Here is a 57,671-nt window from a genome sequence, read left to right as displayed (position 1 = left end):
CCCGACAGGTCCGTCATGGGATCGTGACTTCCCTGTGATCTGCGCTGGTAAACGTCGGCAGCCGACACTGTCACCGTCGGTGCTTACGATCCGGGGGTGACGCGGACTCGGTGGCGCTTGGCGGGCGCCCTCGGCATCGCCGCCGGGATGGGAGCGGCGCTCTGCGGGGTAGCGCCGTGGTGGTGTGTGGCCATCGCGGTCGCCACGCCGCTCGTGCCGCGGTTCCTCACAGCCATCGTCGTGGGCGCGGCCACGCCGGGAGCCCGCGAGACCGACGCCCGAGACGAGATGTCGGGCACCGAGTTCGAGGATTACGTGGCCCGGATCGCTCGCTCGGCCGGCGTGCCGGTGATCATGACGCCGTTGTCGGGTGACTGGGGCGTCGACCTGATCCTCGGGCACCGGCCCGACCGACTGGCCGTGCAGTGCAAACGGCAGTCACGCCCGGTCGGCACCAGCGCCGTCCAGGAGGTCGTCGCCGGTGCGCCCATGCAGGACTGCACCCGCACCATGGTCGTCACCAACCATCAATTCACCCCAGCGGCGCGCAAACTCGCCGAACGCCACGGATGTGAACTCGTCGGTGGCGACGAGCTGCCGCGGCTGCGCTCGACGATCCGCCGACTCACCCGACCGATCGAACCGACATCGACCTGAGCACCGCGCGCACCGCGTCGACCGCGGCGTCGATCTCCGCGCGCGACACCGTCAGCGCGGGCCGGAACCGGACGCTGTCGGGACCGCAGCCGAGCATGATCACCCCGGCGTCCCAGAGCCGCGCCACCAGCGTGTCGCGCTGCTCTGCACTCGGAAGGCTGAATGCACACATCAGACCGCGGCCGCGCACGTCCCGAACCAACGCGGGGAACGCGGCGGCCACCTCGTCGAGGCGCTCGAGCAGATAGCGGCCGTTGTCCGCGGCGCAGTCGAAGAGCCCGTCGGCCTCGATGACCTCCAGGACGCGGCGCGACCGCACCATGTCCACGAGATTGCCACCCCACGTCGAGTTGATCCGCGAGCTCACGGCGAAGACGTTGTCGCCGACCTCGTCGACCCGGCCACCGGCCATCACGCCGCACACCTGCGTCTTCTTGCCGAACGCCACCACGTCGGGCTGCACGCCCAATTGCTGGTAGGCCCAAGCTGTTCCGGTGATCCCGCAGCCGGTCTGCACCTCGTCGAAGATCAGCAGCGCGTCGAACTCGTCGCACAGCTCACGCATCGCGGCGAAGAACTGCGGCCGGATGTGACGGTCGCCGCCCTCACCCTGGATCGGCTCGGCTATGAAGCAGGCGATGTCGTGCGGTGCGGCCTCGAACGCGGCACGTGCCTGCCTCAGCGACTCGGCTTCCAGCGCCTCGATACTGGCTCCCGACCGGAGATACGGCGCGTCGATGCGCGGCCAGTCGAATTTCGGGAAGCGCGCGACTTTGTTGGGGTCGGTGTTGGTCAACGACATCGTGTACCCGCTACGGCCGTGGAACGCGCCGCGCAGGTGCAGCACCTTCGTTCCCAACTCCGGATCGCGACCGTGCGCCTCGTTGTGCCGACTCTTCCAGTCGAAGGCCACCTTGAGTGCGTTCTCGACGGCCAGTGCCCCGCCGTCGACGAAGAACAGGTGCGGCAGCGCCGGGTCGCCGAGGACACGGGCGAATGTCTCCACGAAGCGTGCCATCGGCACGCTGTACACATCGGAATTGCTGGGCTTGTTCAGCGCGGCCGCGGTCAGCTCCGCGCGGAACTGCTCGTCATCGGCGAGTGCCGGATGGTTCATGCCCAGTGCCGACGATGCGAAGAACGTGAACATGTCGAGATAGCCCCGGCCCGATCGCGCGTCGATGAGATACGACCCACGCGAGCGCTCCACGTCGAGCACGAGATCCAACCCGTCGGCCAGGATGCTGCGGGCCAGAACCGGGCGCACGTCCTCGGGAGTGATGTCGGAAGTGATCCGGGATGCGACAGCAGGCGCCGCCAGAACGTCGGTCATGGGCCGACTATAGCGCAAATATTCCGTTAAGAATGCCCTAAAGGTACAAAGTTTCCCGTCAGGGGTGTTTACACGCTACTCTTTTCCGGGTCCAGCGCTTCTTCGGCGGCTCGCCGGCGCAGATCGATCGTCCCGCCGAGCTGGCGCGCCAACGCGGGATGCCGCTGCACCACCGGCGCGATGACATGGCGGGGAATCGAGAGCACGGTCGTTTCGACCACGGCGACCGCGCCGGTCAGCACGCGCTGGCGGGTCAGCGCCGTGGCCCCGACGAAGTCACCCGGTTGCACCTGGCCGATCGGAATGTGCGCGCCGTCTCGGGCGGTCGCCGTCAACTGCAGCTCACCGTCGAGCACGAAGGCAATGGCGTCGGGAACCGACCCCGGGGCTTGCACGATCTCACCCTCGGCGTACGAGAGCAGCCGGCCCGCCTCGACGAGTGAGGCCGTCGTCTCTTCGTCGAGCCCCAGCCGCGACCCGATCCGCATGGCCTGCGCACTCAGGTCCGGAGCCACGTCGTCCTGCGGCTCCACGCCGTCGAGGCGCACTCCGGCTCGCCGAGCCGCATACCAGACTCGATGCAGCAGAACATTTCTGGTTGCGGACTCATCAGCAGGACCGATGACGGGCACCGACACCCGGTACTCCCCCGCGCCGAGTGCGCTCACCCGGGACGGCAGGTCCGCCATCTTCGACGGCAGCGCGTCGGCGACGGCGCGCAGCATCTCCACGACGGTGGCAGGTCGGTCGCCCGGACTGAAGGTCAGGGTCGCCGTTGCCTGGAAGGCGGCGCCGGTCACGCGGCTGAGGTTGGTGAAGGACCCGGTCGCCAGCGACGCATTCGGCACGATCGTGATGCCGTTGCCGGTGTCGATGTGTACCGAACGCCAGTTCACCTCGAGGACGCGGCCGCGGGCCGCCGACGTGTCGAGCCAGTCACCGATGCGGAAAGGCTGTTCGAACAACAGGAACAAGCCCGCGATCACGGGACCCACTGCCGACTGCACGGCCAAGCCGATGACGATCGAGGTGACACCGACCGCGGCGAACAGGCCCCCGACATCGGTGCCCCAGACCCAGGAGAACAGCAGTCCCAGACCGATCACGATCACGACGAGTCGACCGAGGTCGATGAAGATCGTCGGCAACCGCTCGCGCCAGCTGCCCGGCCGCGCTTCGCCGAACAGTGCGGCGTTGGCGCCGGAGAGCGCGAACAAGATGAGGAGGAAGCCGAAGACGGTCGCGGCGATGCGGGGCCACGTGGCCTCGACATCGGAATCGTTGACCTGGTCGATGAGGATGTACAGCGCCAGCGCAGGCAGGACCGCATTGCGCAGCAGCAGCACCGGCCGGGCGTAGCTGCTGCCCCGCCGCGCCAGCCACTGGTACAGCTCGGTGAGAATCAGCAACGCGACCGGCAGTGCCACCACGACCGACACCGTCGGCCAGAACCACGGTTGCGCTGTCAGCACGTTCACGACGACCTCGCCGGGATGCGCAGCGACCAGACCGGCTCGTCCCCGCCAGGTCCGATCACCGTGCCCTCTTCGGTGAAGTTGTACAGCGCCGTCAGATTGGCGTGCACGCGGTCGCTGACGAAGATCCCCGGACGATCGGTCGCCGCGTGCACGCGGTGCGCCAGATCGACCGCCTCACCCCACAGGTCATAGATCCTGGTGCGCTGCCCGATCAGACCGCTCGACACCTGCCCGCTGTCGATGCCGATGCGCAGGGCCAACTCCGCGTCGTGCTGATCATTGAAGACGTTGACCACGTCGACGAGGTCGACGGCGAAAGCCGCTGTGCGGCTGGCGTGGTCGACGCGTGGGACGACCAGTCCGCAGGTGGCCAGGAACCCGTTGTGCAGGTTGCGCACCCGTTCGATGCCATGACGTTCAGCCGCGGCGTCGAACGCCTCGATGAGGCCGTTGAGGGTGCGCACGGATTCCTCTGCCGACAGGGCGCGGGCGAAGTCCTGGAAGTGCAGCAACTCGGCGTAGACCACCGAGACGTCGCGGTGGTCGCCTCCGATGGCCTGCTCGCCCTGGCGGAACCGCTGCGCGACGGTTTCGGGCATCAACGTGGCCAGGAGTTCGTCGATCTCGCGCCGCTGGGCCTCGATGAGCTCCTGCTTGGTGCGCAAGCTCTCCGACATGTCGTTGAATTCGGCTGCCAGATCGCCGAATTCGTCCTTGGTCGTGACCGGGACACTGACCCCGACCTCACCGCCGCGGACTCTGCGCACCGCATCGGCGATGCGCGCGACAGGACGGGTCAGCATCCGGCTCAGAAGCAGGGCGAGAACGCAGACGACGAGGACGATCGTCGCGGTCGACAGGGCGATGTCGCGCGCGAACTTGTTGACCGGGGCCAATGCCTCGTTCTCGTCGATCTTGGCGACCAGCACCCAGTCCAGGCCCGGGATGTCCAGCGGCATGTACGACACCAGGGACGGCGGACCGATGTAGTCGTTGTCGGTCACCGTTCCCGACTCACCTTCGAGCGCCCGATTGACCGCGACGGTGTCGACGGGCTGCAGCAGCGTGCTGCCTTGGACGGCGACCTCGCGTTCGGCCACATCGGTGGGCGTGCCGTTGTCGACGACCTCGCCGACGAAGGCCTGGGGATCAGTGAGCAGCCGCCGGGACACCGACCGCATCACCCGGTCAGGCCCCGCGAGGTAGGTCTCGCCGGTGGCGCCCAGGCCGTCGGCCTCCCAGCCGCGGTTGCCGGTCATCACGTTGTTGATGCCGTCGATCGACAGCTGCAGGGCGAGCACGCCCTGGATGGCGCCGCCGTCACCGATGGGCGAAAGCACCCACAGCGTCGGCTTGTCGTAGGCGGGCGGGTAGCGCTCGAAGTCGGTGATGAACGTCTGGTCCACCGAGGTCGCCTGCAGCGCCTTGCGGTAGCTATCGGCCAGCAGGGACGCCTTGTAGGGCCCGGTGAACAGGTTGGTGCCGAGGTCAGCACCCTTGTAGGCGGTGTAGACGACGTTGCCCGAGGTGTCGATCAGCAGGGAATCCTCGAACGAGAACCGCGTGGTGAGGTCGGTGAAGAAGCTCTGATACCGATCGTTGGTCGCCGACCAGCCGTTCGGCGGTCCCGCGGGCCGTATGGTCAGCGCCTTGTCGAAGTCGCCACCGGCCGCGACGGTGTACGCGTTCTGCAGGGCCACGGCCGCGTTGCTCGTGGGCAGGAACAGCGTCGGGTCCGTCGGTTGTCCGCTGCGCTCGGTCAGGGCCGGGGCGAACACGGTGTCGTAGTAGCGGCGCACGGCGTCGCGCTGCTCAGGCGAGGGAGGCGTCGCGTCGAGCTCGCGGTAGGCCGCGGCGAACTCGCGGGTGGCGTTGACCGTCGTCGCGCCGTGCGTGACGATCGAGGCGGCATCGCTGACGGTGCGGAAGTACTGCGTGATCTCGCGCGCCCGGGACTCCCGTAGCTGGGTCATGTTGGTGAACTCGGCATTGCGCAGCGAGTCGGTGCCGGAGACGTAGCCGATGGAACCGGTGACCAACACCGACAGCACGCTGACGAGCAGCAGCGCGATCAACACTTTGGATTGAACGCCGAGCGCCACTCGTCCGGTACGCCTTCTGAGCAGGCTCATCCGGTCGCCCCTCCCTCCGTCAGGTGGCTACTGTGGCACGAGGCAAACACCGCAGCCCGGATCGTTACCGAACCGAGCTGGACCGGAAGGTGGCCGTGGTCGGCAGGTCTTCCGCAGAACCCGACCAAGCGATCTTGAATATTTCGATAAAGACCGCGTAAAACAGGAACTACTCCGGTACGGAGCGTCTGTCGCTGTAAAATTTATGTAAGATGATCGTGCTGCGGGTTTTGACGTCGGCCGCGGTGCGGATGCGTTGCAGCAAGCTCTCCAGCGCCCGAGCCGACTTCACGTGGACCAGCAGCACGTAGTTGTCGTCACCGGCCACCGAATAGCACGCCTCGATCTCGGAGATGTGTTCCAGTCGGGCGGGGGCGTCATCGGGTTGCGACGGGTCGAGAGGGGTGATGGCGACGAACGCCGACAACATGTTGCCGACTGCCTCGGGATTGATCCGGGCGGTGTATCCGGTGACCACTCCGCGCGATTCGAGCCGGCGCACCCGCGACTGCACCGCTGACACCGACAGCCCTGCGGTCGCCGCGAGATGCGCCAGGGTGGCGCGCCCGTCGGCGACGAGTTCGCGGACCAGCACACGGTCGATCTCGTCGAGCGGCTGGCATTCGTCGGGCCCGGTCATGGCCGCACTGTATCGGAGGACCCGTGCCTGACGTCCAAACCTGGCAATTGCGCGCGCAATTCGCCGCTGGACTCTCCGCCATGTACGGCGCCGAGGTGCCCGCGTACCACACCCTCGTGGAGGTCAGCTCCGAAGTGAACAGGGCTGTCGCCGCCGACGACGAGGACGCGGCGCGCCTGGGCTCGCTCGACCGCGTCACCGCCGAACGCCACGGCGCGATCCGCGTCGGCAACGCGGTCGAACTGGCGCAGGTCGCCGACCTCTTCGCTGCCTTCGGCATGTTTCCCGTCGGCTACTACGACCTCCGTGAAGCGGCGTCCCCGGTGCCCGTGGTGTCGACGGCGTTCCGCCCGATCGAGCCGGAAGAGCTCGCCCGCAATCCCTTTCGGGTGTTCACCTCGATGCTCGCGGTCGCTGACCGGCACTTCTTCTCCGACGACCTCGCGCGCCGGGTGGCCCGCTTCCTCGATGCTCGGCAGCTCTTCGACCCGGCCCTGATCGCGACCGCTTGCCGCATCGCAGCCCACGGCGCCTGCCCGCAGGACGACGCACGCGACTTCGTCGCCGCCGCCGTCTCGGCGTTCGCACTGTCGCGCGACCCCATCGATCGCGGCTGGCACGACGAACTGTCGACGGTGTCCGCGGTGGCCGCCGACATCGCCGGGGTGCGGTCCACGCACATCAATCACCTGACGCCCCGGGTGCTCGACATCGACGCGCTGCAGCAGCGGATGACCGCGCGCGGCATCACGATGATCGATCACATCCAGGGCCCACCCCGCACCGACGGCCCGCGGGTCCTGCTGCGCCAGACCTCGTTCCGGGCGCTGGCCGAGCCGCGCCGGTTCCGCGAGCCGGGCGGCTCGGTTGTGGACGGAACCCTGCGGGTGCGCTTCGGCGAGGTCGAACAGCGGGGCGTGGCGCTGACCCCGCTCGGCCGCGAACGGTACGACGCGGCCATGGCCTCACCGGACCCCGCGACGCAGTGGGGCCGGTACTTCCCCGCCACGGACGCCGAACTCGCCGCGTCCGGGTTGGCGTACTACCACGGGGGCGATCCGACCCGTCCCGTCGTCTACGAAGACTTCCTGCCGGCCTCGGCGGCCGGCATCTTTCGCTCCAATCTCGACGGCGATCCAACCGCCGCCGAGGGGCACGATTCGGCCTCCGCCGAGGGCGGCGCCGACCACACCGACTACAGCCGCGACTGGATGGCCGCCGCGATCGGCCACCACATCCACGACCCCTACCACCTCTACGAGAAAGTCGCCTCTTCATGACCTCCACCGTGACGTCCACGTCCCTGCCGACCTCCGATGACCTGCGCGCCCGGGTGCAGGAGGCGCTGGCCGAGGTGAGCGCCCGAGTGTCTCTCGGCGCACCGAACGCCGGCGGCATCACCGCCAGTTCCCCGGTCAACGGCGACGTGCTGTTCACCGTCGCTGAGTCCTCCGCGGCCGAGGTCGACGCGGCCATCGCCGCGGCCGCCGACGCGTTCCGCAGCTGGCGCACGACGCCGGCCCCTGTGCGCGGAGCCCTGGTGGCCCGGCTCGGCCAGCTCCTGGTCGAGCACAAGGACGCGCTGGCCACGCTCGTGACGATCGAGGCGGGCAAGATCACCTCCGAGGCGCTGGGCGAGGTCCAGGAGATGATCGACATCTGCGAGTTCGCCGTCGGCCTCTCCCGCCAGCTGTACGGCAAGACCATCGCCTCCGAGCGGCCAGGGCACCGGCTAATGGAGACCTGGCATCCCCTCGGCGTGGTCGGCGTGATCACGGCGTTCAACTTCCCCGTCGCAGTGTGGGCGTGGAACACCGCGGTGGCGCTCGTGTGCGGTGACACCGTGGTGTGGAAGCCGTCCGAGCTGACCCCGCTGACCGCGATCGCCTGCCACGCGCTGCTGGCCCGCGCGTGCGCCGATGTCGGCGCACCCGCCGGCGTCTCCCAGCTGGTGCAGGGCAGCCGCGAAGTCGGCGAGCAGCTGGTCGACGATCCGCGTGTCGCACTGCTGTCGGCGACCGGCTCGGTGCGCATGGGCCGCGAGATCGGACCGCGGGTGGCGCAGCGCTTCGGCAAGGCGCTGCTCGAGCTGGGCGGAAACAACGCCGCCGTCGTGACGCCGTCGGCCGACCTGGATCTGGCGGTGCGCGGCATCGTGTTCTCCGCCGCAGGGACAGCCGGTCAGCGCTGCACGACACTGCGCCGGCTGATCGTGCACTCGTCGATCGCCGACGAGCTGGTGGGCAGAATCGTCGCGGCCTACGAGCAGCTGCCGGTGGGCGACCCCGCAGACGAGGGCACGCTGGTCGGCCCGCTTATCCACGAGCGGTCCTACCGCGACATGGTCGGCGCGCTGCAGCAGGCCCGGACCGAGGGCGGCGAGGTGATCGGCGGCGATCGCGTGGATGTCGGGGACGAGGGCGCGTTCTACGTCCGGCCCGCCGTGGTGCGGATGCCCGCACAGAGCGAGGTGGTGCACCACGAGACCTTCGCACCGATCCTCTACGTGCTCACCTACGATACGCTCGACGAGGCGATTGCCTTGAACAATGCTGTCCCGCAGGGTCTTTCGTCGGCCATCTTCACTCTCGACGTTCGCGAGGCCGAGCGGTTCCTGGCCGCCGACGGGTCGGACTGCGGCATCGCCAACGTCAACATCGGTACCTCGGGCGCGGAGATCGGCGGCGCGTTCGGCGGCGAGAAGGAAACCGGCGGCGGCCGCGAGTCCGGCTCCGATGCGTGGAAGGCGTACATGCGCCGGGCCACCAACACGGTGAACTACTCCTCGGAGCTCCCGCTTGCCCAGGGCGTCCACTTCGGCTGATCGGCACCCTGCGCCGCGAGCGAGCGCGTTTGTACGCCGACACGCCGCGTCGGGCGTACATTCTGCGCGCGCTCGCGGTCGAGAATCGGGGGTATGGAACTTGACGGCAAGGTCGCGATCGTCACCGGCGCGGCGTCGGGCATCGGCGCGGCGCTCGCGACCGGACTCGCCGCCCGCGGCGTGCGCGTGGTCATCGGCGACCTCGACGAGGCGGGCGCGCACGCCTGCGCGGAGGCGATCCGTTCACAGGGCGGGCAGGCCATCGGATTGAGAGCCGACGCCGCCGACGTCGTCGACATCGAGGGCATGATCACGCTGGCGAGCCGGGAATTCGACCCCGTCGACATCTACATCGCGAACGCCGGCATCATCGGCCGACCCGGCCTCGGCACCGAGGACGACTGGGACACGATCCTCGACGTCAACCTGCGCGCGCACATTCGGGCTGCGAGATTGCTTGTGCCGCACTGGCAGTCGAAGGGTTCGGGCTACTTCGTCTCGGTCGCCTCGGCGGCCGGGCTGTTGACCCAACTCGGGGCGGCCGGGTACGCGGTGAGCAAGCACGCCGTCGTCGGATTCGCCGAGTGGCTCGCGATCAGTTACGGCGACGACGGCATCGGAGTCAGCTGCGTGTGCCCACTCGGCGTGGAAACGCCCCTGCTGCAGGCAGTTCGGAGCACCGACGATCCCGACGCCCGACTCGGCGCATCGTCGATCGAACAGTCCGCGGCGGTGCTGAGCGCCGACGACGTGGCCGCCGCGACCATCGAAGCGATTCTCGCCGACCGCTTCCTGGTGCTCCCACACGCCGAACTGCTGGAGATGTACCGGCACAAGGGCGGTGACTACGACCGGTGGATCTCGGGCATGCGGCGCTACCAGCGCGCACTGCGTGCACAGAGCCAGACGTAAGAATCCCGTCATCACCGACCGGTACTGCCGGTAGCGCCGACCGCCGCAATCCCGGTCCCCGGCTCGGACGCCCACCCGGGATCGACTCACAGCAAATCCTCGGTTGGTCGTCAGACGAGCTAGTGAGTCCTGTCCGCCGCACCCGCTAACGAATCCGCGGGCCGTGCTCCACGCCAGGTGGTGATCGGTCATCCCGCACTGCAACCACCGGCGGCACCACCCGCACCGCGGCCCCACGATGCCGCTCCCCCGGGTCCTTTCATCGCCCCCGATGGCGCCTCGGCCGCGTGTAATCTCCGAACTCTGGACACCCGTTTGGGCTCCGTCAGGAAAGGATCGAGTGTGGACGTTCGAGCGCAATTGTCACAACTCGACGAGACAGCGCGAGAAGCCCTCGCACGTCGCATCAAGACCCGACTCGCGGCCCGCGACGAGGACACCAGCGACCATCACGTCGTGATCGTCGGCGGCGGCGTCGCAGCCCTCACACTCGCTCTCGAACTGCATTCCACGCGCCCCCAAACCCGCATCCTCGTCGTCGAACCCACTCCGCATCCCGTCGCCGAGATCACCCACACCGTGGGCGAATCGACCGTCGAGATCTCGGCGCACTATCTGCGCGACCGGCTCGGGCTGGCCGATCACCTTCAGAACCACCAGATCCGCAAGATGGGTCTGCGGATGTTCTTCAGCCAGGACGGCAACACCGACATCAGCCGCCGGGTCGAGGTCGGCAGCAGCGCCTTCGTTCCGCAGACCACCTATCAGATCGACCGCGGCAGGTTGGAGAACGAGTTGCACCGCCGCTGCGTGGAAGCGGGCATCGACTTCGCGATCGGCCGGGTGCGTGCGGTGGCGCTCGGCGCCGAGTCGGCGCCACACCGGGTCACCATCCAGCGCGACGACGACGTCACCGAGTCGACCGCCCGGTGGGTCGTCGACGCCTCCGGACGCAACCGGCTGCTGCCGCGCGAACTCGACCTCAAACGAGCCAACGGCCACCACTGCAACGCCGCCTGGCTGCGCATCGCCACGGAGATCGACGTCGGGCAGTGGAGCGACGACCCCGACTGGCATGCGCGCCTGTCCGAAGGGCGCCGCGAGTACTCGACGAATCACCTGATGGGCGAAGGCTATTGGGTGTGGCTGATCCGGCTGGCGTCGGGTGCAACCAGCGTCGGCATCGTGGCCGACCCGGCCTTTCACCCCTTCGATGGGTTCAACACACTCGACAAAGCCCTGGTGTGGCTGCGTGAGCACGAACCGCAGTGCGCCGCGGTCCTCGACGAACACGCGGGGCTGATCAAGGACTTCCGGGTCATGAAGCAGTACAGCCACACCGTGGAGCGGGTCTACGACGGACAGTCGCGCTGGTGCCTCACCGGCGACGCGGGCGTCTTCCTCGACCCGCTCTACTCCTCCGGTCTGGATCTCGTGGCCATCGGCAACGGTCTGGTCACCGACATGATCACCCGGGAACTCGATGGAACCGACGTCATCGCCCGTGCGGCGATCGGTGACTCGCTGTTCCGCTCCCTGACCGACATGTGGTGCAACATCTATCGCGACCAGTACGTGCTGATGGGCTCGCCGACGGTGATGTCGGTCAAGGTCATCTGGGACATCGCGTTCTACTGGGGCTTCATCGGATTCCTGTACAGCAATGACCGTTTCACCCAGGTGGCCGACGACCCCGAACTCGTGCCCTATCTGCAGGGTCTCATCGACCTGAGCAACCGGATGCAGCTGTTCTTCCGCGAATGGGCCGCCGTCGAGCACGATCCCTCCCCCGCCCGCTTCGTCGACCTCTACGTTCCGCTGAACTTCATGGCCACCCTGCACCACTCGATGATGGGCACCTCGACCGCAGTCCGCGACCAGTTCGACGCCAACGCTCTGCTGCTCCGCCAGATCGCCGGCCAGGTGATCGACACCGTCATGGCCGACAAGGCATCTCGATTCTCCGATGACGACGTCATGAGCCAGGCCCAGGCGTGGCAGCGCGACGGGCTGCTGCGTGAACTGCGCACCGTCTTCCGGGAGCAGCAAGAGATCGACCCCATCTCCACGGGATGGGTGCTGTGCACCGCGGCCGCCCGATGACCAAAACTGACCAGCACGACCGCGAGGCACTCGCGATCGTCGGCATCGGATGCCGGTTGCCCGGCGGCGTCGCCTCCCCCGGCGATTTCTGGCGACTACTGCTCGACGAAGTCGACGCCACCCGCGAGGTGCCCGAATCTCGCTGGCATGCACCGCGTTTCCACGATCCTGCGCCCGGTAAGGCCGGCAAGATGGTGACGCGCCGGGGTGGCTATCTCGAGGAGATCGACCAGTTCGACGCGGCGTTCTTCGGCATCTCCCCTCGCGAGGCGAACCTCCTCGACCCACAGCAGCGACTGCTGCTGCACGCCACCTGGGAAGCACTGGAGGACGGCGGGATTCCCGCAGACACACTGGCCGGTACCGATGTCGGGGTGTTCATCGGCGGCTTCACGCTGGACTATCAGCTGCTGCAGAACCAGGGCCGCACCAGCCGCTTCCGCTTCAAGCCGCATTCGGCCACCGGGATGATGATGACGATGCTCGCCAATCGCATCTCCCACGCGTTCGATTTCCGCGGTCCGAGCATGGCCGTCGACACCGCGTGCTCGAGCTCACTGGTCGCAGTCCACCTTGCTGCACAAAGCATCTGGAACGGTGACTGCCAGTTGGCGCTCGCCGGCGGCGTCAACATCATCGTGGGCCCCAACACGGCGATCGCCGAATCCAAGAGCGGCTTCCTCAGCAGCGACGGCCGCTGCAAGGCCTTCGACTCATCGGCCGACGGTTACGCCCGCGGCGAGGGTGGCGCGGTCGTCGTCCTCAAACCTCTGCAGCAGGCGATGCGCGACGGTGATCGGATCTACGCCCAGATCCTCGGCACCGCGGTCACCCAGGACGGTCACACCGACGGCATCACGGTGCCCAGCGAAGACGCCCAACGCGTCGCGATCACCACGGCGCTGACGCGCGCCGGCGTCGCACCCACCGACATCGGTTACGTCGAAGCGCACGGCACCGGGACACCGGTCGGTGATCCGGTCGAAACCCGCGCTCTGGCAAGCGCACTCGCCGCCGACCGGACGCCCGAGAATCCCCTGCTCATCGGATCGGTCAAGACGAACATCGGCCACCTCGAAGCCGGCGCCGGCGTCGCGGGACTCATCAAGGCCGCGATGACCGTGCAGCACGGCCAGATTCCCGCCAGCCTGCACCTGAGCACCCCGAGCAGCCCGCTCGCGGACCTGCACCTCGACATACCCCGTACCACGACGTCGTTCCCGGCGGGGCAGCGGCGCATCGCAGGCGTCAACTCGTTCGGATTCGGCGGCACCAACGCCCACGTCGTCATCGCCGAACCCCCGAGCCCCACACCGCAGTCCGACCAACACGCCAGGGGCGAGCACCTAACCCTGCTCCCCGTATCGGCACGCTCCCCGGAAGCGTTGGCAGCGGCGGCCCGTCAGCTGGCCGACCACCTCGAGGACCACCCCGAGATCAGCCTGCCCGACCTCGGCTACACCCTGAGTCGACGCCGCAGCCATCTGAGCCATCGCCGCGCGCTGACTGTCGCCGACGCCGCCGAAGCCCGCGGCCAGCTGGTCGAACTCGCCGAGACCGGAGGCGAATCGGCGATCGGTCGCGCCGGGGCCGAGGCGCCGAAACTGGCCTTCGTCTGCACCGGGATGGGCCCCCAGTGGTGGAAGATGTGCCGCGGCCTGCTCGACACCCATCCGGTGTTCGCCGCCAGCATCGAGCACACCGACCGTGAACTCGGCCGCTACACCGACTGGTCGCTTCTCGAAGAACTGCGCCGCGACGAAGCCGAGTCGCGGATGAGTGAGACCGAGATCGCCCAGCCGGCCAACTTCGCGGTCCAGATCGCCCTGGCAGAGCAGCTCGCCCAGTACGGCATCGTGCCCGACGCGGTGATCGGGCACAGCGCCGGGGAAGTGGCGGCGCACCACCTCGCCGGCCTGCTCACCTTCGAACAGGCCGTCGCTGTGATCTACCACCGCAGCCGCCTCCAGCAGCGCACCACGGGAATGGGGCGCATGCTCGCGGTGGGTCTGAGCGCTGACGCGCTGATGTCGACACTCGATGCCGATGCTGTGGCCGAATTCGGGCGCCGGGTGTCCATCGCCGCGATCAACAGCCCGTTCGCCGTGACCGTCGCCGGCGACGAGGACGTGCTCGCCGACATCGTGCGGCAACTCGACGAGGCCGAGGTCTTCAACCGCTACCTCGCGGTCAAGGTTCCGTACCACACGCACTACATGGATCTCGTGCGCGACGATCTGTTCACCGCGTTCGACGGGCTGTCCTCGGCGCCGGGCCAAATCCCGCTGTACTCGACCGTCACCGGCGAACGGCTCACCGAGTACGCAGCCGGCGCCGCCTACTGGTGGCAGAACACCCGTGCCACCGTGCTTTTCGAAGCCGCCGCACGCCGGATGCTCGACGACGGATACACGCACTTCGTCGAGCTCGGGCCGCATCCCGTGCTGGCTTCGTCGATCCTCGAGATCGCCGGATCGCAGAGCGTCGCAGTGGTGGCGACCCAACGGCGGGGCGACGACGACGCTCGCACTCTGCTGGCCGGCGTGGCGGCGCTGTACAGCCACGGCCACGACATCGATTGGCAGGCATTCCATCCCGGCGGGCTTCTGGTGAGCCTGCCGACCTATCCGTGGCAGTCCAAGCGCTTCTGGCACGAAACGCAGGAGGCGGCCGAAGACCTGCACTACACACCGGTGCACCCGCTGCTCGGCCAACCGGTGACCGGCGCGCATCCCACGTGGGAGGTCGAGCTCAGCGTCGTCTCGCTGCCGTTCCTGGCCGACCATCAGGTCCAGGGCGCCGTCGTGGTGCCCGGCGCCGTGTATCTCGAGATGGCGCTCGCGGCGGCCACCGAGACCTACGGAACTGCCTGCAGCGTCGACGATCTGATGCTGCACCGCGCGCTTCTACTCGACGACAGCTGCGATCCGCTGGTGCGTACCACGCTGAACGAGGACAACGGCAAGATCGAGTTCACCGCCTTCACCGGTATCGGAGACGGCGACTTCGGCTGGATCGTCACCGCGACAGCCGAACTGAACACTCTTCCACCTCTGCCCGCCCACGACCACGCAGCCGAAGACCTCTCCGTCGCAGCGCTGGACTCCGACGAGTTCTACGCTCGCACCACCGCACTCGGATTCGCCTACGGAGAAGCATTCCGACCCGTTCGCCACGTCACCGGCGGAGACGGCTGGGCGCGAGCACGGTTGCGCATCCCCTCCGCCGTAGCCGAAGACATCGACGCGTTCTCGTTCCATCCGGCGTTGCTCGACGGTGCATTGCAGGGCCTGTTCGGAACCTCGACGGTGGCCGACAACGCCACGCAGGCAACGTATCTGCCCACCCGCATCCGGCATTGCGCCGTCTACGGGCGTCCGGAACCCGATATGACGGTGCACGTGAGGGTGGTCGCTGCCACCCGCGAGGAGATCGAGAGCGACCTCATCGTCGTCGATCGCCTCGGGCAGACGTTGGCGGTCCTGCAGGGATTCACGGTGCAGTCGTTGAGCACCTCATCGGCGATGTCGACCGAACGGATCGACCGGTGCCTCTACAGCGTCCAGTGGGATGATTGCGAACCGGCGGGCGAGACCGCCGGAGTACGGCCAGGAACCTGGGTGATCCTCTGCGACACCGTCGGTTTCGGATCGGCTCTGGCCCGTGAGCTGTCCGAACACGGACACCGTGTGGTCGAAGTAGCCCATCAAGCGGTGGCCGCGGTGACCGAGACGGGCACGGGGTACGCCGTCGATCCGCATCGGGGAGAACAGCTTCGTGAGCTCATCGAGCGGATACACCAGGATGAGGGCGGGCTGGGTGCGCTCGTCGATTTCTGGCCGGTCGACATCTACAGCGGGTCCGACCACCGCCTGGGTGTGCACGCCCTTCTCCACGCTGTCAACGCTCTCGCCGGATGCGACGGTGCACCACCACGGGTCCACATCGTCACCGCGAATGCCCAGCCGGCGCTGGGCACCGAAGATCTGGCCGTCGACCAGGCGACGGTGTGGGGTCTGGGCCGCGTGGTCGGACACCAGGAGTTTCCCGAGATGTGGGGCGGCCTCGTCGACATCGACGACGCCGACGATCCCGATCTGGTCGCCGCCCGCCTCTACCCACATCTGCTCGACGAGGACGCCGAGGACCAGATCGCGCTGCGCGGCGAGCGCACTCTCGCGCCGCGCCTGCTCCCGTGTCGCGAACTGACCAGGCCCTTCCCCACGAAGCTCCACGGCACCGCGACCTATGTGGTCACCGGCGGCACGGGCGCTCTCGGGCGCAGTGTGGCTCTGTATCTCGCCGAGCGGGGGGCGCGACACATCACGCTGATCAGCCGGCGCGAGCTCCCACCGCGCGCCAGCTGGGCGCATCTCGACCCGGGGGACGCACGGCACGCGACCGTGGAGGCGATCCGACGCGTCGAACGTCTCGGCGCCCAGGTACGTTGCGTCGCCGTCGATATCACCGACGCCGAGAGTGTGGAGCGGTGGCGCGACGAGCATGAGCGTGCCGGCGGACCACCGATCCGCGGCATCGTGCACGCCGCCGGGTCGGTCGACGACCGCCTCCTGGTCAGCATGACCGACGAGGACTTCGCCACCGTCATGGCACCGAAGGTCGTCGGAACACGATTGCTGCACAACGCGTTCGAGAAAGAGGATCTCGACTTCTTCGTGATGTTCGGATCGGCCGGTTCGGTGATTGCCTCGCCGGGGCAGGCCAACTACGCCGCCGCGAATGCGTTCCTCGACGCCTTCGCCCACTACCGACGGGCCCGAGGACTACCCGCACTGACCATCGGCTGGGGGCCATGGTCGGTCGGGATGGTCGAGGAGCTCAAGCTCGAGAAGATCTACGCCAACAGGGGTATCGAGCTGATCACCCCGCGTGCGGGAGTTCGGATTCTGGACCGGCTCGTGTCGCAGAAGGTGGCCCACGTCGTCGCGATCACCGCGGACTGGAACCGCGCCCGTCAGGGATTCGGCGCACGCCTGCCTGCCATCTACCGTGACCTGGAGTCCGGCCTCGACGGCCCCGCCGACGCAGGGGCGGCGTCGCTGATCGACATGCTTTCCGCACTGCCCGACGCTGACCGGCTCCCCGTCGTCTCCGAGCACGTGCGCAGCATCGTCGCCGCGGTGTTCGACTGCGCGACAGACGATGTCGAGACCGACACCATGCTCGACGATCTCGGGTTGGACTCGATGATGGCGATGGAGTTCCGCGTTCGCATCAACACGATGTTCTCGATCGACCTCCCGGTGCTCGAGATCCTGCGCGGAGTCACCGTGAATTCGCTCGCCGCAAGGATCCTCGACGAACTCCGGCAGATCCATGCCGACAGTGTCGATTCCGGCGTCGATCCCGGCGTCGATCCGGGCCTGGACGCCGAACCGGGCGCCCCGTCCTCTGAGGCGCCGGCCGCCGACGATCTCGATCACCTCATCGCCACGCTGTCCGATGACGAGCTGCGCGCGCTGCTGGCCGACCTTCAAGACGGCATCGAGGGAAGTGCGGACGCGTAATGACCGCAGCGGAACTCGCGCCCGCCGTCCACATCCGAGGACTGCGAAAGTCTTACGGTCGGTTACAGGCCGTCTGCGACCTCGACCTCGACGTCGCCTACGGCGAGGTGGTCGCTATTCTCGGACCCAACGGTGCGGGCAAGTCGACGACCATCGAGATCCTCGAGGGCCACCGCAGGCGAGACGCCGGCGAGGTTCGGGTGCTGGGCGAAGACCCCGGGACCGCCGATCGGGACTGGCGTTCGCGCATAGGCATCGTGCTGCAGGACGCCAGCGACTTCGGCACCCTGACCGTGGCGGAGACCCTGCGAATGTTCGGGCAGTGCTACGGCGGCGCCCGTGCCCCCGGGGACGTGCTGGAGCTGGTCGGCCTGACCGGTAAGCAGGACGCGCGGGTACGGACACTCTCGGGAGGCCAACGGCGCCGACTCGACGTGGCACTTGGCATCATCGCGAGCCCGGAGTTGCTGTTCATGGACGAGCCGACCACGGGCTTCGATCCCGAGGCGCGTCGCCAATTCTGGGATCTGATCAGACTTCTCGCCGCCGACGGCACCACGATCGTGCTCACCACGCACTACCTCGAGGAGGCCGCCGCACTCGCCGACCGGGTCGCCGTCATCGCCGGCGGACGCCTGGTGGCCGTGGACACTCCGCATCGGCTGACCGCGGCGGCGCATGCGACCGCAACCGTGCGATGGATCGACCGCGGTGAGGAACGCATCGTGCACACTGATCGGCCCACCGAATTCATCAGGCAGCAGGCCGCCGCCGGCGGTGAACTGACCGCGCTGACGGTCACGCGGCCCGGTTTGGAAGACGCCTATCTGCAATTGATCGAGTCGACGTGATGACAGCGTCGTCCCAGTCGTCGAGAGCGCGACACAGCTCGCGATCCACCGCGGCACTGCCGTCGCCGCTGCGCATCGGGATGTCCCGGGTGATCCCGGAACTGAAGATGTTCTATCGCCGCCCCGAACAGCTGGTGCTGACCTTCTCGATGCCCGCGATCATCTGCCTGCTGCTGGGGTCGATCTTCTCCGAGAAGATCGCGGGCACTGGCACATCGACGAGCGCGGTGATCGCCGCCAGCATGTTGGCCTACGGAATTCTGTCCACCTCGTTCATCAACCTCGGTATCAGCGTCGCCGCCGACCGGGAAACCGGGGCGCTGCGCCGCCTGCGCGGCACCCCCGCGACCGCGACGTCCTACTTCGTCGGCAAGATCGCGCTCGTCGCGATCGCGAGCATCGCCGAAGCCGTCCTCCTGCTGGTGGTCGGGCTGTTCGCCTTCGGGCTACGCCTGCCGTCGGGGGTCGGCGAATGGTTCACCCTGGCGTGGGTGTTCGCGCTGGGGATCACGAGCTGCTCGCTGCTGGGCATTCTGATCAGCAACCTCGCCAACAACGCCGTCTCGGCCGCTGTGCTGACCAACGGTCCCGCCGTCAGTCTGCAGTTCATCTCGGGCACCTACGTCCCGGTGATGGTGCTACCCGGGTGGATGCTCGTGATCGGCTCGCTCTTCCCGGTCAAGTGGATGGCGCAGGGATTCCGATCGGTCCTCCTACCGCCGGAGATGGAAGCGTTCGAACCGGCAGGTAGCTGGGAGCACGAGCGCATTTTCTTGGTGCTCGCGGCCTGGACCGTCATCGGACTCCTGGCCTGCCTGAAGGTGTTCCGCTGGACGGAGAAGCGCTGACATGCCGCCGCTGCTGACCATCACCTACCAGTTCTTCCTGCAGATCGTCGTGATCCTGGCGACCTATCGGCTGCTGTGGCCGCTGTTTCGCCGTCTGGGCCAGGTGCAGGTGGTCGCGATCATGGTCGCCGGGTTCGTGCTCGGCCCGTCGGTCCTGGGCGCGATCTGGCCGCAGGCACAGCACTGGCTGTTCCCGACAAAACTGACCATCGGTGCAGAAACCATCACGCACCCCAATCTGATCGCGATCTACGTCGTCGGCCAGCTCGGGCTTGTGCTGTACATGTTCCTGGTCGGGTCGTCGTTCAACCTCGGCATTCTCGGCACCCACAGCCGGCAGGCGGGCGCCACGTCGGCTGCCGGGATCGGTGTCCCCCTGGTCCTCGGCGGCCTCGTGGGGTGGTGGATGGTCGACTCCGGCGGCTACTTCACCGACAAGGTCGAGCACTGGCAGGGCGGGCTGTTCGTCGCCGCGGCCGTCGCCATCACCGCGTTCCCGATGCTGGCGTGGATCGTCTACGACTCCGGGTTGCTCAACACACGGCTGGGCACCATGTCGCTGTCCTGCGCCGCCGTGGACGACGCCTGCTCATGGGTTCTGCTGGCGACGGTGGTGGCCACCGCCAAAGGCAGCGTGCTCGGTGCCGTCATCGCCGTCGGCGGCGGTGCGTTCTACTTGCTGTTCATGATCTACCTCGGGCGTCCCTTGCTCGCACGCCTCGAGACGTGGACGCCGCGCCGCGACTCCGAACACACCGGCGGCCTGCCGATCGCGAAGCTCTCCATCGTGCTGCTCGTGCTGCTGACCGCGAGCTGGTTCACCGATATGGTCGGAATCTATTCGGTGTTCGGCGCTTTCGTCGCCGGGCTGATGATGCCCCGCGGCGAGCTGCTCGACACGATCCGGGAACGCTTCGAACCGCTGACCGCCTACCTGCTGCTGCCCGCGTTCTTCATCTACTCGGGCCTGAACACTCAGCTCAGCCTGATCCTGGACAGCTCCACGCTGGTGATGGCGGCCGTCGTACTGGTCGTCTCGTTCGCCGCGAAGTTCGGGGCCATCGGGCTGGCCGCACGGTGGCAGGGCATGAGCTGGTACGAGGCCGGCTCGATGGGGGCACTGGCCAACGCCCGAGGTCTGATGGAGCTCATCCTGCTCAACATCGGCCTTGAAGCCGGGCTGATCTCGGGCAAGCTGTACACGATCCTCGCAGTGATGACGATCATCACGACGTTCGTCGCGACACCACTGCAGCGGCTGTTCGCGCGGCGGTTGGAACGCACCGGCGCCCGTTTCGGGCCGAGCGGAGTGCAACCGCTCGAGGAAGCCACGTCGCCGTCCTGAGCGGTGACGTTCCGTCAGCATCAGCCGATGGACCCGTCAGTCTTTCGTTGCAGAGACCGTCGAGTCGTGGGCTTCGTGTCGGGAGAGGTGCCCGCGACGGTCCGTCCCCCGGAGGCTGTGCAGACGTGGTATTCGCGTCTCTGTCATGCCTTCTCGCTTGCTCTCCTGCGAAACACCGCGATCACGCCGGGAGGAATTCTCCTCAGCGACAGTCGATTCCGGCGCCGGGCTGACCGAGCGGATGTCGTCAGCTGAACTCACGTCGTCTCCGGGTGATGCTGGTTCGGCGTCGGTGACGTGCTCGACGGTGCGGTCGATCCATCGTGGCCGCGGCACCCTGGTTGGGGTCTCCGATCTGGCGACCTGAAGGGAATTGACAAGCGTTTTGATAACGTTCCGCACCGGCTGCGGCCGCCGGGCTGGCGACGGTGACGACTCCTCACCTGCGCCGACGGCAGCGGTTTCGTCGACCAGCGGCAGCGGCGGAAGCGGCGGGAGCCAGAAGTTCCACTCATCCCTGCCCAGTTGAACGAGGGCGTCCCAGCTGTCGCGCGCCACGTTCCTGAGGCCCTCGCCGAAGGGCAGCGGCCCCCACAGCCAGTTGGCCGAATTGACCACGAGACTTTCGACGATGCGCTCGCCGAAGTTGTAGAAGATCATGATCTGCGGCGCGAGCCAACCGACCCAGGGCACCCAGCCGACAACGTAGGTCCCCAGCTCGAAGCCGTAACGGACCCATGGCTCGATGGCATGGTAGGTGTTGATGATGGCGTCTTCGAACCCGAAGGCAGACACCACCGGTGGGGGCGGTGCGGGCGACGGGGGCGACGGCGCCGATCGGCTCGCCGCCGGGGCGCCGAGCCCGTACCCGGAGTTCGGAGCGGGGACGGCCGGCCGGAACATGATCTCGTCGAGTTGAAGCCGTTCCGCCAGAGGGACGTACGCGGCGCGGAGGCTGGGCGGGGACACCGACCGCGAGGATGCGGCCGGCGGCGAGGTGATCGTGGACGTACCGGCGATGGCAACCGCTGCGCCGACCGCTGTCAATGTCTTCACGGCACCGACCACCAGCGCCCGGGAGGGAATCATGTTGTTGGTCTTCATTCGAACCCCCTTGACCAAGGAGCCGGAACTGCGCTGGCGCAGGAGCACAGTCTAATTCCGCGACGGGATCTGCGAGGGCGATTCGCGCCGTCAATCAACGATCATCAGGCGTAGCCGGGTATCCGAAGTCGTTCCGCGCAGGAGCTGTCAGGCATCCGCAACCAGCGAGAGTATCGCTCAGCGAGCCGGGGATGCCTCCCGGTGGATGAGCATCCGCCAATGGACCTGGATGACTGCGAAAAGGAACGCGGTGCTGATCCCGAACAACAGGCCACCGTTCACGGCTTCGAGCGCACTGAGCATCTGCCAACGCGACGCCAGCGGCACAGCTGATGTCTCCGACGTCGTCATCGCTGCCAGCGAATATGCGGACGCGTCGGCAAAAGAATCGAAGATGCCGAGCCACCGATAGGCAGCGGCCCACATGACACCCTCGACTCCGTGCAGGGCAGCCAGAAGCACAGCGATCGTCCCGATCCGGAAGATCACAACGGGAATCACCCGTCGCCGAACCGGCGACACTGCCCCCGAGAGCTCCTCGGTCACTCGTCTTTCGAGTTTGAGTGCCATGACGACGACCGCCGTCGTGTGAATCGCAATCGTCGTCACGATGAGTGACAACCCCAGGCTCCAGCTCGCCACGTCCACGTGTCACCCCTACCAACTTCGACCGGATCCACCGATGCACTCAAAAAAGAATCCTGCAACTCAATATGCTTGATCGCGAACGGGTATTCGTTCCGCGCCGACAAAGACCAGGTGCCGCCACAGCGAGACGGGCACTGAATGACAGTGACTTCAAGGGGGTTGTCATGGGTGGATTCGGCATCGCGGGCCTGTGGATACTGCTGGCGGGTTCACTGCTCGCCTCGGTCCTGATCGCGGGCGGCGCCGTCCTGCTGGCTCATCGCATTCTTCCCAGAACCGTTGCTAACGGGCATAATTCGGCGCTCTCATCCTTCCTGACGTGTGTCAGTTTGGTCTACGGCGCCCTGCTGGGCTTCACGATCGTCGTTGCGTGGGAGCAGTTCTCATCCGCAGAAACCAACGTTTCCAACGAAGCGTCCACGATAGTGACCATGTACCGGCAGACGGTCGGCATGCCGATGCCGGAGCAGGGGCAGATGCGAATACTCCTCCGCAAGTATGCCCACGCTGTCGAAGGTCCTGAATGGGAGAACGCCCTCAGAGCGGGCACCGGAACCGAGACTGCGCGCGATGCACTCAACGAGATGTACACGGTGCTCGGCAACCAGAAGTCCAGTGTCGCAGATAATCCCATCACCCAGAAGTTCCTCGACCAACTCACAACTCTTGCTTCGCAACGCAATCAGCGAATTCTCGATGCCACTCCACGAATTCCCGGGTTACTGTGGACCGGGCTACTCTTCGGAGGTGTCGTGCTGTTGGGAATTGGCGGTTTCATGCGAGTCGGGAGCACTCGTGCCCATCTATTTCTCCTGGGGGCCGTCGCTATCCTGCTGGGCTTGCTGCTCTTCATCGTCTTCTGGCTGGACCACCCGTTCGGAAACGAATTGGGCGTCACGTCTGCACCGTTCGAACAATCGCTGAGCGTCTTTGATTCGATTGATCGTGGAACATAAGCCGTCGGGCGACAGTTACCTCTCCGCACTGTTGCCTATGCCGAAGGCGGACAGGCATGTCGCCTCAGCTGACGGCGCTGCCCACAGATTGGCGCCTGCCAACACCCCACCGGATGCGGCGGCGACCGACAGTGCGGCTACCCCGCGCCGGTTCGACACTCCGATGACGGCCATTGTCGATCCACCTCCCTACGACGCGTCCCCTCCGCACCTGTTGCGGAAATCAACCGCCGGTTGCCGGATCCCCTGGAGTTCGGCCTGCACCTGTGGATTGGCCGCGGCGTAATCGGCCAGGGCCGCCTGCCGATCCTCCTTCGGTACGTCCTTGAGCGAGGTGAAGAAGTCGTTGACCGGCGGGTGGGTGAAGAGATAAGCAGACGTCGCGGCCGTCACGCCCGACATGATGCCGGCGAGATCGGCTGCGGTGCAATTCGGTTGAGCTTGCGCCGGCGTCGCCGCGCACACCAGGACGGCGCCTGCACCGAGCGCCCCCGCAAGCACCCGCCGCGCGATGCTGAGTGAATTGGCCACTGTCTTCTCCTCCATTACTCGGGTTCTGTCATCGTCGTCCGCCGCGTCCGCCACCGCCGCCCCGGCCGCCTCCACCGCCCGGTCGGTTTCCCGGCCGCCCCGGCGCCCCGATACCGATACCGGGGTCGAGGTCCAGGTTGATGTCCCACGTGACACCGTCGTTGCAGTACCAGTCATATTCACACGGGTACGGGACGTACGGACCCGATCCCGTTCCGGGACCGGCACCGTTGTTGGCACCCCGCACGTCGCCCTGCGAACAGATGGTGGTTCCGCCCGAACTGACACAGTCAGCTGCCGCGGGTGGGGCTGCCTCCACGAGCGCGACAACAAAGACGCCAGCCGCGCAAAGGCTCAATGTCCGCTTCACCGTCGGCCACCCCCGCCGCCACCACCACCGCCGCCAGGCCTGTTGCCCGGCGTGCCCGGCCGGCCGCGATCGGGGCGCGGAAGGTCGTTGCTGGGCCGAGGCGGCGGCGGAACGGAGACGTCCAAGCCGAGATCCCAATCGGAGCCGTCGTAGCAATACCAGTCCAGATCACACGGGTAGGGCACTACAGGCCCCTTGTTCGATGCGTCGTTCTGATCGCAGACGGTGATACCGCTGCTTTTCACACACCCGGCGGCAGCCATGGGTGCGGTGCCCAGTGGTACGGCAGCTAGCGAGGTGGTCAAGATAGCCGACGTGGCAATCACTTTGACGATTGTCATCGCTGCCCCACTTTCTCGTGAGCGCATGATCGAGTGGCGACAGGATCCTGATGCGTCTACATTACGAGCGGTCGTCAGCTCGGGGCATCCCCCACAATGGGTGAAAGCGATCCCGACGTCGCGATCTCGTCAACAAACGCCTGCCGCCGAGGTAATCTGCTAGGTGCCCGGGGTCGACGGGAATCGACACCCTTGCGTCGGAGTCGCCGACCCCGGGCCTGCGCAGGGCCTGGCTGGTCGAGAAAGGCTTGAGACGATGACTTTTCGCGACGACGTCTGGCAGAACCCCGCGGCGATGGCGATTCCGCCGGAGGGCTACTTCGAACTCCAACGAGGCCGCTACGGGCCCACCTATCCGCGGACGCCGGCCTGTTACGGCTTCTCGATCATCGCCAAGGTCAAGGAGGGCCGAGAAGCGGTCGTGCGCGCCTACGGCAAGCAAATCGAAGAAGCGGTCAAAGGGAGCCCGGACGTGCTGGCGCCGCTGAAGCTGCACTACCTGCGATGGGTGCTTTTCGACGTTGGCTCCGGTCTCCATTTCCAGTATCAGGGAATCTTCGACACCGACTTCGACAAGTACACCGAGGACGCCGTTCGACTGTTCAGTGAAACGGGTATCACCACCGTCTTCACGAATCTCGAGGGTTTTCCCGAGGATTGGAAGAGCAATCCGGAGGCGTTCATCGAGTTCGTCCGCGCCCACCAGTGTCCCAGCTTCCTGGAATACGGCGAGTACCCCTATGCGACGGCGGATGAGATCAAGAAGGCCCTGCGGCTCAAGGCGTCGTTCTCCGACATGCTCGATCAGATGCAGTGACCCTCGAACTCGACGACATCCAGCACATCCTGCTCACCCGCACGCCGGCGATGACGGGACGATACGAGTTCCTGACGTTCGACACTCCCCAGGGCGGCCGGACCTGGCTCGCCGAGATGGCCCAACGCGCACAGTCGGCGGCTGACGTCACGGACACGATGGACCGTTCCCGCCGCTGGATCACGCTGGCCTTCACCTGGAACGGCCTGCGCACGTTGGGAGTTCCTCCCGAATCGCTGGCTACCTTCCCCGACGAGTTCCGGGAAGGGATGGCTGCCCGAGCCGACATACTCGGCGATACGGGTGCCAACGCACCCGAACGCTGGATCGGCGGGCTGGCCGGCGACGATCTGCACGCCATCGCGATTCTCTTCGCGCGCGACGACGACGAACACAGGCGCTGCATCGGTGAACACGACGCGTTTCTCGCACGGTGTCCCGGCGTGCGCAGCCTGTCACACCTCGACCTGAACGCCCACCCTCCCTTCAACTACGCCCACGACCATTTTGGTTTCCGCGACCGCCTCTCGCAACCTGCCATCAAGGGATCCGGTGAAGAACCCACGCCCGGATCGGGAGCCGCCCTCGAAGCCGGCGAGTTCATCCTGGGATACCCCGACGAGTTCGGTCCGGCGTTGAACCTGCCGACACCGGACATCCTCTCGCGCAACGGAAGTTTCATGGCCTACCGCCAGCTCCAAGAGCACGTCGGCGCATTCCGCACGTTCCTCGCCGACAATGCCGGTAGCCCCGAGGAGCAGGAGCTGCTGGCAGCAAAATTCATGGGCCGCTGGCGCAGTGGTGCACCGCTGGTTCTCGCCCCGACCGCCGATGATCCCGAGCTCGGGGCCGACCCTAAGCGCAACAACGACTTCACGTACAAGGACATGGACCCGTTCGGATACGCGTGCCCCCTGGGCTCCCACGCCCGACGGCTCAACCCCCGCGACACAGCGCCGAACATGAATCGCCGCAGGATGATCCGCCGCGGCGCCACCTACGGTCCGGCATTGCCGGACGGTGCGCCCGAGGACGGTGTCGACCGCGGAATCGCCGCGTTCATCATCTGCGCCAGCCTTGTCCGCCAGTTCGAGTTCGCGCAGAACGTGTGGATCAACGACAAGACCTTCCACGAACTGGGCAACGAGCACGACCCGATCTGCGGAACTCAGGACGGCACCTTGGACTTCACCGTGCCGAAGCGTCCGATCCGGAAGGTTCACAAGGGCATCCCTGCGTTCACGACTCTGCGCGGGGGTGCCTACTTCTTCCTGCCGGGCCTGCGCGCACTGCGCTACCTGGCCGACCTCGGAACGGCTGCGTGAACCATGCCCGCACGGGCCGCTCGGACCTACAACCAGGACCACGTGCGCCGGTCAGCCGACGGACGGCGGCGCGTCAGCATCTACTGGACATGGAGTTATCCGTGGGAAACGCAGCGGGATCCCGCGGCGATGTCCAATCGCTTCTCCACGATGACCGAGGTCCGCAACGTCGTCTACCCCGCCTACGAGCGCCCGGAGTTCGAGGCCGCGAACTTCCTCCAGGGCATCGCAGGCACCCTCGAGTTGTTTCATCGGTCCACGCTGACGTTCCAAGATCTCACATTCGAGGTCACCGGCCATCCGGCTGCGGTGTTCCAGCGGGTGGACCAGGCCGGGTACGCACAACCGATCGACGAGCGAATCCTGGCGGACACGGACACCCTCATGGTGTTCGGACTCGACCATCTGACCTCGGGTCTGGAGGCCTCCGACGCCGAGGTGCAGTCCCTTCGGTCGTGGCTCCGCCGTGAGGGGACGACACTGCTGCTCGCGCCGCATCACGACGTCGGCTTCACTGACGACCTCGCACAACGCCAGATGGAGTACGAGCATCACGGTGATCGGCTCGTCCCGCGGCAGCAACGTTTCAGTCAGTACACGAGATCGCTGATGCGAGGCCTCGACGTGCCGGTGCACAATACCTGGGGTTTGCGACCCGCGGTCCTCGACGGCACCCGTGAGATCGCACCTCTGACAGCATTTCCCGATGTCGACGAGCGTGGGCTGCTGAACGGGGCACCCTCGCTGAGTTTCCACCAGCATCTGCCGCATTACGAACTGACCGAACCCGAGAGCGCAGGGCTCCGTGTGCTGGCGCGCCAACGTGTCGATCCGTATCGGCCGCATCCCTTCACCGCCGCCGGCAATACCGAATTCAACTGTGTGATCTGGATGCCGCCCGCGGGCGAGCGAGCCGGGGACATCGTGCTGATCGACTCCACTCATTTCACCACCCTGTTCGGCGGCACCGACAGTCTGCGGGCGCTGTGGCGCAACTTGGTGACGATGCCCTGAACGACGACAAACGACCCGATGACGACAGTGCGCCGCTACATCGATGCCGTGAATCACGCTGATCGCGTGGCGATGTCAGCAGGACGCCCCAAGGGCGTTCATCCTGCATGGCCGGCCACATGTCCAGGAGGGTGCGACGTTTACCGTCGCCCTGCGCACGTTCGACAACAGGTGGCGACTGACCGCTCGGAGCTGGTCAAAGGGCTGCTAATAGGCGAGCAGTCCGAGCTTTTTGGATTCGGTGACGGCATCCGCACGCGACGACACACCCAGTTTGCGGTAGATCGCCGTCGCCTGCGACTTGGCGGTTTCTCGCCCGACCACCAGTGTGTCGGCAATCTGCTGCAGCGTGAGATGTGTTGACAGATAGGGCAACAACCGCAACTCCGCGGCCGTCAGGGGGCGGTGTCCACCACCAGCCATCGCACGCACTCGATCGACTCTCTGCAAGAGCGCGATGGCTTCGGGCTCACGGCGCGCGACATGGTCGGCCGCACTGAGGTGGCGGGTGAGCATCGCGGTGTCCTGCACCACCGCCGCCGTCCACGCCAGCAGACCGTGCCCGAGCAGAGCTGTGCGCGCGGCCATGTCCCCGAGACGGTCGAGCAACTTCTCGGTGATCGCCACCGAGCCCCGCGCTGCCGCCTCGTCACCAACCCGGGCGGACATCACTGCACTCGTCGCGTAGACGACCACCATCGGAACCACATCGCACAGGTCGTATCTGTCGGCCAGCAGTCGTGCGGCTTCACTGCGCGCGATGGCCGTGTCGTCATCGCCGGCGGTCAGATCCAGGAGCGCAAGGTGGGCCAGGGCGGCTGCCTGAAATCCCGGAACGTTTCCTGTAGCAGGAAGCGCGGCTTCGAGTAACAGCCGGGCTCGCGCAACATGGCCGAGCATCGACTCGGCTGCCCCCATCATGACCGTCGCGGCGCCCCACCATGGGTTGACAAGCTGGTCTCCCGCATCGCGCACGATGTCCGCGTGCCGAATCACGTCGCGGACCCCGCCGACACCCAACAACGAACCGACCAATGCGACAGCGACTTTGACCGACGGCGTACCGTCCGACAACGGCGTGCCGCGGTCGGACGCCTGGGCGCCGAGCAGGGAGCGCCCGATCATCTCGGCATCGCCAGTAGTCACCCCCAGCCACACCCGAGCGAGCGCAGCGTCGGGATACTCGGCGAACGTGGCGGGGTCGAGCATCGCCAGCCGGCGGGCGAGAACTCCTGCACGACCGTCGAAACCGAGACGGACGGCGTCTCGACCCACCAGGGTCGCGGCCCGGTCCCTGTCCTCTGCGGCCACCGCATGCAGCAGCGCACCGTCGATGTCACCGTCCCGCTCGAGTAGCTCCGACGCGCGAGAAGCCAACAGTCGGAAGCGATCCGGAGACCGTGAGCGCAGGCGATCACGCAGCACGTCGGCGACCATGCGGTGGTAGCGGTACCACCGGCAGTGGCGATCGAGAGCTACCAGGAACCCATTGGAGGACGCGACCAACTCGTCGAGCAGGATCGCCGAATCCGTGCGATCGAGCACAGCATCGAGTTGCGCTGCGCAGAAGCGGTCCAGCACCGACGATTCGACGACGAAGTCGGCTTTCACCCTGTCGAGGCGGTCCAGCAGCTCTTCGACGAGGTACTGGCCGACCAGTCCGTTCCTACCCGCCATCACGTCGACCGAGACACCGTCGCGCAGGGCCATGCTGGTCAACACGATCCCCGCCGCCCAGCCCTCGCAGTGCCGAGTGATCATCGAAACCATCGCTCGATCGCACGCCAAGCCGACCGAGGCGATCGCGTTGGCTGCTTCTTCGTCGGTCATCCGCAAGGTTCGAGCATCCACCTCCACCACACCGTCCACCAGGCGGCGACGCCCCAGCTCGACGGGACGTGGTCCACGACCGACCGCTGCGAGGACGGTCGAGGGCGGAGCCGTGTCGATCAGTGCCCGGAGCGCGGCGAGCGCCTGCGGGTCCTCGAGCTGATGGGCGTCGTCGAGCACCACGACGAGAGGTCCCACCACCTCGAGCGCCCCGACGAGGGCGGGCAGCAACTGTGCGAGCGGATCACGACCAGGTCCACGCAGATAGTCGAGCACGGCGCCGTCGAGGCGACACACCGCGGCGACGGCGGTGGCCAGGTGAAGCAAAAGGTGGGCGGGATCATTGTCGAGATGGTCGAGTCGAGCCCACGCGAACGGGCGGGCATCGACCGCGTCCCACAGCGCCATGACCGTCGTCTTGCCATAGCCGGCCGGAGCCGTCACCGTGACCATTCGCGCGTCGGGGGCGCCCGACAACAAGTCCACCACGGCGGCACGGGGCACCACACTCGCGGCGATGCGCGGCCGGCCGATCGTTGCTACCGGCACGAAAGCTCGCCAGTCCCCTGCAACCACTCCCGCATCGTAAGCCTCTCACCAGCACTGATGGACCTGTTTGCCGTCAACCATCCGAGGTTGTCGGAGGGCCTTGGCACCATGGACCATGTGCCCTTGACAACCGACCCGCTCGCGCGCTTCAGCGCGCTGACCCGCGAGTGGTTCGCCGGCACCTTCGTCGAACCCACCCCCGCGCAGGCACAGGCGTGGAACGCCATCGCCGACGGGGACAACACCCTGGTCATCGCCCCGACGGGCTCCGGCAAGACCCTGGCGGCGTTCCTCTGGGCCATCGACGGCCTGGCCCGGTCGCCGGCCAGTGAGCCCACCACCCGGGTGCTGTACGTATCGCCCCTCAAAGCGCTGGCCGTCGACGTCGAGCGCAACCTACGCACCCCACTGACCGGGATCTCGCGCATCGCCGAACGCGCCGGTCAGGAGCCACCGAAGATCAGCGTCGGTGTCCGCTCCGGGGACACCACACCTGCCAAGCGTCGTGAGCTCATCACCAAGCCGCCGGACATCCTGATCACCACGCCCGAGTCGCTGTTCCTGATGCTGACCTCCGCGGCACGAGAGACGCTCGCCGGGGTGCAGACGGTCATCGTCGACGAGGTGCACGCCGTCGCGGGCACCAAACGCGGCGCGCATCTGGCGGTGTCCCTCGAACGGCTGGACGCGATGCTCGAACGTCCCGCCCAACGGATCGGCCTCTCGGCGACGGTCCGCCCACCCGAGGAGGTCGCCCGCTTCCTGTCCGGGGCCGCGCCGACGACGATCGTGGCACCGCCCGCGGCCAAGACCTTCGATCTCACCGTGCAGGTGCCCGTCCCCGACATGGCGAACCTCGAGAACAACTCGATCTGGCCCGACGTCGAGGAACGCATCGTCGATCTCATCGAGGCGCACAACAGCTCGATCGTCTTCACCAACTCGCGCCGGTTGGCTGAACGATTGACCGCGCGGCTCAACGAGATCCACGCCGAACGGGCCGGCATCGAGCTGGGCGGACCCAACCCGGGAGTGGCCGGCGGCGCCCCGGCGCACCTGATGGGCAGCGGGCAGACCTACGGCGCCGAGCCGCTGCTCGCCCGGGCACATCACGGTTCGGTCAGCAAGGAAGCCCGCGCCGACGTCGAGGACGCCCTCAAGAGCGGCCGGCTCAAGGCCGTCGTCGCGACATCGAGCCTCGAACTGGGCATCGACATGGGTGCGGTGGACCTGGTGATCCAGGTCGAGACGCCCCCATCGGTCGCGAGCGGCCTGCAACGCATCGGCCGCGCGGGACACCAGGTCGGCGAGATCAGCCAGGGCGTGCTGTTCCCGAAACACCGCACCGACCTCATCGGCTGCGCGGTCAGCGTGCAACGCATGCTCGGCGGGCAGATCGAGACGATGCGCGTGCCGGCGAACCCTCTCGACGTGCTCGCACAGCACACCGTCGCCGCGTGCGCGCTGGAACCGATCAACGTCGAGGCCTGGTTCGACACGGTGCGGCGCAGCGCCCCGTTCGCGACACTGCCACGAAGCGCGTTCGAAGCCACGCTCGATCTGCTGTCCGGGAAGTACCCGTCGACGGAGTTCGCCGAGCTGCGCCCCCGCATCGTCTACGACCGGGACTCCGGCACGCTGACCGCGCGGCCCGGCGCTCAACGTCTGGCGGTCACCTCCGGCGGCGCGATCCCCGACCGTGGACTGTTCACGGTGTTCCTCGCCTCCAGCGCAGATTCCGAAAAGCCCTCGCGCGTCGGTGAACTCGACGAGGAGATGGTTTACGAATCCCGGCCTGGCGACGTGATCTCGCTCGGCGCGACGAGCTGGCGGATCACCGAGATCACCCACGACCGGGTCCTCGTGATTCCCGCCCCGGGCGAACCGGCACGTCTGCCGTTCTGGCGCGGTGACGGCGTAGGGCGGCCCGCCGAACTCGGCGCGGCGATCGGGGAATTCACCGGCGAGCTGGCGCGGCTCGACCGTCCTGCTTTCGAGAACCGTTGCGCTGACGTCGGTTTCGATACGTACGCGACCGACAACCTGTGGCAGTTGATCGACGAGCAGCGTAACGCCACCACGGCGGTACCGTCGGACACCGCGCTGGTGGTGGAGCGGTTCCGCGATGAGCTCGGCGACTGGCGGATCATCCTGCACTCCCCCTACGGCCTGCGAGTGCACGGCCCGCTGGCCCTCGCGGTGGGCAAACGGCTCTACGAACGCTTCGGCATCGACGAGAAACCCACCGCATCCGACGACGGCATCATCGTCCGGTTACCCGACACCGACGACACCGCCCCGGGCGCTGACATCTTCGTCTTCGACCCCGATGAGATCGAGCCGCTGGTCACCACCGAGGTCAGCTCGTCGGCGCTGTTCGCGTCGCGGTTCCGCGAATGCGCGGCGCGGGCGCTGCTGCTGCCCCGCCGGCACCCCGGTAAACGCTCACCTCTGTGGCACCAGCGTCAGCGCGCCGCCCAGCTACTCGACGTCGCGCGCAACTACCCCGACTTCCCGATCGTCCTCGAAGCGGTCCGCGAGTGTCTGCAAGACGTCTACGACGTGCCGATGCTCACCGACCTGATGGCGCGCATCGCGCAGCGCCGGGTGCGCCTGCTGGAGGTCGAGACGCCGACTCCGTCGCCCTTCGCGGCCTCGCTGCTCTTCGGCTACGTCGGCGCCTTCATGTACGAAGGCGACAGCCCGCTGGCCGAACGGCGCGCCGCCGCACTCGCCCTCGATCCGACGCTGCTGGCCGAGCTACTCGGCCGGGTCGAGCTGCGGGAGCTGCTCGACGCCGACGTCATCGCCTCCACCACCCGCCAGCTGCAGCACCTCACCGACGAGCGGTTGGCACGCGATGCCGAGGGCGTGGCAGATCTGCTGCGGATGCTCGGGCCGCTGACGGTGGAGGAGATCGCGGCGCGCTGCACCGTCGACGACGTCGGCGGGTGGTTGGAAGGGTTGCTGAGCGCCAAGCGGCTGGTCACGGTGTCCTACGCGGGTCGCACCTGGTGGGCTCCGGTGGAAGACATCGGCCGCTTGCGCGACGGCGTCGGGGTGGCGGTGCCGGTGGGCGTGCCGGTGGCGTTCCTCGAACCGGTGATGGACCCGCTGGGCGAACTGCTGTCGCGATTCGCCCGCACCCGAGGGCCGTTCACGACGAGCGAAGCGGCGACGCGGTTCGGCCTCGGTGTGCGGGTGGCGGCCGACGTGCTGGGCCGGCTCGCCGCCGACGGCAAGCTGGTGCGTGGCGAGTTCACCGACGTGCCGGGCGACACCGGTGACCAGTGGTGCGACTCCGAGGTGCTGCGCATTCTGCGCCGCCGTTCGCTCGCCGCGCTGCGGGCGCAGATCGAGCCCGTCAGCACCGCGGCGCTCGGCCGCTTCCTGCCGGCCTGGCAGCAGCTGGGCAGCGACCGCGTGTCGGGCGTCGACGGGTTGGCGTCGGTGATCGACCAGCTCGCCGGTGTGTCGATGCCGGCATCCGCGGTCGAGCCGTTGATCTTCGGGCAGCGGGTCCGGGACTATCAGCCCGGCATGCTCGACGAACTCCTGGCGTCCGGCGAGGTGCTGTGGTCCGGCGTCGGTGCGTTGTCGTCGGCCGATGGCTGGGTGGCGTTCCATCCCGCCGACACCGCTGCGCTGTCTCTGGCTCCGCCGGGCGATCTGGACTTCACCGACACCCACCACACCATCCTCGGGGCGCTCAGCGGCGGCGGTGCGTATTTCTTCCGCCAGCTCGCCGTCGACGGCGTGACCACCGAGGCGCTCAAAGAGGCTCTGTGGCAACTGATCTGGGCTGGATACGTGGGCGGTGACACGTTCGCACCTGTGCGGGCGCTGCTGGCCGGCACCCGCGGCTCCGGCGCAAAGCGATCCGCGGCACCCTCGCATCGGCACCGCCGTGCCCCTCGGCTGAGCCGCTACAGCATCAGCTCCGCCGGGCTCGGCGCGCACCGGGACGCCGATCCGACGGTGGCGGGTCGGTGGTCGGCGCTGCCCAGTGCCGAAGTCGACACGACGCTGCGGGCCTCTTATCAAGCCGATCAACTCTTGGCGCGGCATGGTGTGCTGACCAAGGGTGCAGTCGCGGCGGAGAACATCGCCGGCGGATTCGCCTCGATGTACAAGGTGCTCAGCACGATGGAAGAGGCCGGTCGGTGTCAGCGCGGCTATTTCGTCGAATCGCTGGGCGGCGCCCAATTCGCGACCGCGAGCACCGTCGATCGGTTGCGCAGCCACGCCGACAGCATCGACGACAAGCAGCAGAGTCTGCGCGCGGTCGCGCTGGCGGCGACCGATCCGGCCAACCCCTTCGGCGCGGCGCTGCCCTGGCCAAGCCAGGGCGAGGGGGCCCACCGGCCGGGCCGCAAAGCGGGTGCCCTGGTCGTGCTCGTCGACGGTGAGCTGGCGTGGTTCGTGGAACGCGGAGGCAGGTCACTGCTCAGCTTCACCGACGACGCCGGCGTGCACAACGCCGCGGCTGCCACCCTCGCCGAGCTGGTGACCCGGCAGCGTGTCCCGGCGTTGCTCGTCGAACGCATCGACGGGGTCCCGGTGCTGGAGAGCCGCGACTCCGTGGTCGTCGAATCGCTGGTTCAGGCGGGCTTCTCCCGGACACCGCGCGGGCTGCGGCTGCGCTGATGCCCGAGGGTGACACCGTCTTCCGCACCGCCGACAAGTTGCGGAAAGCGTTGGAAGGCAAGACGTTGACGCGCTGCGATGTGCGGGTGCCGCGTTATGCGGCGGTGGATCTGAGCGGACAGGTCGTCGACGAGGTGCTCAGCCGCGGCAAGCACCTGTTCATCCGGGTGGGCCAGGCGAGCATCCACTCGCATCTGAAAATGGACGGCGCGTGGATCATCGGCCGGGTCAGGGCGCCCGCCTACAAGATCCGGATCATCCTGGGCACCGCCGATTCGGTGGCCTCGGGGATCGACCTCGGCGTGCTCGAGGTGCTGGAGCGCGAACACGACATGGATGTCGTCGCGCACCTGGGTCCCGATCTGCTCGGGGACGACTGGTCACCCGAGGTGGCGGCGGCCAACCTGATGGCCGACCCGTCGCGGCCGGTGGCCGAAGCGCTGCTCGACCAGCGCGTGATGGCCGGGGTCGGCAACGTGTACGCCAACGAGATGTCGTTCGTGTTCGGGTTGCGGCCCACCAGCCCCGTCAGCGAACTCACCGATCCGCTTCGGGTGGTCACGCGAGCACAGCAGATGCTGTGGCTCAACAGGTTACGCATCAACCGCACGACGACCGGCAACACCCGACCCGGTCAGGATGTTTGGGTGTACGGCCGGGCGGGGCTACCGTGCCGGCGCTGTGGGACGCGCGTCGAGACCGACAAGGACGGCGACCGGGTGACCTACTGGTGCCCCACCTGCCAGCGGTGAAGACATTCGAGTCCGGAAAAATTGCCGGAGACGTCAGTCACGCCGCCGAGCGGGCCTAAGCTGCGCGGCATGACCGAGTTCATCCCCTCCGAGCCACCGGTTCTCGACGATGTACCGGTCGCGGAGCTTCCGGGTGCCGATCTCCTCGCCGGGCGACCCTACGCACTGCCCGTCGACGTCCTCGCCGAGATTCACGGCCCGATCTTCTACGGCGACTGGACCGGCACGCGCAAGCTCTTCGTCTGCTCGCTGGAGTTGGTCGAGGAACTCTGCGACGAGGGCAGATTCGCCAAGAACCTCACCGCGTCGCTCGCGCGGGTGCGCCCCCTGGCCGGCGACGGACTCTTCACCGCCTTCCACGGCGAACCCACCTGGCAGAAGGCCCACGACGTGCTCCTGCCCGGCTTCAGCTACGCCGGGCTGCGCGCTTACCACGACGCGATGCTCGACATCAACGATCAGCTGATCGCGCGCTGGGACGCCAGCACCGGCATACGGCCAGTGGACGTCTCGGCCGACCTGCAGAAGCTCGCGATGGACACCGTCGCACTGGCCGGTTTCGGTGCGCGATTCAACTCATTCGATTACCCCGGCCTGGCACCGGTCCCCCAGGCGTTCACCGACGCATTGCACGAAGCGGTCACCCACGGCGAGACCCCGACGCTCCGTGACGGACGTGCCCACCTGCACGCCGCTTTCGACGAGCTGATCGCCGACCACTCCGCCGGTGGTACCGGCGACCTGCTGTACGTGATGCTGGACGGGCACCTCGACGCCGACAACGTCCGCAACCAGATCATGACGTTCCTGATCGCCGGACAGTTGACGACATCAGAACTGATGCCGAACACCGTCTACAACCTGCTACACCATCCGGCAGTGCTCGCCAGGGTCCGCGCAGAGGTGGACGCCGTGCTCGGCAGCGATGACGACCACGTGCCGACCTTCGACGAGATCGGCAAGCTGACCTTCCTGCGGCAAGTGATCAGTGAGACGCTGCGCCTCTCGCCGCCCGTCCTCATGTTCGACCGTATGGCCCTGCACGACACCGTCCTCGACGGCCGCTACCCCGTCGCGCGCGGCGAGGCGGTCACCGTCCTCACAGGTGCGCTGCACCGGCAGCCGCAGTGGGGCGACAACCCCGAGGTGTTCGATCCGTCCCGGTTCGATCCCACTGTCGCAGAGGGTCGTTCGACCGCGCTGTTCAAGCCCTTCGGCACCGGCGAGCGATCCTGCATCGGCCGCCAATTCGCCCTGCACGAGGCAGCCCTGCTGGTCGCCCGTCTGGTGCACCGCTATCGCCTGATCGACTCCACTCACTACGAACTGAAGTGGGACGGGATGACCCGGCGGCCGGTCGGCTTCACCGTCGACCTGCTGCGCCGGTCGCCTGCCGAACGGGGCACCACGGCCGCGACGCCTACTGCGGGGCCCGCCGCGTCGTCCTCGGCTCTCCTACCGGTGAAGGCCGGGACGACGCTCGCGATCCTGCACGGATCCAATCTCGGCACGTGCCGGGCGCTGGCCAAGCAGCTCGCCGACGACGCGACCGACTTCGGCTGCACCGCGACCGTGGCACCACTGGACAGCGCGGCCGGTGCGCTGCCCGGCACCGACACCGTCGTGATCGTCGCGTCGTCCTACAACGGGCAGCCCACGGACGACGCGCGGCAGTTCGTCTCCTGGCTGCAGTCGGAAACCGCTGCGCTGCCGGATGACTCGCTGTTCGCCGTGCTCGGCGTGGGCGACCACAACTGGGCCGACACCTACCAGGCCATCCCGATCCTGATCGACGACCGGCTGACCGCCCTCGGCGGACAGCCCCTGGTGCCGCGAGCCTCGGCCGACACCTCCGGCGACCTGACGGCGACGGTCGAGCAGTTCGAGGGCGCACTGTGGGCCGCACTGGCCGAACGCTTCGGCGACCCCGACGCCACGCCGCTGACCGCCGCGGACGAACCGCTCTACGACCTCCGCGTCATCACCGGGTCGGTGACCACAGCACTCGACGAGCGGTTCGCGGTCCAGCCGATGACCGTCACCCTCAACGACGAGCTCGTCGACGTCCCAGGACAACAGAAACACTATGTCCGGGTGGCACTTCCGGAGGGGATCGACTACTCGACCGGCGATCACCTCACGGTGCTGGCCGACAATCCGCCCGACGTCGTCGACACCGCCTTAGACATGCTGTCCCTCGATCCGGAGTTGCGGCTGTCGGTCAACCCGCGCCGGTCCTCACGACGATCGATCGCGCTGGACCGCGAGGTGAGCCTCCGCGAACTGCTGACCCACTTCGTCGAGCTGCGCAAGCCCGCGACGAAGAGCCAGCTGCGTCGGCTGGCCGCGACCAACCCCTGCGACCCCGAACGCGCCGCGCTCGAGCAGCTCGCGGAGTCCGACGAGCCCTGCTGGCTGAGCCCGGTGGAGATCCTGCATCGCTACCCGGCGTGTGCGCTGACCGGCGCGCAGTTGCTCGAACTCCTGGAGCCGATGACCCCGCGGCACTATTCGATCGCGTCGTCGTCGCAACTGTCGCCGCACGAGGTGGCATTGATCGTCAGCGTGCTGGACACCCCCGCCCGCTCGGGCAACGGACCCTTCAAGGGTGTGGCGTCGAACCACCTCGCGGCGATGGCCCCCGGATCGTGTGTGCGGGCACGAATCGACCCGGCACGCTTGGCTTTCCGAGCCGGGGCGGACCCGCAGCGCAATGTCATCCTCGTCAGCGCGGGCACCGGCGTCGCGCCGTTCTGCGGATTCCTGGGCGACCGGCTCGCCGCCAAACAGGCCGGGGAACCGTTCGCCCCGGCCCTGTGTTTCTTCGGGGTGCGCGACCCCGACGTCGACTACATCTTCCGGTCGCAATTCGAGGAAGCGGAGCGCGAGGGCATCGTGCGGATGCGGCCGGCGTTCTCACGAGCACCGGAACATGGTGTGCGTTACGTGCAGGACCGGATCGCCGCCGACGCCGACGACGTCTGGGAGCTGCTGGGCGATCCGGCGAAGAACACCCACGTCTTCATCTGCGGCGACGGCGCCCGGATGGCTCCGGCGGTGCGGACCGCGTTCCGCGACATCTACCGGTCACGCACCGGGGCTGACGACGCCGCCGCGGTGGCCTGGCTCGACGGCCTGGTGGCCTCGGATCACTACGTGGAGGACGTCTGGGCCGGCTGAGTTCCGGGCGGCTCGCGCTATTTCAGCTGCAGCCAGGATAGGGCCTGTTGATTCCAATCCCGACCCAACTCGTTGCCTTGAGCGTGGCGCCGGCTTTGGGTGACTGATTGCAGACGAGCCAGTTGGTCTGGTTGTAGACCACGTAATTGCCTTGGGCGTTGAAGTATTCGAGCTTGAGGCCGCTCCCGGCCGTGGCGTCGGCGAACGTGGCTTCAGCCTCCGCGAGCTTCATGCCCGCCATGTCCGGCATCTCCCACGTCGTTCCGTCGTCGGCGGGTTGCGCCGCTGCGGCCGGGGATCCGACCAGCGCCGCCACCGTCAGAAGCGTCGCCCCGAGTGTCAGGACCCGTGCTGTCATCTGTAGACCCCTTTGCTGCCGAGGATCCCCAAAATAACTGATCCGACAGACTCAGGAGACGTATTTCGCCATGTCAAAGGCCCCCGGCTCAGTCGTCTCCACGCGGCCGGCCCGTTGGTGCCGTGTGGGAGTCGACGTCGCCGAGGGCCGGTGACGGTCCTCAAACGCTGCCCATCAGTTCCAGGGCATCGCCAGCTTGACGATCTTGCGGACCACGGTCGCGAACTGGTGCGGCAGCGGGCCGCTGTTGTAGGGCACGCCGTAGCGCTCGCAGATGTCACGCACCTTCGGCGCGATCTCCGCGTGGCGGAACGCCGGGATGTCCGGGAACAGGTGGTGCTCGATCTGGAAGCTCAGGTTGCCGCTGAGGATGTGGAACAGCTTGCCGCCGGTCAGGTTCGCTGAACCCAGCACCTGCCGGAAGTACCACTGGCCACGGGTCTCGGCCTTGGTCTCCTCGATCGAGAACTCCTGCACGTCCTCGGGGAAGTGACCACAGAAGATGATCATGTAGGCCCACACGTTGCGCATCAGGTTGGCCGTCATGTTGCCCGCGAACACCCAGGGCGCGAACGGACCGGCCAGCAGCGGGAACGCCACGTAGTCCTTCAGGGTCTGTTGCTTGGTCTTGCGCCAGATGCCTTCGAGGATGTCGCGCTTGTCGCGCAACGTGATCTCACGTGACGCAATCTTCTCGCTCTCGAGCTCGTGCAGAGCGACACCGTACTGGAACAGCACCATCAGCAGGAACGCCCACAACGGGTTACCCAGGAAGTACGGCTTCCACTTCTGGTCGGAGCTCATCCGCAGGATGCCGTAGCCCACGTCGCGGTCCATGCCCACGATGTTGGTGTAGGTGTGGTGCATGTAGTTGTGCGAGTGGCGCCACTGGTCGGCCGGGCAGGCGGTGTCCCACTCGAAATTGCGCGACGAGATCGCCGGATCGCCCATCCAGTCGTACTGGCCGTGCATGACGTTGTGGCCGATCTCCATGTTGTCGATGATCTTCGACAGACCCAGCATCGCCGTGCCAGCCAGCCAGAATGGTGGGATGATGCCACCGAAAAGCAGTGCGCGTCCGCCGATTTCGAGTCCGCGCTGCGCTTTGATCATGCGACGGATGTAGGTGGCGTCACGCTCGCCGAGATCGGCGATCACGCTTTCCTTCAGCGCGTCGAGTTCCCGACCGAAGGCCTCGGCCTGCTCGGGAGTCATCGTGATCGTGCGGCCGCCGACGGTCTTCGACAGGGTCTTGGGCTGGGGCGCGGCGGTCTCGGACGTGCGCGTGGTATCGAAAGTCTGTGTGGTGTCCAAAGTCTCGGTCATGTCTGTTCCTTTCGCGGAGACTGACGTACTCGGTCGGGTGTTGTGGTCTTGGCGAATCCGGTTGTCTTACAGAGCGATGTCGACGTCGCCCAGCGGGGCGGTGACGCAGATCTGCACGTCTTCCTCTTCCGCCGAGGACACCGCACCGCTGATGACATTGCGCACCACGCCGCTGTTCTTGCGGCGTGTGCAGGAGAAGCAAATGCCCATGCGGCACCCGCTCTCCGGGGTCAGGCCCGCGTCCTCGGCCTGGTTCAGCAGCGGGCGACCATCGTCGGTCAGCTCGAGCCCGCTCTCGCTGAACGTGACCTGCCCCCCGGAGGCTTCACCGTCGAACACCGGCGGTATGAAGCTCTCGTGGGCAGCATCGGGGAACATCTCCCGCACCGCGTCGACCAGAGCCGGCGGACCGCAGACGAAGACCGCCTGCGGGTCGGCGAAAGGCAGGTGCTGGGCGCCGAACCGCCCCGGGAGGTCCGACCCCTCGGTCTCACGGGTGAAACCGTGCCGCACCGTCACGTTCGGCATCGTGGCGGCGACCTCGGCGAGCTCGTCGCGGTAGCACGCCTCCTGAGCGGACCGCGCGTAGTGGACGAACGCGACCTGTCCGCGGTGTCCCCGCGCGCGCAGTGTGCGCAGCATCGACATCACGGGGGTGATCCCACTGCCGCCGGAGACGAACAGCATCCGGTCGGGCAGCGTCTGCGGCAGGGTGAACTCGCCGCCGACGGAGTCGAGGTGCACGACCATGCCGGGGTGGGCGTGTTCGTAGAGATAGTTCGACACCAGCCCGCCGTCGTGGCGGCCGACCGTCAGCTCGATGTGGCGGTCGTTCTCGGCGCCTGCCGGCGAGTACGGACGCGTGCGACGGCGACCGTCGATCTCGACCGACAAGTTGATGTGCTGACCCGCCCGGAATCCGGTGAAGGCCCGATTGGGAGCCAGGGTCAGCGTCACGCTACGGGGGGTGGTGCGGTGCACCGCGACGACCCGCGCTCGGGCGTCGCCGCGCGTCCAGGTCGGATCGACCAGCTCGGTGTAGCGATCGACACCGTGCGGTCCGGTCAGGAGGTCCAGCAGCCTCGACCGCCGTGTCCGCGTGGTCAAAGTTTGAGTGAACATGTGTATACCGTGCGCGCACCGCACCCCCCACGTCAAGAGATCAGTGCAGCGTGTGGTATGTTTCACAACCAGTGAACAGTCGTACGCCCAGGTCACACTCGGAGCGTTCCGGCAGGTCGAGTAGGTCTCGGTCGGGAGCGGGCCGAGAGACGCAATCCCGGGAGGAACGCAAGGAAGCGACCCGCCGGGCGATCGTCGACGCCGCTCTGCACCTCCTCTCCGAACGAAGTTTCAGTGCGCTGAGCCTGCGTGAGGTGACCCGCGAGGCAGGCATCGTGCCCGCGGCCTTCTACCGGCATTTCGAGTCGATGGACGCGCTCGGCCTGGTGCTGATCGACGAGTCTTTCCGCACGTTGCGCGACATGCTGCGCGGCGGACGCGCCGGCAAGCTCGACCCGAACAGGGTCATCGAATCCTCGGTGGACATCCTCATCGAGGGCGTACAGGCCCGCCGCGAACACTGGATGTTCATCGGACGAGAACGCTCCAGCGGGGTCACCGTGCTGCGTTACGCCATCCGCTCCGAGATCCGTTTGATCACCTCCGAGCTGGCCATCGACTTGGCCCGCTTCCCCGGGCTGAACACCTGGAACGTGGAGGACCTCAACATCCTGGCCAGCGTGTTCGTGAACTCGATGATCTCGATCGCCGAAGCCCTCGAAGACACCACCGATCCCGTAGCGGTGGCCGAGATACGCCGGATCGCGATCAAACAGCTGCGGATGATCACCATCGGAGTGTCGGAGTGGCGCAGCAGTTAGCGTGACGCCATGGCGTCCGTTCTGGAAGTGACCCGACCCCGGCCCGAGATCACCCTGCTGACCCTCAATCGGCCTGACTCCCTCAACTCTCTGTCCTACGAGTTGGTCGAGGCGCTCCACGCGGCGCTGGACGCCATCGCCACCGACAACGCCTGTCGGGTCGTGGTGCTGACCGGCGCGGGCCGCGGCTTCTGTTCCGGACTGGACCTGCGCACCTCAGATCCCGCGCAGACCGGTGGCGGCCTCGAGTTCCCCCGCTCAGGAATGCGGTGGCAGGAGCGCATCGCCGATCTGACCGCCAAGATCCACCGGTTGCGCCAGCCTGTGATCGCCGCCGTCAACGGCGTCGCGTACGGGGGCGGACTGGGCATCGCAGCCTCGTGCGACCTGCGCGTCGCCGCCCCCACCGCACGGTTCTGCACGCAGTTCATCAAACTGGGCCTGGGGGGCTGCGACATCGGCGTGAGCTACACGCTGCCCCGCATCGTGGGCGCCGGACACGCGTTCGACCTCATCCTCACCGCCCGCGTCGTCGACGCCGATGAGGCACTGCGCCTCGGCCTGGTCTCCCGGCTGGCCGACGACGCCCTCGCCGAGGCCCTGTCCATCGCCGAAACACTCTGCGGCTACGGCAAATTCGGCGTGGAGTCGACCAAGCAGGTGCTCTGGGCGAATCTCGACGCCGGCGGCCTCGAGGCCGCACTGCATCTGGAGAACCGCAGCCAGATACTCTCCACCACCAGCGGCGAGATGCGCGAAGCAGCTGCGAAAATCCTGCGCAAGTCCTAGCGAGGCGTCCCGCCGCCGTCGACCATGATGACCTGACCCGTCATGTAGCTGCCCGCATCAGAGGTCAACAGCAGTGCGGCGCCGACCATTTCGTCGGCAGTCGCCAGACGGCGCATCAACGTGCCGCGGATCATTCCGTCGATCGCCTCCTGAGAGTTCTTGCGCATCATGTCGGTGTCGACGGGCCCGGGCGCCAATGCGTTGACACGGATCCCGTCGTGCGCCAGCTCCGCTGCCATCGACCGCGTGAACGACATCAGCGCGGCCTTCATCGACGCGTAGATCGCGAGCATTGGCGCGAAAATGAACGCACCCACCGACACCATGTTCAGAACCGCGGCGTGCTCGCTGGCCCTCAGATGCGGAAGCGCGGCCTGCACGAGGAACACCGGCCCCCGCAGATTGACCTCGAAGGACTTCGTCAGCCCGTCGGCGGTCATCTGGCCGAGCGGTTGAGCCAGCGCGTTGGCCGCGTTGTTCACCACGACGTCCACGCCGCCGAATTCGGCGACAGTCCGCTCGACGAGTGCGCCCAGATCGTCCACCTCACCGAGATGGGTTGGGACACCGATCGCCTCACCCCCGAGGGCCCGCAGGTGCGCGGCGGCCTGCTCACAGGCCTCGGCCTTGCGGCTGGCCACGACCACGCGCGCACCGGCGAGCACGTAACCCTGCGCCAGCGCCAGTCCGATGCCGCGGGTACCGCCGGTGACGATGACGGTCCTCTCGGACATGTCGAAGAGCCGATCGAAAGTCGGTCGGTCCATCACACACACCCGCTGACGGTGACCCGGCGACCGACATCTGCGCAGACGCTGACGTTCGGCGTCCACGCCACCGGGGGCGGCGGCGGGGGCGGTGGAGGCGGCGGCGCACCCGGTGGTGGGGGCGGTGGCGGTGGAGGCGGCGGTGGGGTCAGGACGCCGTTGAGCTCCCACAGCGGGTCCGAACACCCGGTGACATCGACGATCCTGCCGCTCACCGAACCGCAGATCGCCTGCGCGGGCGGAGACGACACAAGGAGGGGACCCACCCCGACTGTCACCGCCGTCGCCACGAGCCAGCTGATACGCACGCGCGCTCCTTCCTGTCCGCTGACGCGACGCGGATCAGCGTCGATTGTGGCAGTCGTCACTGGGTGCCGCGGGCGAAGTGTACTCAACAGGGTGCGCGCCACTGGCGACCACATTTGCCAGGATTGCCGCTGCGCGTCGCGCAGTGCGACATCGGTACAGGAAACGGGTGCCGCCGCGACGCTCGCGCCCCGACAGCCCGTCGTAGCGGCCACGCCACACTGCTGAGCAAATCTGACATCGAGTACGTTTCAGGCCAGAACACCACGTCGAGGCAATTTTATCGATTTCAAGGATTCACTCAGCGAACTCATTGACGATGTCGTACATTTCCTCTGTGCGCACGCGAAGGCGCACAGTGGGCGTTCAGATCGCAGCCGCGGATCGCAGTTCGAGGGGAGTTGCGATCTGGGCGCACACTAGTTCTTGGTCAGGGTGCGCGCGCTGGTGAAGCGACGCGGTCGGCCCGTGACCGGATCGTCGAACGCAAGACTGTGAGCCAGCAGGCGCAGCGGCGTCGAGAAATCGTCCGGCGCCACGTCGACGATCTCCGGATACAGCGGATCCCCGGTGATGGGCACGCCCAGCGACGCCATGTGGACCCGCAGCTGGTGGGTGCGGCCCGTGCGGGGAGTCAGCCGATACAGCGATCCGTCCCGCTCGATGCGCGTCTCGGCGTTCGGCTCACCGGGCTCTTCCACCGCCTGCAGGAAGCCGCGCCGCTTGACGATGCGGCTACGCACGGTGACCGGCCACTCGATGTCCGCCTCGGGCGCGTGCGCCAGGTACGTCTTGTCGACCTCACCTCGGGCGAACAGCGTCTGATAGGCGCCACGAACCTCGCGGCGTGTGGTGAACACCAGCACGCCGGCAGTGAGGCGATCCAGTCGGTGTGCCGGAGTCAGCTCCGGGAGGGCGAGCTCTCGGCGCAGCCGGACCACCGCGGTCTGCGCGACGTGTCCGCCCCGAGGCATCGTCGCAAGGAAATGCGGCTTGTCGGCGACGACGATGTTGTCATCGCGATAGAGGACGGAGATCTCGAACGGAACGGGGACTTCGTCAGGCAGTTCCCGATAGAAGTACACATGGGCGCCCCGCGGCAAGGCTGTCGTCTCCGTTACGACGGTACCGTCGGCGCACACCACCTCTCCGGCAAGCACTTTCGCCGCAGCATCGACACCAAACCGGTCGGTCAACTCGTCGAGCACCACACCGCCCCGCAACCGCAGCCGCGCCGGCCCGAGCCCGTCGCGCACGGGAAGCGGTGCGGGCCGCCTCAATTCAGTGGGACCGGCTCGAGAATCTCCGCGCGCGCCTCTGGCGCCGCGGCCCGTAGCGCGTCGGCCGACTCGTCGTCGGGCTGGGTCTGCGACTGCACCTCGGCCTCCACGCGGGCCCGGTACGTCTCCACCTCTCGATCGACGTCGCCAGGCGACCAATTGAGAACCGGCGCAACGATTTCTGCCACCTCGCGGGCGCAATCCACCCCGCGATGCGGATACTCGATCGAAATCCGCATACGACGGGCGAGAATGTCCTCCAGATGCAGGGCTCCCTCCGCCGCGGCGGCGTAGGCGGCCTCCACCTTCAGGTACACCGGTGCGTCGGTGATCGGCTCGAGCAACTCGGGCCTGTCCTCGGCCATCGACAACACCTCGTCGATCAGTGAACCGTACCTGTCGAGCAGATGCCGAACCCGATACGGATGCAGGCCGTAACGCTTTCCGACACTTTGTGTTTGGTTGACCAGAGCGAAGTAGCCGTCGGCGCCCATCAACGGCACCTTCTCGGTGATGGACTTCGCCACCCGGGTCGGCACGAACTCGGCCGCCGCATCGATCGCGTCCTCGGCCATCACCCGGTAGGTGGTGTACTTGCCGCCGGCGATCGCCACCAGACCCGGCGAGGGCACCGCAACCGCGTGTTCACGCGACAGTTTCGAGGTCTCTTCGCTCTCCCCGGCCAGCAGCGGCCGCAATCCGGCGTACACGCCGTCGATGTCGTCGTGAGTCAGCGGCGTGGCGAGCACCGTGTTGACGTGGCCGAGGATGTAGTCGATGTCGGCTTTGGTGGCCGCCGGGTGCGCCAGGTCGAGGTTCCAGTCGGTGTCCGTGGTGCCGATGATCCAGTGCGTGCCCCACGGGATCACGAACAGCACCGACTTCTCGGTACGCAGGATGATCGCGACCTCACTGACAACGCGATCACGCGGGACGACGATGTGCACACCCTTGGAGGCGCGCACCCGAAATCGGCCGCGCTGCTTGGACAATGCCTGGATCTCGTCGGTCCACACCCCGGTCGCGTTGACCACGACGTGCGCGCGGACGTCGGTGACCGAACCGTCCTCGGAATCACGCACCCGCACGCCGGTCACCCGATCTCCCTCCCGGCGCAACGCGACCACCTGCGTCGACGTCCGCACCACTGCCCCGTAATGCGCGGCGGTGCGCGCCACCATCATGGTGTGCCGGGCGTCGTCGACGACGGTGTCGTAGTAGCGGATTCCGCCGATCAGCGCGCTGCGCTTGAGTCCAGGAGACAACCGCAGCGCCCCGGCGCGGGTCAGATGCTTCTGCGCGGGAACGGATTTCGCCCCACCCAGGCTGTCGTACAGAAAGATGCCCGCTGCGACATAGGGCCGCTCCCACACCCGGTTGGTGAGCGGGAACAGAAACGGCAGCGGCTTCACCAGATGCGGCGCGAGCGTCGTCAGGGACAACTCGCGCTCGTGCAGCGCCTCGCGCACCAGACCGAACTCCAGTTGCTCGAGGTAGCGCAGGCCGCCGTGGAACATCTTGCTGCTCCGACTGGACGTGCCCGAGGCGAAATCGCGGGCCTCCACCAGTGCCACTCTCAACCCGCGGGTCGCCGCGTCGAGCGCAGCGCCCGCGCCGACGACTCCCCCGCCGATCACCACGACGTCGAACTGCTCACTGCCGAGCTGTTGCCACGCTCGGGAACGCTGATCAGGGCCGAGGTCGTCCGCGTCCTGGTTGCTCACGTGCACCTTCCTTGTTACCGGTCAGTACGGGATCCAGGGTACGTGGGATCAGTCCAGATCGTCGTGTGCCATCAATCGCCGCGCCGCCTCCACGATCGAACCCGACAGCGAGGGATACACCGACAGCGTCTGTGCCAGATCGGTCACCGAGATGCGGTTCTGCACGGCGAGCGCGATCGGCAGGATCAGCTCCGAGGCGATCGGCGCGACCACCACCCCACCGATGACCACACCCGTGGCGGGCCGGCAGAAGATCTTGACGAAACCGTGTCTGAGCAGCGACATCTTCGCGCGGGCATTGGTGCTCAACGGCAGAGTCAAAGTGCGGGCCGGCACACTGCCGTCGTCGATCGCTGACTGCGGGATACCGACCGCGGCGATCTCGGGACGGGTGAATGTCGCCGAAGCGACCGTGCGCAGCCGGATCGGGGACACCCCTTCGCCGAGTGCGTGGTACATCGCGATGCGGCCCTGCATCGCCGCGACCGAGGCCAGCGGCAGCAGCCCCGTGCAGTCACCTGCCGCGTAGACCCCCGGCGCCGGCGTGCGCGAGACCCGGTCGACGGGAATGTAGCCACCCGGCTTGAGCTCGACACCGATGCGCTCCAGACCCAGACCTGCGGTGTTGGGCACCGAACCGACCGTCATCAACGCATGGCTGCCCTCGACGACGCGGCCGTCGGCGATCGCGACACGGACCCCCTTGTCGGTGCGGGTCACCGAGTCCGCGCGGGCGTTCTTGACCAGCGTCACTCCGCGTTCGTTGAACACCTCTTCCAGCACCGCCGCCGCGTCAGAGTCCTCGTGGGGCAGGATCTGGTCGCGGCTCGCGACGACCGTCACCGTGACGCCGAGCTCGGTGTAGGCGTTGCAGAACTCCGCGCCGGTCACCCCCGAGCCCACGATGACGAGGTGCTCCGGCAGCTCCTCGAGGTCGTAGACCTGGCGCCAGGTCAGGATTCGGTCGCCGTCGGGAACCGCGTTGGGCAGCACCCGAGGGCTCGCGCCGGTGGCGATCAGGACGATGTCGGCCTTGAGCACGCCGATCTTGCCGTCAGGTGTGGTCACCTTCACGCGGTGATGAGCCATGCCGGCGATGTCGTCGACGAGCTCGCCGCGGCCACCGATGATCGTCACACCCTGGTTGAGCAGCTGGCTACCGATGTCGGCTGACTGCGAGGACGCCAGCGTCTTCACCCGGTTGTTGATGTCGTGCAGCGAGATGGTTGCATCGTCGATGCTGAGGTCGAAGCCCAGCCCCTGCGCGCGGCGCAGCTCGGTGCGCACGCCCGTCGACGCGATCAACGTCTTCGACGGCACGCAGTCATAGAGCACGCACCCGCCACCGATGCCGTCGGAGTCGACGATTGTCACCTGGGCGACGTCGCGCCCCCGGCCCGCCGCGACCAATGCCGCCTCATAGCCCGCCGGTCCACCGCCGATGATCACGATCCGCGTTACCACGCCACCAACCTATTCCACACAGATACGTTTAAGCTTCTCGCGTGCCGCTCTACGCCGCCTACGGGTCGAACATGCATCCCGAGCAGATGCTGCAGCGGGCTCCTCATTCCCCGATGGCGGGTACCGGCTGGCTGCACGGGTGGCGACTGACCTTCGGCGGCGAGGACATCGGGTGGGAAGGCGCCTTGGCGACGATCGTCGAGGACCCCGACTCCAAGGTCTTCGTCGTGCTCTACGACGTGACCAAGGAGGACGAGGAGAACCTCGACCGCTGGGAGGGTTCGGAGCTCGGCATTCACAAGAAGATCCGCTGTCGGGTGGAGCGGACGTCGTCGGACACCAACACCGATCCCGCGCTGGCGTGGCTGTACGTGGTCGACGCCTGGGAGGGCGGCATTCCGTCGGCACGCTATCTCGGCGTGATGGCCGAGGCGGCCGAAATCGCCGGCGCGCCATCCGAATACGTCTACGATCTGCGCACGCGGCCGTCGAGCAACATCGGCCCCGGCCCCGGGGTGTAGTTCTTCTTCGGCGAGCGCGCACGTTTGTACATCGACGCGCCGTATTTTCTGGCTCTCTGTGCGCGCTCACGCCGCACGAGCGCGCGTCAACTGCCGATCGATCCGCGCCACCATCTCCAACGCCCGATAGCGGACGTCATCGAACACGATCGGCACCACAGTCCAGTCGACGTCCGCCAACGCATTCAAGCGCTTTCGGTCCTCGGCCATCGCCTCCGGCCCCGAGTGCCACGCCAGACCGTCATACTCCGCTGCGACCTGCTGATCGGGCCACGCGAAGTCCAGCCGCCGCAGATTACCGTAGCCGTCGAGGATTTCGTACTGCAGCTCCGGCACCGGCAGACCGCCGTCGAGCATCGCCAGCCGCGCCTCACTCTCCATCGGCGACTCAGCCCGCGGGTCGGCGAGCGCCAGTAGATCTCGCACCGCCACGATTCCGCGGCGCCCCTTCTGCTCGATGGCCGCACGCCACAGATCGGCACGGCTGCAGGTGCCGCTGCGGAGCGCAGCATCGAGCGTGGCCAGCGCCCGCGGGCGCCGCAGGCTGCGCGCGACCTCGACGGCCGTCCAGGCCGGTGCCGTCGCGCGACGGTCGCCGACCCTGACCAGCGGTGCGCCGTCGCGGCGATGCACCACCAACCCGTCGGCATCGCGCAGCCCGCACTGTGGGTCGAGCACGTGGAGTTCGGCCGGCTGCTCGGTGTCGAAGCCGAACATCGCGGCCGCGGTGGCGAGGCAGACGGCCACGGGACGCCCGCACGACAGATCGAGACCACGCAGCCGGAGTAGATCAGTGGGCTCACCGAGGCAATAGATGCCTTGCCAGATGCGTTCCAAGACACCGCTGTTGGTGAGCGCCTCGAAACGACGGCGGGTCAGGTACCGGAGGATCTGTGCGCTGGTGGCCACGCCACCCTGGGCGTCGAACAGCGCGATGAGGTGCTCGTCCATGCGGCCATGCTGGGTGCAGGGGCACGCGGCGGGCCAGGGCTCGCGCGCTGCCTGGGGATGGATTGACAGTTACGCACAGCTCGCGGGACGCGAGCGCGCGCCCGGTGCCAGCAATGGCGGCGTGTCGATGTGCAAACTCGCGCGCTCGCCGAAATCAGGCGCTGTTGGCGATGATGTTGGTCAGCAGTCGCACCCCGACACCGAGTGCGCGCTCGTCGAGGTCGAACGTCGGTTGGTGCAGATCCAGCTGCGGGCCCTGACCGCTCCACACACCGAGCCGCGCCATCGCGCCCGGCACCTCCTCCAGATACCAGGAGAAGTCCTCCCCGCCACCGGATTGCCGGGTGTCGGCAAGCACATCGGGCCCGATCGCCTCGATGGCGTGGGTGAGGATGCGCGTGGACACCTCGTCGTTCACCACCGGCGGCACGCCACGCCGGTAGTTCACCACATGCTCGATGCCCAGCGGCGCCAGCAGGGCCGAAATGGTCTCGGTGACAATCTCTTCCATGCCGACCCAGGTCTCGCGGCTGGCGGTCCGGATGGTCCCGGCCAGCGTGCCGGTCTGCGGGATCGCGTTGGCCGCCACACCCGCATTGACCGCCCCCCACACCATCACCGTGTTGTTGCGCGGATCGATGCGACGAGACAGCACTCCCGGCAAACCGGTGATCAGCGTGCCGATGCCGTAGACCAGATCGCCGGTCAGATGCGGACGCGACGTGTGCCCACCCGGCGAGTGCAACACGACTTCGAGCTGATCGGCCGCCGAGGTGATGGGGCCTGGCTTGACCGCGACCCTGCCCACCTCCAGATGCGGATCACAGTGCAGGGCATAGATTCTCGAGACACCCGTCAGCGCGCCCGCGGCGATCGCGTCGATCGCGCCACCGGGCATCAGCTCCTCGGCCGCCTGGAAGATCAACCGCACCCCGACCGGCAGCTCCGGCGCCGATGCCATGGCCAACGCCGCGCCCAGCAGCACCACCGTGTGCGCGTCGTGGCCGCACGCGTGCGCGACACCGGGCACCGTCGAGGCATACGGCGCCTCGGTGCGCTCTGCCATCGGCAGCGCGTCCATGTCTGCTCGCAACGCCACCCGCGGGCCGTCATCGGGACCGAAGTCGCACGTCAACCCCGTGCCGCCGGGGAGCACTTTCGGGTTGAGGCCGGCATCGGCCAGGATCGACGCGACGAACTGCGTCGTCGCGAACTCCTGGCGACCCAGCTCCGGATGCATGTGCAGGTGCCGCCGCCAGGCGACCAGATCGTCGTAACGGGCCGACAGGAAACGCGCCGCGGCGTGCGCCAACACGCTCATGCGACCCGCCGTTGGTGTAGGTCCAGCACCCGGTCGCGCTCCCCGGCGTCGGAGGCGAGCGCGACGACCGTGCGCGCCAACATGATCGCGCCCTCGACGACAGCGGTGTCGGCACTCTCCCCCACCGCCGCCGCAGCGAACTCCGGCTGGTGGATCGACGCGCCACCGGCATCGATACCCACGATCGGATGGATGCCCGGCATCACCTGCGTGACGTTGCCCATATCCGTACTTCCCAACGGCACTGACGCCTCGACCTCCTCGGGAACCGGCGCGCGCCCCACCCGGAGCATCTCCGCGCGAATCATCGACGACAGCCAGCGATCCGGCGCCAGTTCGGCATAGCCGGGTGCCGGCTCGTGCACCTCGTGCTCGCATCCGGTGGCCACCGCACCGGCCGCGAAGCAGCCGGCCATGCGAGTTTCCAACGCGCGCAACGACTCCGAGTTCGTCGCCCGCATCGTGTACGCCATCTCGGCGCGGGCCGGGATGACGTTGGAGGCCTGGCCGCCATCGGTGACGATGCCGTGGCACATCTGCCCCGGCGCCAGCTGCTGACGCAGCAACCCGACCGCGACCTGGGCGACGGTCACTGCGTCCGCGGCGTTGATGCCGAGATACGGCGCGACCGCAGCGTGCGACTCTCGACCGGTGTAGCGCACGATGACCTCCGAGAGCGCCAACGAGCGCGCCGCGGCGATGTCCAGCGGTCCAGGGTGCAGCATCACCGTCGCGGCGATGTCATCGAACGCCCCAGCATCCAGCATCAGCACCTTGCCGCCCCCGGATTCCTCGGCGGGTGTGCCCAGCAACACGACCGTCAACCCGAGATCGTCGGCCACCTCGGCCAGGGCCAGCGCCGTCCCGACCGCCGACGCGGCGATGATGTTGTGCCCGCAGGCGTGCCCGATGCCGGGCAGCGCGTCGTACTCGGCGCAGATCCCCACCACGAGCTCGCCGCTGCCGTAGACCGCCCGAAAGGCAGTGTCGAGCCCCGCGACCCCCGTCGTCAGCTCGAAACCGCGCTCGACGACCAGGGCCTGGGTCTTGGCGCAGCTGCGATGCTCGGCAAACGCCAGCTCGGGTTCGGCGTGAATCTGATGTGAGAGCTCCACCAGGTCCGGCCGGCGGCTGCTGATCACGTCGGCGACGGACGTGGCGGCGGCGGTGGGCATGCGGGCAAGTATCTCACTGCGACGACACCCGCACTAAGCTGCCGGTCGTGGAGGACGCCGGGGCAGTCGCGCAGGAAGCCGCCCGTGCTCTGGCCCATCGCACCGGGGTCGAACACCACGACGTCGCCGTCGTCCTCGGGTCCGGGTGGGCACCGGCCGCTGAACAGCTCGGCGAACCCACCGCCGTCGTTCCGATGGCCGACCTCCCCGGCTTCACCCCGCCCACCGCGCAGGGCCACGGCGGCCAGATCTTCTCCCTGCAGGTTGGTGCGCAACAGGTGCTGGTGCTGCTCGGCCGCATCCACGCCTACGAGGGCCACGACCTGCGGCACGTCGTCCATCCCGTGCGCACCGCCTGCGCCGCGGGCGCCCAGACCGTCATCCTGACCAACGCGGCCGGCGGTCTGCGCCCGGAGTACGGCGTCGGCCAACCGGTGCTGATCAGCGACCACCTCAACCTGACCGCGCGGTCTCCCCTGGTCGGTGCCCAGTTCGTCGATCTGGTCGACGCCTATGCGCCCCACCTGCGGGAGTTGGCACGCGAGATAGATCCGACGCTGGCCGAGGGCGTCTATGCAGGCCTGCCGGGGCCGCACTACGAGACGCCCGCCGAGATCCGGATGCTGCGCACGCTGGGCGCCGATCTGGTGGGGATGTCGACGGTGCACGAGACCATCGCCGCGCGCGCTGCCGGCGCCGCGGTGCTCGGGCTGTCGTTGGTGACGAACCTGGCCGCCGGTATGACCGGGCAACCGCTGAGTCACGACGAGGTGCTCGAGGCCGGCCGTCAGTCGGCGACGCGGATGGGTTCTCTGCTCTCGGCCGTGATCTCCCGGCTCTGATCCCGGCCGAGGCGCCGACTCGCCCACACCACGCCGCGGGCCATCAGCGGGGCCGCGAACAGCATCAGCAAGATCCGCACCACCTGGGCAGCAATCACGAACGTCACGTTCGACCCGGTCTCGACCGCCGTCGCCAGCACCGCGTACACGCCACCCGGGCTCGTCGCGAGGTAGCCCTCCAGGGGGGTCAACCCGGTGAGATGGGACAGCAGCACCCCCAACCCGGCGGTCGCCACGCCGATCGCGACGATCAACGCGATCGCCGCCGGAAGCAGTCGGCCGACCGCGCGCAGCGACGACCGGGTGAACGCCAGCCCGGCCTGCCAGCCGATGAGCATGTAGCCGGCCTGGACCAGGAGCATGGGCACCGACAGGCCGAATGAGAACCCGCTGACCTCGAGGCCCACCGTCAGGGCCAGCGGTCCGAGCAGACCGGCACCAGGCAACCGGATGAGACGCCCGACGGTCGCCCCGACGAGCACCAGCACGACGAGCATCGCGAGGCTGAGGTACCAGGGGGCCTGGCCCGCGGGGGCGAGCGCGGCGGAGTCGGCGCGGGACTTATCGGCGTGGTAGATCAGCGTGACGACGACGGGCATCGACGCGGTGACGATCCCGACACGCAGATACTGCACGACGGCAACGACGCGGTCGTCACCGCCGAGTTCACGGGCGATGGCGACGAGCCCGGATGCGCCGCCGGCGACGAGAGCGAGCGAGCCGGTCAGCGGGGTCACATCGCGGCGCAATCCCAGCAGCGCTCCGGCGATGACGCTGAGCACCAGCGTGCCCGCGCCGACGGCGAGGACGATCGGCCAGTGCCCGCCGAGGGTGCCGAGCGAATCCTGCTGCACCATCGTGCCGATGTAGACACCGAGCACCCCCTGGGCGGCGACCCCGAGCTTGCGGGGCACGCCGGCCGGGCCGGCCGACGTCAGCGCGAGCACGATTCCGACGACCAGCGCGGCGAACAGCGCCGCCGAAGGTACCCCCACGATCGTGAGCGGAACGGTGACCGCCACCGTCGCCGCCAACAGCACCGTCCACCTGAGCATCTGTTTCCACCATGTCATCGTGATGCCAAGTATGCTCTTACCAATCCAATATCTCAACGCAAGGTTTCACCTCGTGACTGTGATTTATTTCCAAGGTATAACTTGGTAATGGGTATCGAAGCGTCGGCAGCGACCGAGCTGCGGGAATCGATGATGGCTGTGACGCGGCAGCTTCGCCGGCACCGGCCGGACAACGGTCTGACGCTGAGCCAGATGCAACTGCTCGGCGAGGTCAGCCGCGCCGGAGTGACCACCCCGGCCGAGCTGGGTGTGCGCCTCGGGGTGAAGGTGCAGTCGCTCACCGATTCGCTCAACGAGCTCGAGACCCGGGGGTTGATCGCGCGACGGCCTGACGCAGCCGACCGGCGCCGCCAGCTCGTCGAGATCACCCCCGACGGCACCGTCCTGCTCGATGCCGACCGCGCCGAGCGCGACGCGTGGCTGCACACCACGATGCGCGAACGCCTCTCCACCCTCGAGTTCGACCTGCTCATGCTCGTCGCCCCCATCCTGCGCAAACTCGCCGACGCCGAGGCGGGCACACTGACGTGAGTGACGTCCGATCTGAACGCCGCCGTCAGGCAGTGGCTGGCCCACGATCCCGATCCGAACGCCGCCGCTGAACTGTCGGCGTGCAGCTCCGAGGAGTTGGCCGAGCGCTTCGCCGGCACCCTGACGTTCGGCACCGCGGGGCTGCGCGGGCCGATGCGCGCCGGCTCCAACGGGATGAACCTCGCCGTCGTGCTGCGCGCGACGTGGGCCCTGGGCACCGTCCTGACGCGCCGCGGCCACGGCGGCGGACAGGTGATAGTCGGGTACGACGCCCGGCACCGGTCCGCCGATTTCGCGCGTGGCGTCGCTGAAGTTCTTGCTGCGCAGGGATTCTCGGTGACGTTGATGTTCGCTGCGGTGCCGACTCCTGCGGTGGCGTTCACGGTGCGCCACACCGGTGCGGCGGCGGGGGTGCAGATCACCGCGTCCCACAACCCGGCCTCCGACAACGGCTACAAGGTCTTCTTCGCCGGCGGTCTTCAGATCGCCTCCCCCGTCGACGCCGAGATCGAAGACGCCATCGCCGCCGCCCCACCGGCTGACGAGATCCCCCGACACCCGGTCACCCCGTCCGGAACCGAGTACGTCCGGCGGTACCTGGAGCGCGCGGCGAGCGTGCGGCGAGCGGGCGGATCGGTACGCGTCGCGCTGACACCGATGCACGGTGTCGGCGGCGAGTACGCACTCGATGCGCTTGCGCTGGCAGGCTTTTCCGACGTCGCCGTGGTCGACGCGCAGTTCGCGCCCGACCCGGACTTCCCCACCGTCTCCTTCCCCAACCCCGAGGAACCGGGGGCGACCGACGCGCTGATGACGCTGGCCGTAGACGTCGACGCCGACATCGCCGTTGCTCTCGACCCCGACGCCGACAGGTGCGCGATCGGGGTGCCCACACCGGGCGGGTGGCGGATGCTTTCAGGTGACGAAACCGGTTGGCTGCTGGGCGATTACCTGCTCTCGCATGCCTCAGCGTCAGACGTGGTGGTCGCCAGCACCGTAGTGTCGTCACGCATGCTGGCACGCATCGCCGCCGGTCACGGCGCGCGCCACGTGGAGACGCTGACGGGATTCAAGTGGCTGGCCCGCGCTGACGAGGGGCTCGACGCGACGCTGCTCTACGCCTACGAGGAAGCGATCGGGCACTGCGTGGATCCGGTCGCGGTGCGGGACAAGGACGGGATCAGCGCCGCGGTGCTGGCCTGCGACCTGGTGGCAGTGCTGCGGGCGCGCGGGCGGACGGTGACCGACGCCCTCGACGAGCTGGCGCGCCGCCACGGCGTGCACAGCACCACAGCCATCACCCGCCGCGTCGAATCACCCTCTGCGGCAGCTGAATTGATGTCTGCCCTGCGCGCGAAAGCACCACGGCGGTTGGCGTCCTATCCCGTCGAGACCACTGACCTCGCGCCGCGCACCGACGCGCTGGTGTGGACCGGCGGTGACGCGTCGACGTCGGTTCGCGTGGTGATCCGCCCGTCTGGCACCGAGCCGAAGCTCAAGTGCTACCTCGAAGTTCGCTGTGACGGCGATCTCGAGGGGGCACGAGCACGGGCCGCGCAGGTGCAGGACACCCTCACCGAGGACGTCCGGGCACTGACTCAGCGCGGACCGAACTGACGGTCGCCGGCATCGCCCAGACCCGGCACGATGTAGGCGACATCGTTGAGGCCCGCGTCGATGCTGGCGGTGAACAGCTTCACCTGTGGCGCCGCCTTCTCAAGTGCGGCAACGCCTTCCGGCGCACACACCACGCACAGAGCGGTGATGTCGACAGCGTCCCTGGCGAACAGCAGCTCGAGGGTGTGCACCATCGAGCCGCCGGTCGCGAGCATCGGGTCCAGCACGATGACAGGGCGCGCACTCAGATCCGCGGGCAACGATTCCAGATACGGCGTGGGCTGATGCGTCTCCTCGTCGCGGGCCATGCCGACGAAGCCGACCTGAGCCTCCGGGATCAGCGCATGCGCCTGATCCACCATGCCCAGGCCGGCGCGTAGCACCGGCACCAGCAGCGGCGGATTGGCCAGGCGCGCACCGGACGTCTCGGCCATCGGAGTACGCACCGGGATGGTCTCGACCGGCGACTCGCGGGTCGCCTCGTAGACGAGCATCAACGTCAGGTCCCGCAGCGCGGCGCGAAACGCCGCGTTGTCGGTGCGCTCGTCGCGCAGGGTGGTCAGCCGCGCCGCGGCCAGCGGGTGGTCGACAACGCGCACATCCATGGAATTGGACCTTAATGGGAACCGGGTGACGTTTCCCGGCGTCTAACTGTCTGTGTTCGCCCGTTTGTCCGTAGACGCCCTGTCCGTCGACACCGAAGCCGTCCGCACCTACGGCCGCGCAGCAGACGCGCATGCCGACGCACTGCACGCCGCTGCCGCGCACCTCACCGGTGCGTCCGACGGCGCCGCTGCCTACGGGCCGGTCGGGGCGCGGTTTCTCGCCTCACTGGCCCGGGCCGCCGGGGACGACGCCGCCGCGCTCGCCTCCCTCGGCGCATCGCTGGCGGGCGCCCGGGTGGCCGCGGACTCTTCGGCGCTGAGCTACGACACCACCGAGGCGGACGCCGCGTCCCGGATCGCGGTCTGGTGACCAGCGCCCTGGTCAGCGCACTCGCCGCCCCGCTGCGGCGTGTGCAGGCG

The 57,671-nt window shown here is 67.7% G+C and carries 47 protein-coding genes (2 of these 47 only partly in view); 24 read left to right on the top strand and 23 right to left on the bottom strand.

The window, feature by feature from the left end:
* Nucleotides 1–17 carry the start of a hypothetical protein gene (locus ACZY1G_RS11445; protein ID WP_463822419.1) on the bottom strand. 343 nt of this gene lie to the left of the window's left edge, so the window shows 17 of its 360 coding nt (coding positions 1–17); its start codon is at nucleotides 15–17; its stop codon lies off the left edge, out of view.
* A 79-nt stretch (nucleotides 18–96) separates the two neighbouring features.
* On the opposite strand from ACZY1G_RS11445, the gene ACZY1G_RS11440 reads away from it, so the two are divergent.
* Nucleotides 97–657 carry a restriction endonuclease gene (locus ACZY1G_RS11440; RefSeq protein ID WP_463822418.1) on the top strand — a complete coding sequence of 187 codons (561 nt, stop codon included), beginning with the start codon at nucleotides 97–99 and terminating at the stop codon, nucleotides 655–657.
* On the opposite strand, the gene lat is transcribed toward ACZY1G_RS11440, so the two are convergent.
* From lat to ACZY1G_RS11420, 4 genes are all read right to left on the bottom strand, one after another.
* The gene (lat, locus tag ACZY1G_RS11435; protein ID WP_463822417.1) at nucleotides 626–1,990 is read right to left on the bottom strand and encodes an L-lysine 6-transaminase; all 1,365 of its coding nucleotides are present in this window, start codon (nucleotides 1,988–1,990) and stop codon (nucleotides 626–628) included. The two genes, ACZY1G_RS11440 and lat, sit on opposite strands and share 32 nt — an antisense overlap.
* Before the next feature lie 68 nt (nucleotides 1,991–2,058).
* Nucleotides 2,059–3,468: a mechanosensitive ion channel domain-containing protein gene (locus tag ACZY1G_RS11430; protein WP_463822416.1), complete on the bottom strand. Its 1,410-nt coding sequence runs from the start codon at nucleotides 3,466–3,468 to the stop codon at nucleotides 2,059–2,061.
* Complete coding sequence (locus ACZY1G_RS11425) at nucleotides 3,465–5,600, bottom strand: adenylate/guanylate cyclase domain-containing protein (RefSeq protein ID WP_463822415.1); 2,136 nt, start codon at nucleotides 5,598–5,600, stop codon at nucleotides 3,465–3,467. The genes ACZY1G_RS11430 and ACZY1G_RS11425 overlap by 4 nt, the downstream gene beginning before the upstream one ends.
* A 169-nt stretch (nucleotides 5,601–5,769) precedes the next feature.
* The gene (locus tag ACZY1G_RS11420) at nucleotides 5,770–6,240 is read right to left on the bottom strand and encodes an Lrp/AsnC family transcriptional regulator (protein ID WP_335329331.1); all 471 of its coding nucleotides are present in this window, start codon (nucleotides 6,238–6,240) and stop codon (nucleotides 5,770–5,772) included.
* 23 nt (nucleotides 6,241–6,263) lie between these two features.
* On the opposite strand from ACZY1G_RS11420, the gene hglS reads away from it, so the two are divergent.
* The 8 genes from hglS to ACZY1G_RS11380 all read left to right on the top strand — a co-directional run bounded on the left by hglS (nucleotide 6,264) and on the right by ACZY1G_RS11380 (nucleotide 20,651).
* Nucleotides 6,264–7,520, top strand: a complete 1,257-nt coding sequence (hglS, locus tag ACZY1G_RS11415) for a 2-oxoadipate dioxygenase/decarboxylase (protein WP_463822414.1) — start codon at nucleotides 6,264–6,266, stop codon at nucleotides 7,518–7,520.
* Nucleotides 7,517–9,064 carry an L-piperidine-6-carboxylate dehydrogenase gene (gene amaB / locus ACZY1G_RS11410; protein ID WP_463822413.1) on the top strand — a complete coding sequence of 516 codons (1,548 nt, stop codon included), beginning with the start codon at nucleotides 7,517–7,519 and terminating at the stop codon, nucleotides 9,062–9,064. The genes hglS and amaB overlap by 4 nt, the downstream gene beginning before the upstream one ends.
* Nucleotides 9,065–9,157: 93 nt before the next feature.
* Complete coding sequence (locus ACZY1G_RS11405; RefSeq protein WP_463814372.1) at nucleotides 9,158–9,976, top strand: SDR family NAD(P)-dependent oxidoreductase; 819 nt, start codon at nucleotides 9,158–9,160, stop codon at nucleotides 9,974–9,976.
* 342 nt (nucleotides 9,977–10,318) lie between these two features.
* Nucleotides 10,319–12,079, top strand: coding sequence for an NAD(P)/FAD-dependent oxidoreductase (locus tag ACZY1G_RS11400; RefSeq protein WP_463822412.1), 1,761 nt, complete (start codon nucleotides 10,319–10,321; stop codon nucleotides 12,077–12,079).
* Nucleotides 12,076–17,607: a type I polyketide synthase gene (locus ACZY1G_RS11395; RefSeq protein WP_463822411.1), complete on the top strand. Its 5,532-nt coding sequence runs from the start codon at nucleotides 12,076–12,078 to the stop codon at nucleotides 17,605–17,607. The genes ACZY1G_RS11400 and ACZY1G_RS11395 overlap by 4 nt, the downstream gene beginning before the upstream one ends.
* Nucleotides 17,607–18,458 carry an ABC transporter ATP-binding protein gene (locus tag ACZY1G_RS11390; protein ID WP_463822410.1) on the top strand — a complete coding sequence of 284 codons (852 nt, stop codon included), beginning with the start codon at nucleotides 17,607–17,609 and terminating at the stop codon, nucleotides 18,456–18,458. Before ACZY1G_RS11395 ends, ACZY1G_RS11390 begins: the two co-directional genes overlap by 1 nt.
* The gene (locus tag ACZY1G_RS11385) at nucleotides 18,458–19,306 is read left to right on the top strand and encodes an ABC transporter permease (protein ID WP_463814368.1); all 849 of its coding nucleotides are present in this window, start codon (nucleotides 18,458–18,460) and stop codon (nucleotides 19,304–19,306) included. Before ACZY1G_RS11390 ends, ACZY1G_RS11385 begins: the two co-directional genes overlap by 1 nt.
* A 1-nt stretch (nucleotide 19,307) precedes the next feature.
* Nucleotides 19,308–20,651 (top strand): cation:proton antiporter, encoded by a 1,344-nt coding sequence (locus ACZY1G_RS11380; protein ID WP_463814367.1) that lies wholly within the window; start codon nucleotides 19,308–19,310, stop codon nucleotides 20,649–20,651.
* A 36-nt stretch (nucleotides 20,652–20,687) separates the two neighbouring features.
* On the opposite strand, the gene ACZY1G_RS11375 is transcribed toward ACZY1G_RS11380, so the two are convergent.
* Nucleotides 20,688–21,755, bottom strand: a complete 1,068-nt coding sequence (locus ACZY1G_RS11375; RefSeq protein ID WP_463814366.1) for a hypothetical protein — start codon at nucleotides 21,753–21,755, stop codon at nucleotides 20,688–20,690.
* 177 nt (nucleotides 21,756–21,932) lie between these two features.
* On the bottom strand, nucleotides 21,933–22,397 hold the full coding sequence (locus ACZY1G_RS11370; protein WP_463814365.1) for a hypothetical protein: 465 nt from the start codon (nucleotides 22,395–22,397) through the stop codon (nucleotides 21,933–21,935).
* Nucleotides 22,398–22,567: 170 nt separating this feature from the next.
* Between ACZY1G_RS11370 and ACZY1G_RS11365 the strand changes: the two genes are divergently transcribed.
* A complete protein-coding gene (locus tag ACZY1G_RS11365) occupies nucleotides 22,568–23,359 on the top strand; it encodes a bestrophin-like domain (RefSeq protein ID WP_463814364.1) in 792 nt (263 codons plus the stop codon).
* Between the two features lie 189 nt (nucleotides 23,360–23,548).
* Here ACZY1G_RS11365 and ACZY1G_RS11360 read toward each other — a convergent pair whose 3' ends face one another.
* Together ACZY1G_RS11360 and ACZY1G_RS11355 are read right to left on the bottom strand one after the other, a co-directional pair.
* On the bottom strand, nucleotides 23,549–23,905 hold the full coding sequence (locus ACZY1G_RS11360; RefSeq protein WP_463814872.1) for a heme-binding protein: 357 nt from the start codon (nucleotides 23,903–23,905) through the stop codon (nucleotides 23,549–23,551).
* 351 nt (nucleotides 23,906–24,256) lie between these two features.
* Entirely contained in the window at nucleotides 24,257–24,601 is a 345-nt protein-coding gene (locus tag ACZY1G_RS11355; RefSeq protein ID WP_463814363.1) for a hypothetical protein, read from the bottom strand.
* Between the two features lie 256 nt (nucleotides 24,602–24,857).
* On the opposite strand from ACZY1G_RS11355, the gene ACZY1G_RS11350 reads away from it, so the two are divergent.
* The 3 genes from ACZY1G_RS11350 to ACZY1G_RS11340 are packed head-to-tail and all read left to right on the top strand — an operon-like array spanning nucleotide 24,858 to nucleotide 27,757.
* Nucleotides 24,858–25,418 carry a hypothetical protein gene (locus ACZY1G_RS11350; RefSeq protein ID WP_463814362.1) on the top strand — a complete coding sequence of 187 codons (561 nt, stop codon included), beginning with the start codon at nucleotides 24,858–24,860 and terminating at the stop codon, nucleotides 25,416–25,418.
* A complete protein-coding gene (locus ACZY1G_RS11345) occupies nucleotides 25,415–26,743 on the top strand; it encodes a Dyp-type peroxidase (protein ID WP_463814361.1) in 1,329 nt (442 codons plus the stop codon). The genes ACZY1G_RS11350 and ACZY1G_RS11345 overlap by 4 nt, the downstream gene beginning before the upstream one ends.
* Nucleotides 26,744–26,746: 3 nt before the next feature.
* Nucleotides 26,747–27,757 carry a hypothetical protein gene (locus tag ACZY1G_RS11340; protein WP_463814360.1) on the top strand — a complete coding sequence of 337 codons (1,011 nt, stop codon included), beginning with the start codon at nucleotides 26,747–26,749 and terminating at the stop codon, nucleotides 27,755–27,757.
* Between the two features lie 207 nt (nucleotides 27,758–27,964).
* Here ACZY1G_RS11340 and ACZY1G_RS11335 read toward each other — a convergent pair whose 3' ends face one another.
* Entirely contained in the window at nucleotides 27,965–30,136 is a 2,172-nt protein-coding gene (locus ACZY1G_RS11335; RefSeq protein ID WP_463814359.1) for an AAA family ATPase, read from the bottom strand.
* Nucleotides 30,137–30,244: 108 nt separating this feature from the next.
* Between ACZY1G_RS11335 and ACZY1G_RS11330 the strand changes: the two genes are divergently transcribed.
* The 3 genes from ACZY1G_RS11330 to ACZY1G_RS11320 all read left to right on the top strand — a co-directional run bounded on the left by ACZY1G_RS11330 (nucleotide 30,245) and on the right by ACZY1G_RS11320 (nucleotide 38,715).
* Nucleotides 30,245–34,783: an ATP-dependent helicase gene (locus ACZY1G_RS11330; protein WP_463814871.1), complete on the top strand. Its 4,539-nt coding sequence runs from the start codon at nucleotides 30,245–30,247 to the stop codon at nucleotides 34,781–34,783.
* On the top strand, nucleotides 34,783–35,535 hold the full coding sequence (gene nei2, locus ACZY1G_RS11325; RefSeq protein ID WP_463822409.1) for an endonuclease VIII Nei2: 753 nt from the start codon (nucleotides 34,783–34,785) through the stop codon (nucleotides 35,533–35,535). The genes ACZY1G_RS11330 and nei2 overlap by 1 nt, the downstream gene beginning before the upstream one ends.
* 69 nt (nucleotides 35,536–35,604) lie before the next feature.
* Nucleotides 35,605–38,715 (top strand): bifunctional cytochrome P450/NADPH--P450 reductase, encoded by a 3,111-nt coding sequence (locus ACZY1G_RS11320; RefSeq protein ID WP_463822408.1) that lies wholly within the window; start codon nucleotides 35,605–35,607, stop codon nucleotides 38,713–38,715.
* 22 nt (nucleotides 38,716–38,737) lie between these two features.
* On the opposite strand, the gene ACZY1G_RS11315 is transcribed toward ACZY1G_RS11320, so the two are convergent.
* From ACZY1G_RS11315 to ACZY1G_RS11305, 3 genes are all read right to left on the bottom strand, one after another.
* Nucleotides 38,738–39,073, bottom strand: coding sequence for a PASTA domain-containing protein (locus ACZY1G_RS11315; protein ID WP_463814356.1), 336 nt, complete (start codon nucleotides 39,071–39,073; stop codon nucleotides 38,738–38,740).
* A gap of 174 nt (nucleotides 39,074–39,247) precedes the next feature.
* Nucleotides 39,248–40,399 carry a fatty acid desaturase family protein gene (locus ACZY1G_RS11310; RefSeq protein WP_463822407.1) on the bottom strand — a complete coding sequence of 384 codons (1,152 nt, stop codon included), beginning with the start codon at nucleotides 40,397–40,399 and terminating at the stop codon, nucleotides 39,248–39,250.
* Between the two features lie 66 nt (nucleotides 40,400–40,465).
* On the bottom strand, nucleotides 40,466–41,521 hold the full coding sequence (locus ACZY1G_RS11305; protein WP_463822406.1) for a ferredoxin reductase: 1,056 nt from the start codon (nucleotides 41,519–41,521) through the stop codon (nucleotides 40,466–40,468).
* Between the two features lie 71 nt (nucleotides 41,522–41,592).
* Between ACZY1G_RS11305 and ACZY1G_RS11300 the strand changes: the two genes are divergently transcribed.
* On the top strand, nucleotides 41,593–42,282 hold the full coding sequence (locus ACZY1G_RS11300; RefSeq protein WP_463822405.1) for a TetR family transcriptional regulator: 690 nt from the start codon (nucleotides 41,593–41,595) through the stop codon (nucleotides 42,280–42,282).
* 9 nt (nucleotides 42,283–42,291) lie between these two features.
* Nucleotides 42,292–43,071, top strand: coding sequence for an enoyl-CoA hydratase/isomerase family protein (locus ACZY1G_RS11295; RefSeq protein WP_463822404.1), 780 nt, complete (start codon nucleotides 42,292–42,294; stop codon nucleotides 43,069–43,071).
* Here the strand turns inward: ACZY1G_RS11295 and ACZY1G_RS11290 are convergent.
* From ACZY1G_RS11290 to ACZY1G_RS11270, 5 genes are all read right to left on the bottom strand, one after another.
* Entirely contained in the window at nucleotides 43,068–43,838 is a 771-nt protein-coding gene (locus ACZY1G_RS11290; RefSeq protein WP_463822403.1) for an SDR family NAD(P)-dependent oxidoreductase, read from the bottom strand. The two genes, ACZY1G_RS11295 and ACZY1G_RS11290, sit on opposite strands and share 4 nt — an antisense overlap.
* Nucleotides 43,838–44,146: an RNA-binding protein gene (locus ACZY1G_RS11285; protein ID WP_463822402.1), complete on the bottom strand. Its 309-nt coding sequence runs from the start codon at nucleotides 44,144–44,146 to the stop codon at nucleotides 43,838–43,840. Before ACZY1G_RS11285 ends, ACZY1G_RS11290 begins: the two co-directional genes overlap by 1 nt.
* A 417-nt stretch (nucleotides 44,147–44,563) precedes the next feature.
* Entirely contained in the window at nucleotides 44,564–45,424 is an 861-nt protein-coding gene (locus ACZY1G_RS11280) for a pseudouridine synthase (protein ID WP_463822401.1), read from the bottom strand.
* On the bottom strand, nucleotides 45,421–47,148 hold the full coding sequence (gene glpD, locus ACZY1G_RS11275; RefSeq protein WP_463814349.1) for a glycerol-3-phosphate dehydrogenase: 1,728 nt from the start codon (nucleotides 47,146–47,148) through the stop codon (nucleotides 45,421–45,423). Before glpD ends, ACZY1G_RS11280 begins: the two co-directional genes overlap by 4 nt.
* A 48-nt stretch (nucleotides 47,149–47,196) precedes the next feature.
* Nucleotides 47,197–48,612 (bottom strand): NAD(P)H-quinone dehydrogenase, encoded by a 1,416-nt coding sequence (locus ACZY1G_RS11270; protein ID WP_463822400.1) that lies wholly within the window; start codon nucleotides 48,610–48,612, stop codon nucleotides 47,197–47,199.
* Nucleotides 48,613–48,653: 41 nt separating this feature from the next.
* Between ACZY1G_RS11270 and ACZY1G_RS11265 the strand changes: the two genes are divergently transcribed.
* Nucleotides 48,654–49,133, top strand: a complete 480-nt coding sequence (locus ACZY1G_RS11265) for a gamma-glutamylcyclotransferase (protein ID WP_463814347.1) — start codon at nucleotides 48,654–48,656, stop codon at nucleotides 49,131–49,133.
* 66 nt (nucleotides 49,134–49,199) lie between these two features.
* On the opposite strand, the gene ACZY1G_RS11260 is transcribed toward ACZY1G_RS11265, so the two are convergent.
* The 3 genes from ACZY1G_RS11260 to ACZY1G_RS11250 all read right to left on the bottom strand — a co-directional run bounded on the left by ACZY1G_RS11260 (nucleotide 49,200) and on the right by ACZY1G_RS11250 (nucleotide 52,580).
* Complete coding sequence (locus ACZY1G_RS11260) at nucleotides 49,200–50,084, bottom strand: hypothetical protein (RefSeq protein ID WP_463822399.1); 885 nt, start codon at nucleotides 50,082–50,084, stop codon at nucleotides 49,200–49,202.
* Between the two features lie 154 nt (nucleotides 50,085–50,238).
* Nucleotides 50,239–51,405, bottom strand: a complete 1,167-nt coding sequence (locus ACZY1G_RS11255; RefSeq protein ID WP_463822398.1) for an amidohydrolase — start codon at nucleotides 51,403–51,405, stop codon at nucleotides 50,239–50,241.
* Nucleotides 51,402–52,580 (bottom strand): M20 family metallopeptidase, encoded by a 1,179-nt coding sequence (locus ACZY1G_RS11250; protein WP_463822397.1) that lies wholly within the window; start codon nucleotides 52,578–52,580, stop codon nucleotides 51,402–51,404. Before ACZY1G_RS11250 ends, ACZY1G_RS11255 begins: the two co-directional genes overlap by 4 nt.
* A 47-nt stretch (nucleotides 52,581–52,627) precedes the next feature.
* Here ACZY1G_RS11250 and ACZY1G_RS11245 point away from each other — a divergent pair, with 47 nt between their 5' ends.
* Nucleotides 52,628–53,422 carry a purine-nucleoside phosphorylase gene (locus tag ACZY1G_RS11245; protein ID WP_463822396.1) on the top strand — a complete coding sequence of 265 codons (795 nt, stop codon included), beginning with the start codon at nucleotides 52,628–52,630 and terminating at the stop codon, nucleotides 53,420–53,422.
* On the opposite strand, the gene ACZY1G_RS11240 is transcribed toward ACZY1G_RS11245, so the two are convergent.
* Nucleotides 53,368–54,477 carry an AbrB family transcriptional regulator gene (locus ACZY1G_RS11240; protein WP_463822395.1) on the bottom strand — a complete coding sequence of 370 codons (1,110 nt, stop codon included), beginning with the start codon at nucleotides 54,475–54,477 and terminating at the stop codon, nucleotides 53,368–53,370. The genes ACZY1G_RS11245 and ACZY1G_RS11240 overlap by 55 nt on opposite strands.
* A gap of 108 nt (nucleotides 54,478–54,585) precedes the next feature.
* On the opposite strand from ACZY1G_RS11240, the gene ACZY1G_RS11235 reads away from it, so the two are divergent.
* Both ACZY1G_RS11235 and ACZY1G_RS11230 read left to right on the top strand, forming a co-directional pair.
* Nucleotides 54,586–55,029, top strand: a complete 444-nt coding sequence (locus ACZY1G_RS11235) for a MarR family winged helix-turn-helix transcriptional regulator (protein WP_463814339.1) — start codon at nucleotides 54,586–54,588, stop codon at nucleotides 55,027–55,029.
* Nucleotides 55,030–56,646: a phospho-sugar mutase gene (locus ACZY1G_RS11230; RefSeq protein WP_463822394.1), complete on the top strand. Its 1,617-nt coding sequence runs from the start codon at nucleotides 55,030–55,032 to the stop codon at nucleotides 56,644–56,646.
* Here the strand turns inward: ACZY1G_RS11230 and upp are convergent.
* Nucleotides 56,628–57,251, bottom strand: coding sequence for a uracil phosphoribosyltransferase (gene upp, locus ACZY1G_RS11225; RefSeq protein WP_463814337.1), 624 nt, complete (start codon nucleotides 57,249–57,251; stop codon nucleotides 56,628–56,630). The two genes, ACZY1G_RS11230 and upp, sit on opposite strands and share 19 nt — an antisense overlap.
* 64 nt (nucleotides 57,252–57,315) lie before the next feature.
* Between upp and ACZY1G_RS11220 the strand changes: the two genes are divergently transcribed.
* A complete protein-coding gene (locus ACZY1G_RS11220) occupies nucleotides 57,316–57,621 on the top strand; it encodes a type VII secretion target (RefSeq protein ID WP_463822393.1) in 306 nt (101 codons plus the stop codon).
* Nucleotides 57,618–57,671 carry the 5' end (the start) of a C40 family peptidase gene (locus tag ACZY1G_RS11215; protein WP_463822392.1) on the top strand. It continues 1,023 nt past the right edge of the window, so 54 of the gene's 1,077 nt are visible here — the first part of the coding sequence; it begins with the start codon at nucleotides 57,618–57,620; its stop codon lies beyond the right edge, outside the window. Before ACZY1G_RS11220 ends, ACZY1G_RS11215 begins: the two co-directional genes overlap by 4 nt.

This window comes from Mycobacterium sp. IDUB_5, from assembly GCF_055419565.1.
This window is presented reverse-complemented; position numbering and strand designations above follow the sequence as displayed.

Excerpts from the sequence above, each read along its gene's own strand:
- lat (WP_463822417.1), bottom strand. The coding sequence starts at position 1,990 with ATGACCGACGTTCTGGCGGCGCCTGCTGTCGCATCCCGGATCACTTCC.
- ACZY1G_RS11425 (WP_463822415.1), bottom strand. The coding sequence starts at position 5,600 with ATGAGCCTGCTCAGAAGGCGTACCGGACGAGTGGCGCTCGGCGTTCAA.
- ACZY1G_RS11420 (WP_335329331.1), bottom strand. The coding sequence starts at position 6,240 with ATGACCGGGCCCGACGAATGCCAGCCGCTCGACGAGATCGACCGTGTG.
- amaB (WP_463822413.1), top strand. The coding sequence starts at position 7,517 with ATGACCTCCACCGTGACGTCCACGTCCCTGCCGACCTCCGATGACCTG.
- ACZY1G_RS11405 (WP_463814372.1), top strand. The coding sequence starts at position 9,158 with ATGGAACTTGACGGCAAGGTCGCGATCGTCACCGGCGCGGCGTCGGGC.
- ACZY1G_RS11395 (WP_463822411.1), top strand. The coding sequence starts at position 12,076 with ATGACCAAAACTGACCAGCACGACCGCGAGGCACTCGCGATCGTCGGC.
- ACZY1G_RS11390 (WP_463822410.1), top strand. The coding sequence starts at position 17,607 with ATGACCGCAGCGGAACTCGCGCCCGCCGTCCACATCCGAGGACTGCGA.
- ACZY1G_RS11385 (WP_463814368.1), top strand. The coding sequence starts at position 18,458 with ATGACAGCGTCGTCCCAGTCGTCGAGAGCGCGACACAGCTCGCGATCC.
- ACZY1G_RS11380 (WP_463814367.1), top strand. The coding sequence starts at position 19,308 with ATGCCGCCGCTGCTGACCATCACCTACCAGTTCTTCCTGCAGATCGTC.
- ACZY1G_RS11375 (WP_463814366.1), bottom strand. The coding sequence starts at position 21,755 with ATGAAGACCAACAACATGATTCCCTCCCGGGCGCTGGTGGTCGGTGCC.
- ACZY1G_RS11365 (WP_463814364.1), top strand. The coding sequence starts at position 22,568 with ATGGGTGGATTCGGCATCGCGGGCCTGTGGATACTGCTGGCGGGTTCA.
- ACZY1G_RS11360 (WP_463814872.1), bottom strand. The coding sequence starts at position 23,905 with ATGGAGGAGAAGACAGTGGCCAATTCACTCAGCATCGCGCGGCGGGTG.
- ACZY1G_RS11355 (WP_463814363.1), bottom strand. The coding sequence starts at position 24,601 with ATGACAATCGTCAAAGTGATTGCCACGTCGGCTATCTTGACCACCTCG.
- ACZY1G_RS11350 (WP_463814362.1), top strand. The coding sequence starts at position 24,858 with ATGACTTTTCGCGACGACGTCTGGCAGAACCCCGCGGCGATGGCGATT.
- ACZY1G_RS11340 (WP_463814360.1), top strand. The coding sequence starts at position 26,747 with ATGCCCGCACGGGCCGCTCGGACCTACAACCAGGACCACGTGCGCCGG.
- ACZY1G_RS11330 (WP_463814871.1), top strand. The coding sequence starts at position 30,245 with ATGGACCATGTGCCCTTGACAACCGACCCGCTCGCGCGCTTCAGCGCG.
- nei2 (WP_463822409.1), top strand. The coding sequence starts at position 34,783 with ATGCCCGAGGGTGACACCGTCTTCCGCACCGCCGACAAGTTGCGGAAA.
- ACZY1G_RS11320 (WP_463822408.1), top strand. The coding sequence starts at position 35,605 with ATGACCGAGTTCATCCCCTCCGAGCCACCGGTTCTCGACGATGTACCG.
- ACZY1G_RS11315 (WP_463814356.1), bottom strand. The coding sequence starts at position 39,073 with ATGACAGCACGGGTCCTGACACTCGGGGCGACGCTTCTGACGGTGGCG.
- ACZY1G_RS11310 (WP_463822407.1), bottom strand. The coding sequence starts at position 40,399 with ATGACCGAGACTTTGGACACCACACAGACTTTCGATACCACGCGCACG.
- ACZY1G_RS11305 (WP_463822406.1), bottom strand. The coding sequence starts at position 41,521 with ATGTTCACTCAAACTTTGACCACGCGGACACGGCGGTCGAGGCTGCTG.
- ACZY1G_RS11295 (WP_463822404.1), top strand. The coding sequence starts at position 42,292 with ATGGCGTCCGTTCTGGAAGTGACCCGACCCCGGCCCGAGATCACCCTG.
- ACZY1G_RS11290 (WP_463822403.1), bottom strand. The coding sequence starts at position 43,838 with ATGGACCGACCGACTTTCGATCGGCTCTTCGACATGTCCGAGAGGACC.
- ACZY1G_RS11260 (WP_463822399.1), bottom strand. The coding sequence starts at position 50,084 with ATGGACGAGCACCTCATCGCGCTGTTCGACGCCCAGGGTGGCGTGGCC.
- ACZY1G_RS11255 (WP_463822398.1), bottom strand. The coding sequence starts at position 51,405 with ATGAGCGTGTTGGCGCACGCCGCGGCGCGTTTCCTGTCGGCCCGTTAC.
- ACZY1G_RS11250 (WP_463822397.1), bottom strand. The coding sequence starts at position 52,580 with ATGCCCACCGCCGCCGCCACGTCCGTCGCCGACGTGATCAGCAGCCGC.
- ACZY1G_RS11240 (WP_463822395.1), bottom strand. The coding sequence starts at position 54,477 with ATGCTCAGGTGGACGGTGCTGTTGGCGGCGACGGTGGCGGTCACCGTT.
- ACZY1G_RS11235 (WP_463814339.1), top strand. The coding sequence starts at position 54,586 with ATGGGTATCGAAGCGTCGGCAGCGACCGAGCTGCGGGAATCGATGATG.
- upp (WP_463814337.1), bottom strand. The coding sequence starts at position 57,251 with ATGGATGTGCGCGTTGTCGACCACCCGCTGGCCGCGGCGCGGCTGACC.